General features: G+C 61.5%; 57 protein-coding genes, 1 tRNA gene and 2 pseudogenes (1 of these 60 running past the window's edge). 24 read left to right on the top strand and 36 right to left on the bottom strand.

Annotated features, from left to right (window positions below; translation table 11 throughout):
* From NKI47_RS22000 to NKI47_RS21990, 3 genes are all read left to right on the top strand, one after another.
* A protein-coding gene (locus tag NKI47_RS22000; protein WP_352593640.1) for a glycosyltransferase family 9 protein crosses the window boundary here: on the top strand, positions 1-927 show its 3' portion. Its footprint begins 360 nt before the window's first position; 927 of the gene's 1287 nt are visible here — the last part of the coding sequence; its start codon lies off the left edge, out of view; the stop codon is at positions 925-927.
* 153 nt (positions 928-1080) lie between these two features.
* Positions 1081-1875 (top strand): sulfotransferase domain-containing protein, encoded by a 795-nt coding sequence (locus NKI47_RS21995; protein WP_084640957.1) that lies wholly within the window; start codon positions 1081-1083, stop codon positions 1873-1875.
* A 14-nt stretch (positions 1876-1889) separates the two neighbouring features.
* On the top strand, positions 1890-2585 hold the full coding sequence (locus NKI47_RS21990) for a sulfotransferase family protein (RefSeq protein WP_023674983.1): 696 nt from the start codon (positions 1890-1892) through the stop codon (positions 2583-2585).
* Positions 2586-2615: 30 nt separating this feature from the next.
* Here the strand turns inward: NKI47_RS21990 and NKI47_RS21985 are convergent, their stop codons facing one another.
* Entirely contained in the window at positions 2616-3854 is a 1239-nt protein-coding gene (locus NKI47_RS21985) for a glycosyltransferase family 2 protein (protein WP_352593638.1), read from the bottom strand.
* On the opposite strand from NKI47_RS21985, the gene NKI47_RS21980 reads away from it, so the two are divergent.
* The 4 genes from NKI47_RS21980 (at position 3822) to NKI47_RS21965 (ending at position 8014) form a co-directional block, all read left to right on the top strand.
* Positions 3822-4985 (top strand): glycosyltransferase family 4 protein, encoded by a 1164-nt coding sequence (locus NKI47_RS21980; RefSeq protein ID WP_051406084.1) that lies wholly within the window; start codon positions 3822-3824, stop codon positions 4983-4985. The two genes, NKI47_RS21985 and NKI47_RS21980, sit on opposite strands and share 33 nt — an antisense overlap.
* Before the next feature lie 113 nt (positions 4986-5098).
* Complete coding sequence (locus NKI47_RS21975; protein WP_352593636.1) at positions 5099-5872, top strand: glycosyltransferase family 2 protein; 774 nt, start codon at positions 5099-5101, stop codon at positions 5870-5872.
* Positions 5873-5980: 108 nt separating this feature from the next.
* A complete protein-coding gene (locus NKI47_RS21970) occupies positions 5981-6703 on the top strand; it encodes an LPS glycosyltransferase (RefSeq protein ID WP_023674987.1) in 723 nt (240 codons plus the stop codon).
* A 273-nt stretch (positions 6704-6976) separates the two neighbouring features.
* Positions 6977-8014: a phosphatidylglycerol lysyltransferase domain-containing protein gene (locus tag NKI47_RS21965; RefSeq protein ID WP_023674988.1), complete on the top strand. Its 1038-nt coding sequence runs from the start codon at positions 6977-6979 to the stop codon at positions 8012-8014.
* Positions 8015-8604: 590 nt separating this feature from the next.
* On the opposite strand, the gene NKI47_RS21960 is transcribed toward NKI47_RS21965, so the two are convergent.
* The 8 genes from NKI47_RS21960 to NKI47_RS21925 form a co-directional block, all read right to left on the bottom strand.
* A complete protein-coding gene (locus NKI47_RS21960) occupies positions 8605-9681 on the bottom strand; it encodes an ABC transporter ATP-binding protein (protein WP_352593633.1) in 1077 nt (358 codons plus the stop codon).
* Positions 9678-10478, bottom strand: a complete 801-nt coding sequence (locus NKI47_RS21955) for an ABC transporter permease (RefSeq protein WP_352448865.1) — start codon at positions 10476-10478, stop codon at positions 9678-9680. The genes NKI47_RS21960 and NKI47_RS21955 overlap by 4 nt, the downstream gene beginning before the upstream one ends.
* Position 10479: 1 nt before the next feature.
* The gene (locus tag NKI47_RS21950) at positions 10480-11340 is read right to left on the bottom strand and encodes an ABC transporter permease (protein ID WP_023674991.1); all 861 of its coding nucleotides are present in this window, start codon (positions 11338-11340) and stop codon (positions 10480-10482) included.
* A 66-nt stretch (positions 11341-11406) separates the two neighbouring features.
* Entirely contained in the window at positions 11407-12426 is a 1020-nt protein-coding gene (locus NKI47_RS21945; protein WP_023674992.1) for an ABC transporter substrate-binding protein, read from the bottom strand.
* A gap of 84 nt (positions 12427-12510) precedes the next feature.
* A complete protein-coding gene (locus tag NKI47_RS21940; protein WP_352593630.1) occupies positions 12511-13986 on the bottom strand; it encodes an aldehyde dehydrogenase in 1476 nt (491 codons plus the stop codon).
* Positions 13983-15041: an LLM class flavin-dependent oxidoreductase gene (locus NKI47_RS21935; RefSeq protein ID WP_023674994.1), complete on the bottom strand. Its 1059-nt coding sequence runs from the start codon at positions 15039-15041 to the stop codon at positions 13983-13985. The genes NKI47_RS21940 and NKI47_RS21935 overlap by 4 nt, the downstream gene beginning before the upstream one ends.
* A gap of 5 nt (positions 15042-15046) precedes the next feature.
* The gene (locus NKI47_RS21930; RefSeq protein WP_352593627.1) at positions 15047-16846 is read right to left on the bottom strand and encodes an alpha/beta fold hydrolase; all 1800 of its coding nucleotides are present in this window, start codon (positions 16844-16846) and stop codon (positions 15047-15049) included.
* Complete coding sequence (locus tag NKI47_RS21925) at positions 16839-17426, bottom strand: amino acid synthesis family protein (RefSeq protein ID WP_352593625.1); 588 nt, start codon at positions 17424-17426, stop codon at positions 16839-16841. The genes NKI47_RS21930 and NKI47_RS21925 overlap by 8 nt, the downstream gene beginning before the upstream one ends.
* A gap of 139 nt (positions 17427-17565) precedes the next feature.
* On the opposite strand from NKI47_RS21925, the gene NKI47_RS21920 reads away from it, so the two are divergent.
* Positions 17566-18237 carry a GntR family transcriptional regulator gene (locus tag NKI47_RS21920; RefSeq protein ID WP_352593622.1) on the top strand — a complete coding sequence of 224 codons (672 nt, stop codon included), beginning with the start codon at positions 17566-17568 and terminating at the stop codon, positions 18235-18237.
* Positions 18238-18433: 196 nt separating this feature from the next.
* Positions 18434-19426, top strand: coding sequence for a tRNA dihydrouridine(20/20a) synthase DusA (gene dusA / locus NKI47_RS21915; RefSeq protein ID WP_352568656.1), 993 nt, complete (start codon positions 18434-18436; stop codon positions 19424-19426).
* Positions 19427-19434: 8 nt separating this feature from the next.
* On the opposite strand, the gene NKI47_RS21910 is transcribed toward dusA, so the two are convergent.
* Entirely contained in the window at positions 19435-20139 is a 705-nt protein-coding gene (locus NKI47_RS21910; protein ID WP_023674999.1) for a TIGR02281 family clan AA aspartic protease, read from the bottom strand.
* A 13-nt stretch (positions 20140-20152) separates the two neighbouring features.
* A complete protein-coding gene (locus NKI47_RS21905) occupies positions 20153-20386 on the bottom strand; it encodes a DUF1289 domain-containing protein (protein WP_031193575.1) in 234 nt (77 codons plus the stop codon).
* 197 nt (positions 20387-20583) lie between these two features.
* Here NKI47_RS21905 and NKI47_RS21900 point away from each other — a divergent pair, with 197 nt between their 5' ends.
* Complete coding sequence (locus tag NKI47_RS21900; protein ID WP_023675001.1) at positions 20584-21582, top strand: nicotinate-nucleotide--dimethylbenzimidazole phosphoribosyltransferase; 999 nt, start codon at positions 20584-20586, stop codon at positions 21580-21582.
* Between the two features lie 4 nt (positions 21583-21586).
* Here the strand turns inward: NKI47_RS21900 and NKI47_RS21895 are convergent, their stop codons facing one another.
* Entirely contained in the window at positions 21587-23101 is a 1515-nt protein-coding gene (locus NKI47_RS21895; RefSeq protein WP_352593619.1) for a sensor histidine kinase, read from the bottom strand.
* Between the two features lie 75 nt (positions 23102-23176).
* Here NKI47_RS21895 and NKI47_RS21890 point away from each other — a divergent pair, with 75 nt between their 5' ends.
* From NKI47_RS21890 to NKI47_RS21875, 4 genes and pseudogenes are all read left to right on the top strand, one after another.
* Entirely contained in the window at positions 23177-23800 is a 624-nt protein-coding gene (locus NKI47_RS21890; RefSeq protein ID WP_352593617.1) for a thermonuclease family protein, read from the top strand.
* Between the two features lie 42 nt (positions 23801-23842).
* Positions 23843-24454: a glutathione S-transferase gene (locus tag NKI47_RS21885; protein ID WP_352593614.1), complete on the top strand. Its 612-nt coding sequence runs from the start codon at positions 23843-23845 to the stop codon at positions 24452-24454.
* Positions 24394-25085 (top strand): annotated as a pseudogene (locus NKI47_RS21880) (uracil-DNA glycosylase family protein). The gene NKI47_RS21885 and the pseudogene NKI47_RS21880 overlap by 61 nt, the downstream one beginning before the upstream one ends.
* Positions 25086-25286: 201 nt before the next feature.
* Entirely contained in the window at positions 25287-25778 is a 492-nt protein-coding gene (locus NKI47_RS21875; protein ID WP_352593611.1) for an Lrp/AsnC family transcriptional regulator, read from the top strand.
* A gap of 11 nt (positions 25779-25789) precedes the next feature.
* On the opposite strand, the gene NKI47_RS21870 is transcribed toward NKI47_RS21875, so the two are convergent.
* The 11 genes and pseudogenes from NKI47_RS21870 to NKI47_RS21820 form a co-directional block, all read right to left on the bottom strand.
* Positions 25790-26362 (bottom strand): DUF3299 domain-containing protein, encoded by a 573-nt coding sequence (locus tag NKI47_RS21870; protein ID WP_352593608.1) that lies wholly within the window; start codon positions 26360-26362, stop codon positions 25790-25792.
* 62 nt (positions 26363-26424) lie between these two features.
* Positions 26425-27006, bottom strand: a complete 582-nt coding sequence (locus NKI47_RS21865) for a GNAT family N-acetyltransferase (protein ID WP_352593605.1) — start codon at positions 27004-27006, stop codon at positions 26425-26427.
* Entirely contained in the window at positions 26966-27586 is a 621-nt protein-coding gene (locus NKI47_RS21860; protein WP_352593602.1) for a DNA alkylation repair protein, read from the bottom strand. The genes NKI47_RS21865 and NKI47_RS21860 overlap by 41 nt, the downstream gene beginning before the upstream one ends.
* A gap of 93 nt (positions 27587-27679) precedes the next feature.
* Positions 27680-28555 (bottom strand): annotated as a pseudogene (locus NKI47_RS21855) (NAD(P)-dependent oxidoreductase); the annotation flags it as partial.
* Positions 28556-28613: 58 nt separating this feature from the next.
* Positions 28614-29441, bottom strand: a complete 828-nt coding sequence (locus tag NKI47_RS21850) for an ABC transporter permease (protein ID WP_352593599.1) — start codon at positions 29439-29441, stop codon at positions 28614-28616.
* On the bottom strand, positions 29438-30151 hold the full coding sequence (locus NKI47_RS21845; RefSeq protein ID WP_023675013.1) for an ABC transporter permease: 714 nt from the start codon (positions 30149-30151) through the stop codon (positions 29438-29440). The genes NKI47_RS21850 and NKI47_RS21845 overlap by 4 nt, the downstream gene beginning before the upstream one ends.
* 118 nt (positions 30152-30269) lie before the next feature.
* The gene (locus NKI47_RS21840; RefSeq protein ID WP_023717637.1) at positions 30270-31052 is read right to left on the bottom strand and encodes an ABC transporter substrate-binding protein; all 783 of its coding nucleotides are present in this window, start codon (positions 31050-31052) and stop codon (positions 30270-30272) included.
* A gap of 213 nt (positions 31053-31265) precedes the next feature.
* Entirely contained in the window at positions 31266-31775 is a 510-nt protein-coding gene (gene mobB / locus NKI47_RS21835; RefSeq protein ID WP_023675015.1) for a molybdopterin-guanine dinucleotide biosynthesis protein B, read from the bottom strand.
* Positions 31772-32401, bottom strand: coding sequence for a molybdenum cofactor guanylyltransferase MobA (gene mobA, locus NKI47_RS21830; protein ID WP_352593597.1), 630 nt, complete (start codon positions 32399-32401; stop codon positions 31772-31774). The genes mobB and mobA overlap by 4 nt, the downstream gene beginning before the upstream one ends.
* Before the next feature lie 58 nt (positions 32402-32459).
* Positions 32460-33380: a DMT family transporter gene (locus NKI47_RS21825; protein WP_352456740.1), complete on the bottom strand. Its 921-nt coding sequence runs from the start codon at positions 33378-33380 to the stop codon at positions 32460-32462.
* A gap of 122 nt (positions 33381-33502) precedes the next feature.
* Positions 33503-33859 carry a hypothetical protein gene (locus NKI47_RS21820; protein ID WP_023675018.1) on the bottom strand — a complete coding sequence of 119 codons (357 nt, stop codon included), beginning with the start codon at positions 33857-33859 and terminating at the stop codon, positions 33503-33505.
* A gap of 198 nt (positions 33860-34057) precedes the next feature.
* Here NKI47_RS21820 and NKI47_RS21815 point away from each other — a divergent pair, with 198 nt between their 5' ends.
* Positions 34058-34786, top strand: coding sequence for a DUF1579 family protein (locus tag NKI47_RS21815; protein ID WP_198023531.1), 729 nt, complete (start codon positions 34058-34060; stop codon positions 34784-34786).
* A gap of 51 nt (positions 34787-34837) precedes the next feature.
* Here NKI47_RS21815 and NKI47_RS21810 read toward each other — a convergent pair whose 3' ends face one another.
* Complete coding sequence (locus NKI47_RS21810) at positions 34838-35272, bottom strand: hypothetical protein (RefSeq protein WP_352593594.1); 435 nt, start codon at positions 35270-35272, stop codon at positions 34838-34840.
* A gap of 94 nt (positions 35273-35366) precedes the next feature.
* Positions 35367-36362 (bottom strand): GTP 3',8-cyclase MoaA, encoded by a 996-nt coding sequence (moaA, locus tag NKI47_RS21805; protein ID WP_352593591.1) that lies wholly within the window; start codon positions 36360-36362, stop codon positions 35367-35369.
* 199 nt (positions 36363-36561) lie between these two features.
* On the opposite strand from moaA, the gene NKI47_RS21800 reads away from it, so the two are divergent.
* Positions 36562-36915 (top strand): gamma-butyrobetaine hydroxylase family protein, encoded by a 354-nt coding sequence (locus tag NKI47_RS21800; protein ID WP_023675022.1) that lies wholly within the window; start codon positions 36562-36564, stop codon positions 36913-36915.
* 23 nt (positions 36916-36938) lie between these two features.
* On the opposite strand, the gene NKI47_RS21795 is transcribed toward NKI47_RS21800, so the two are convergent.
* Positions 36939-37367, bottom strand: a complete 429-nt coding sequence (locus tag NKI47_RS21795; protein WP_023675023.1) for a nuclear transport factor 2 family protein — start codon at positions 37365-37367, stop codon at positions 36939-36941.
* 159 nt (positions 37368-37526) lie between these two features.
* Here NKI47_RS21795 and NKI47_RS21790 point away from each other — a divergent pair, with 159 nt between their 5' ends.
* The gene (locus NKI47_RS21790; protein ID WP_023675024.1) at positions 37527-38138 is read left to right on the top strand and encodes a pyridoxamine 5'-phosphate oxidase family protein; all 612 of its coding nucleotides are present in this window, start codon (positions 37527-37529) and stop codon (positions 38136-38138) included.
* 27 nt (positions 38139-38165) lie between these two features.
* Here the strand turns inward: NKI47_RS21790 and NKI47_RS21785 are convergent, their stop codons facing one another.
* Positions 38166-38618, bottom strand: a complete 453-nt coding sequence (locus tag NKI47_RS21785) for a MarR family winged helix-turn-helix transcriptional regulator (RefSeq protein ID WP_352448891.1) — start codon at positions 38616-38618, stop codon at positions 38166-38168.
* Positions 38619-38665: 47 nt separating this feature from the next.
* On the opposite strand from NKI47_RS21785, the gene NKI47_RS21780 reads away from it, so the two are divergent.
* Positions 38666-39574, top strand: coding sequence for an alpha/beta hydrolase (locus tag NKI47_RS21780; protein ID WP_352456749.1), 909 nt, complete (start codon positions 38666-38668; stop codon positions 39572-39574).
* Between the two features lie 34 nt (positions 39575-39608).
* On the opposite strand, the gene NKI47_RS21775 is transcribed toward NKI47_RS21780, so the two are convergent.
* Positions 39609-40223 (bottom strand): TetR/AcrR family transcriptional regulator, encoded by a 615-nt coding sequence (locus NKI47_RS21775; protein WP_352456750.1) that lies wholly within the window; start codon positions 40221-40223, stop codon positions 39609-39611.
* Between the two features lie 98 nt (positions 40224-40321).
* On the opposite strand from NKI47_RS21775, the gene NKI47_RS21770 reads away from it, so the two are divergent.
* Together NKI47_RS21770 and NKI47_RS21765 are read left to right on the top strand one after the other, a co-directional pair.
* Positions 40322-41068 carry a 3-oxoacyl-ACP reductase family protein gene (locus NKI47_RS21770; RefSeq protein WP_023675028.1) on the top strand — a complete coding sequence of 249 codons (747 nt, stop codon included), beginning with the start codon at positions 40322-40324 and terminating at the stop codon, positions 41066-41068.
* 219 nt (positions 41069-41287) lie between these two features.
* On the top strand, positions 41288-43192 hold the full coding sequence (locus tag NKI47_RS21765; protein ID WP_352593588.1) for a L,D-transpeptidase family protein: 1905 nt from the start codon (positions 41288-41290) through the stop codon (positions 43190-43192).
* Between the two features lie 11 nt (positions 43193-43203).
* On the opposite strand, the gene NKI47_RS21760 is transcribed toward NKI47_RS21765, so the two are convergent.
* The 4 genes from NKI47_RS21760 to NKI47_RS21745 all read right to left on the bottom strand — a co-directional run bounded on the left by NKI47_RS21760 (position 43204) and on the right by NKI47_RS21745 (position 45428).
* The gene (locus NKI47_RS21760; protein ID WP_023675030.1) at positions 43204-43680 is read right to left on the bottom strand and encodes a hypothetical protein; all 477 of its coding nucleotides are present in this window, start codon (positions 43678-43680) and stop codon (positions 43204-43206) included.
* Between the two features lie 127 nt (positions 43681-43807).
* A complete protein-coding gene (locus NKI47_RS21755) occupies positions 43808-44059 on the bottom strand; it encodes a PepSY domain-containing protein (RefSeq protein WP_023675031.1) in 252 nt (83 codons plus the stop codon).
* A gap of 507 nt (positions 44060-44566) precedes the next feature.
* Positions 44567-44641, bottom strand: a tRNA-Val gene (locus NKI47_RS21750).
* A 103-nt stretch (positions 44642-44744) separates the two neighbouring features.
* Positions 44745-45428: a phosphoglycolate phosphatase gene (locus NKI47_RS21745; RefSeq protein WP_352593585.1), complete on the bottom strand. Its 684-nt coding sequence runs from the start codon at positions 45426-45428 to the stop codon at positions 44745-44747.
* A 144-nt stretch (positions 45429-45572) separates the two neighbouring features.
* On the opposite strand from NKI47_RS21745, the gene rpiA reads away from it, so the two are divergent.
* The 3 genes from rpiA to gor all read left to right on the top strand — a co-directional run bounded on the left by rpiA (position 45573) and on the right by gor (position 48375).
* Positions 45573-46304: a ribose-5-phosphate isomerase RpiA gene (gene rpiA / locus NKI47_RS21740; protein WP_352593582.1), complete on the top strand. Its 732-nt coding sequence runs from the start codon at positions 45573-45575 to the stop codon at positions 46302-46304.
* Positions 46291-46869, top strand: coding sequence for a DUF2059 domain-containing protein (locus NKI47_RS21735; protein ID WP_352593579.1), 579 nt, complete (start codon positions 46291-46293; stop codon positions 46867-46869). The genes rpiA and NKI47_RS21735 overlap by 14 nt, the downstream gene beginning before the upstream one ends.
* A gap of 117 nt (positions 46870-46986) precedes the next feature.
* Positions 46987-48375, top strand: coding sequence for a glutathione-disulfide reductase (gene gor / locus NKI47_RS21730; RefSeq protein WP_352593576.1), 1389 nt, complete (start codon positions 46987-46989; stop codon positions 48373-48375).
* A gap of 57 nt (positions 48376-48432) precedes the next feature.
* Here the strand turns inward: gor and mgtE are convergent, their stop codons facing one another.
* Both mgtE and NKI47_RS21720 read right to left on the bottom strand, forming a co-directional pair.
* The gene (gene mgtE, locus NKI47_RS21725) at positions 48433-49797 is read right to left on the bottom strand and encodes a magnesium transporter (RefSeq protein ID WP_352593573.1); all 1365 of its coding nucleotides are present in this window, start codon (positions 49795-49797) and stop codon (positions 48433-48435) included.
* Between the two features lie 272 nt (positions 49798-50069).
* Positions 50070-51959 carry an ABC transporter ATP-binding protein/permease gene (locus NKI47_RS21720; RefSeq protein ID WP_352593571.1) on the bottom strand — a complete coding sequence of 630 codons (1890 nt, stop codon included), beginning with the start codon at positions 51957-51959 and terminating at the stop codon, positions 50070-50072.
* A 628-nt stretch (positions 51960-52587) separates the two neighbouring features.
* On the opposite strand from NKI47_RS21720, the gene NKI47_RS21715 reads away from it, so the two are divergent.
* Complete coding sequence (locus NKI47_RS21715) at positions 52588-53022, top strand: hypothetical protein (RefSeq protein WP_352568630.1); 435 nt, start codon at positions 52588-52590, stop codon at positions 53020-53022.
* Between the two features lie 6 nt (positions 53023-53028).
* On the opposite strand, the gene NKI47_RS21710 is transcribed toward NKI47_RS21715, so the two are convergent.
* Both NKI47_RS21710 and NKI47_RS21705 read right to left on the bottom strand, forming a co-directional pair.
* Positions 53029-53706 (bottom strand): DsbA family oxidoreductase, encoded by a 678-nt coding sequence (locus NKI47_RS21710; protein WP_023675040.1) that lies wholly within the window; start codon positions 53704-53706, stop codon positions 53029-53031.
* A 23-nt stretch (positions 53707-53729) separates the two neighbouring features.
* Positions 53730-55355 (bottom strand): extracellular solute-binding protein (locus tag NKI47_RS21705; RefSeq protein WP_352593568.1); only part of this gene is annotated, 1626 nt, incomplete at its 5' end.

Genomic DNA, 55355 nt, shown 5'->3' with positions numbered 1-55355 from the left:
TCTGGCCAGACACTGCTGATTGATCTGATGGAAACCGAAAAGCAGGGTCTGGCCACCGCGATCCATCATGCGAGTTCCGTCGGCTGTGCCCTGGCGCGCGCCGCCCGCTCGATCGTGCTGGTCGAGCGCCGCCTGGTACCGCTCTTTCAGCGCACTTTTCCGACCGCCGATGTGCGGCCGGTCGGCGCTGGCGGCAAGGCCGCCTATGCCGAGGCGCAGGCCTTCGCCGGCGTCCAGCATCTGACAGCCGTTTTCGAAACCGACGAGGCGACGATCCGCGAGCATTTCGTGCCCCTTAAGCCGGATCCGGCCCGGGTCGCTGAACTTCGCGCCCGCTACCGGAAGGAAGGACGGCCGTTGGTCGGTATCGCATGGGGCAGCTCCAATCCCGGCAAAGACCTGCCGCCGCTTGCCGCCTGGCGAAACCTGATCGGCCGACCGGACCTCCGGTTCGTCTCGCTGCAGTACGGCCAGATCGAGACCGATCTGAAGATCCTGACCGACGGTGAGCCGGAGCGCATTCTTCATGACAGATCGGTCGATCAGCTCGTCGACATGGATCTTTTCGCCGCGCAGGTTGCCGCGATGGACGCCGTGGTGACCATCAGCAATACCGGAGCGCATCTGGCCGGCGCGCTCGGCATCCCCTCGGTTTTCATCCTGGGCGACGGCTTCAAGCGCTCCTGGCCGGTCGAGGGCGACCGCACGCCCTACTATCCATCGGCCGTGCTGGTCTCGAAACGGGAACGCCCCTGGTCCGTGGTGATGGGCGAGGCCGAGTCCATTCTGGCGCCATGGCTCACAAAAGTGAGCTTCGACGCGATGCGCATTAAGGAGTTCGGCCGACGGACCGCGGAATGGAGCGCCCGTGTCGAACAGTCGTCGCAACAGGCCAAAAAACATAAGGCATTCCGAACCGGGATATAGTAAAGGCCAATTCGCCCCGCAGAGGATCGCAATTCTTGCTGGCATTTCTGCCTTGTGTTCGAATTAGCCGTAGGCTTAGGCGCCCAGTAATGGGGTTGGTCTGGCCGGCAGCGGTTCGGGCGCCAGCTCTGATAATCTAAAGGAGGTCTCTCCATGTCCTTTCTAAACATGTCCTTTCTAAAATTTTTCCAGGCCAAAGCGCCGCCTCTTCCTCTTATCGTATCCTTTCCAAAATCGGGGCGCACGTGGCTACGTGTCATGCTGGACGATCTCGGAGTTGAAGTTCAATACATTCACGACGGAACCGACCACAAGTTACTTCGACCGATATCGGGCCTCAAGGAGAATAAATCTCGATACAAGAAGAGAAGAACAATAATGCTTGTTCGCGATCCAAGAGATACGGTGGTCTCAGGGTACTTTCAGGTTCAGAAGCGCCACATGCTTCCAGCGGGATCGTTCAGCGATTTTATCAGAAGCGACAATCATGGGATTGAAAAGATCATCAGATTTAATCTGCATTGGTTCGCGGCCATGCCCCGGATGCGCGAAATCCGGTATCTTCAATATGAAGATATGCATCGGGATACGGCTGGTGTCCTTCGCGCCATCCTTGGATTCCTGAACCAGCAGGCTGACGATCGGACGCTTGTCGAGGTGGCGAACAACCGAACGTTCGACAAGATGAAAGTGAGTGAATCGACCGGTGATCTGTCCGATCGATACGGCAAGATATTACAGCCGCGCGATGCGAATGATCCCGAAAGCTTCAAGGTGCGCAAGGGCAAGATAGGCGGTTACGGCGAATATCTTTCCGAGGACGACGTGGCCTATTGTGACGAGCAGTTGGCTAAGTTCGAATATTGGGAGAAGCTGGACAAGGTTTTTAGCACGAACGGCTTGTGCTACGCTCGCGTCGATAACCGCGTCCGGGTCGCCTTGGGTTAGGGAGCATTGCCGACATGGTGATGCGGACCGGATTCATTTGCGGCTGCGGCCATAGCGGGACGACGTTGATTGCGACGATCCTTGCGTCGCATCCCAACGTCTACCTGCCGCTCCAGGAAACCAACATTTTCTTCAAGTGGACGCCACTGGCCATGTTCCGCTTCTGGAAACTGAAGCGGGCGGCGCTCGATGCTGGAAAGAACGTGCTGCTTGAAAAGACACCGCGGCATATCCGCCGTGTCGCCCGCATTCGCCGGCTCGTGCCCGGCGCGCGTTTCGTCATGCCGGTGCGAGATGGGCGCGACGTCGTAGCGTCCCTGATCAAACGACTTGGCGACCCAACGGAGGCTCTCGACCGCTGGATCAACGACAATGCGCTGGTTCTTGCGGAACGGGGAAAGCCGGATGTGCTGATCTATCGCTATGAGGACCTGGTCGAGAATCCGGCCAAAGTCGTCGAGCAGATATGCGGCTTTCTCGATGTAACCTTCAGCCCGGATCTCCTCGACTATCACAAGAACCCGCAGCAGTGGTTCAAGCCGACCGACGCCAGCGGCGAGACGCCGCATGCGGTGCTCCGGAACCAACAGGTCAATCAGCCGATCTATGACGGGAGCGGAAGATGGCGCTCCGAACTTGGAAACGCCGAGCTACAGGACCTGGTCCAAGGACGAGGTGCCCAGCTTATGAAAGCATTCGGTTATGCATGATGTCGGTTCGGCATCTGCTTGAAATGCCGTCTACCAATCAATTTTGTCGATCAAACCCGTTTTGAACAGGCTGTGAGCTCCTTCGTACAGCATTGACTGTTCGCTCATCGCGCTGAGAGCGGCTTTACCGCTCGATACCTCATGATACTGGCGATATTTGGAAGCGCCGTTCCAATACTGACCTTCCGCCACCGCGACCTGCGCCTTGTCGTTGAAATCGGCGAAGAACTTGAAATGAAGCAGGCCAGCCAATCCCTTTATATAGTTTCGCCAGTAGGGCAGCGGTGAGTGAATCGACGTAAAAATCGTCTGGCGATCAACATATATCAGAGGAAACTTGGTCAACTTGTGCTGCCTGGCGAAAAGCCGGGTTCTCGGGCCGCCTGTGATCTTGAGATGCCGGGAGCTCCTCGTCACCTCATAGCCGCTGCCGTCGAAATGGTCCGCAACTTGCCATGGCGGCACGATGGGATCGAAGGGTACGTCCCAGATGTTTCCGCTCGGATACATGTCGATCATCGGCGCCAGCAGGCGTGTCATTCCGCGCCGCTTGAGCCAGTCGGCCATCGCACCGAGCGGATGCTGATCCATACCGTCATAGACAAGATATTCGTCCGCATCCACGGTCAGATACCAGCGAGGCTGACCATAGATCTGCACAATCCGCTGACGCCAAAGGTTTCCCAGGTCCGACTGCGAATAGGTGATCGGCGAGCTGAATAGATCGACATCTGGCTGCTCGGCCAGAAGCTCAGCTGTTCCGTCTGTCGAGCGGTCATCGAGGACGGCGAATCTGGTGACGCCGAGTTCGCGATAGTGCTTCAGGAACGGGCGTAGCCTGTCCGCCTCGTTGCGGATGACGAGGATCAAAGGCAGGTCATTCGCTTTAAGGGGCGTTATCGGCCGCAGCGATGACACTTCTGCCCGTCTTCCGAAGGTGTGTCTCAGCCGATATATGGCGGTGTCGGTAATCGTCCGGCGGACAATGGCGGGCCAGGTTGCTTTGCTCAAGCCATCGATTCCCCTCATGGCGGTCACCGCCCGGCTGGAGCTGGCGCTGATCCGCTGTTTGCAGTTAATTTCTACATGCAGCACCGTTAGGCAAATCGCAAGCAGTTGCGGACAATGGACACAGGCCTGTTCTGAGTTCCGGCGGGTGAGCTTTCCAAGTGTTGCCGATGCGAGCTGGCCTCTATAGACATCGTCAGATGGCAACAAGGCCGGAGCCCAGACCCCATGTACGCCGGCATTCGTGGCACCGAAATTCAATTCGACAGGCCGCTCCTGTTCGTGCGCCAGCGTTATGCGCCTTTCGGTGGCGGCGAGATCATGTTGGAAAACATCATGGCCGCATTCGCCGCGCGTCAGCGGCGGGTGGCCGTGCTGTCCGGCGACTGGCCGCGTTATGAAGGCATCGAGTTCATCCATTGTGCCGGCCGCCGGTTTCCGCGTTCGCTGCGGGCGACGTCCTTTGCTCAAGCTGCCTGCCGCAAGATCGCCGAGATGCCGCCGGCGCTGGTGCAGAGCAACGATCGCCTCCCGTGCTGCGATGTCTTCCGGGCCGGGGAGGGCGTTCATGCCGCCTATCTTGCCGAGCGGCGGCGTTTCGAGACGCGGCTTGGCAGGGCGGCAATGGCGCTGAGCCCCTTTCACCGCCAGACGCTGCGCCTTGAACGTGCAACCTACGCCAGCCCGAGGCTCAAAGCTGTCATTGCCATTTCGAAGATGGTGGCAGAGGACATTGTCCGTCACTACGATTATCCGGCGGAAAATGTGCACCATATTCCCAACGGGGTGGATCTCGACCGCTTCAACCCGCAGCTGCGCCAGCAGCATCGGGCGACAATCCGCGCGCGGCTCGACGTCGACGAAAACAGGCCGGTCGTCCTGTTTGTCGGCTCGGGCTTTGCGCGAAAAGGACTTCTTGCACTGATGAAGGCGGTCGCTAGGCTCGATGGCGAGCCTGAATTGTGGGTCATCGGCCATGATTCGCGCGCCAACGCCTTCAGGCAGGCCGGTGACAGGCTCGGTCTCGGCGCACGGCTCAAGATGCTGGGGCCGCAGAAAGACATGCTGCCGTGGTACGGCGCGGCCGATATTGCCGTGCTGCCTTCCATCTATGATCCTTTCGGCACAGTGGTCATCGAAGCGATGGCCAGCGGCTTGCCCGCCGTGGTAAGCACCGGCTGTGGAGCGCGCGAGCTTGTCGAGCGGTTCGAGCCGACGCTCGTTTGCGATGCGGCCAGCGAAAGCGACCTCGCTGCAGCGCTCGCGCACGCGCTGCAGTTGTCGTCACGACCTGAGACCGCAGCCCGGGTGAGAGCGGCGGCCGAACACTATGATTTCAATGTCATGATCAAGCGAATGATGGCGCTGTATGAAGGCCTTGATCTGAAATGATTTTCGACTTTGTTGAATTAGGTTAGTACCCTCAGTGTGCTAACGGGCCGGGAGCCGATGCTGCAGATGCATTCGAATGACAGTGGCAGCTTTGATGCCGGAGCATTCTGACCGTGCCGGCGCTCTCGGTCATTATCATCACCCGCAACGAGGAGGCATCCATCGCGCAATGCCTTCGGTCGGTCCATTTTGCCGATGAGATCGTCGTTCTCGACAACAACAGCAGCGACAGAACCAGGGAGATTGCCGGTGCTCTGGGAGCAAAGGTTCTGATGACCGTTGATTGGCCCGGTTTTGGTGCGCAAAAAAACCGTGCGCTGGCCGCGGCAACGGGGGATTGGATCCTCTCGCTGGATGCCGATGAGTGGGTGGAGGCGCCGCTCGGCGCGGAAATAAGGGCCGCAATCGCCGACCCAAAAGCCAATGACGGCTTCGAAATACCGAGAAGATCGCGCTTTTGCGGGCACATTGTCCGCCATAGCGGCTGGTCGCCCGATCTGGTGCTCAGGCTCTTCCGTCGCCGCTCCGGGCGGTTCAGCGACGACACCGTGCACGAGAAGGTATTGGTGAACGGGAAGGTCAGCCGATTGTCCCGGCCGATCGAGCACGATTCCATTACCGACTTGGCAGATGCCCACGACAAGATCGGCCGGTACGCAGAAGCGTCCGCCGCGCAACTGCTTGCCGAGGGCAAAAAAAGCTCGATAGGCAAGGCGGTTTTGCGCTCGGTCTGGGCCTATGTGCGCAGCTATATTTTCCGGCTGGGATTTCTGGACGGTCCCATTGGTGCGATGGTGGCCGCGTATTCGGCCAGCTACACCTATCAGAAATGGGCCCGTGTCGCATTGGGAATGCGAGGCCCAGTCCACCCAAAAAAGCAACGCTGAGGCCAGGACAAATCTGTGAGAAACCGGCTTGGTTGACCGCAATTGTTGCCGAGCCATCGCCAACTAGTTAGTGTACGACCGTAAAAATCGAAAGCCAGGGTAGTGAATATGACTGATGCGTTTAGGGTATTTATCGGATGGGACAGCCGTGAGCCGATCGCGTACGACGTCGCGCGACACTCCCTGCTCAAACATGCATCGGCGCCTGTCTCCGTCATTCCGATCAAACAGGACGAGATGCGTGCCCGCGGGCTATATTGGCGGGAAAAAGATCCGCTCGCCTCAACGGAGTTCACCTACACGCGCTTCCTCACGCCCTTTCTCGCCGACTACACGGGTTGGGCCCTGTTTTGCGATTGCGATTTCCTGTGGCTTGGTGACGTCGCAGGCCTGCTGAAATATACGGACTCGGACAAGGCGGTCTATTGCGTCCAGCATGACTATACGCCGAAGGCCACAACCAAGATGGATGGTGTGGTCCAGACGTCCTATCCTCGGAAAAACTGGTCGTCGCTGATGCTGTTCAATTGCGCGCATCCTTCGGTCAGATCGCTCACGCCAGAGGTCGTGAATCAGGAAAGTGGCGCCTATCTTCACCGAATGCAGTGGGTTGCCGACAAAGATTTGGGCTCATTGCCGGTAGAGTGGAATTGGCTCGAAGGCTGGAACGAAAAGCCTGCGGTCGGCACACCTAAGGCGGTCCACTATACCAGCGGCGGCCCGTGGTTTGCCGAATGGCAGAATGTCGACTACGCCGATTTGTGGATAGCAGAACGCGACGAGTTCCTGGCTTCCGAACAAGCGGAATCTTCTCAGAGCGCCGTTCGCTAAGAACATCGTGTTTGGCAGGTGACCTGGGCGCTTCCGAAAGTGGCATTGATTTTCGTGTCGCCAAGGGCGCAGCAACCAGCCGTCAGGCGCTGGGCGTCGACAACAATGCGTGTTGCCGCCTGGGGGCGGGACCGGGGCAGATTGCGCCTACGAATCTGGCGGCTCCGGCCGGGTAAACATGCCGCGCTGAGATAAGGATCAGCTCGCGGCAACATGATCGGTTTGGGGTCCGTCAGCTCTTTCATCGGCCTAGCCGGCACGCGAAAGTCGACCATGCCGTCACTGCGAAGACGCCTCGATCGTTTCCTGGAGAACCGCGGGCCTAAAATACCGCGGCTGCAGCTGAACCATGTCGAGCGCCTGGCGCTGGTCCGTCGCCACGGTGATTTTTCCCTTGCCTATTCGACCGCCGTGCAGAAGGGGCTTCACTACTTCGGCGATGCCCAGGGCTACATCGCTTACGGCAGCAAAACGCGACATCATTTCGCGCTCGGTGATCCAGTGGCTGCCCCGGCCGATCGGCGCGACTATATCAGACGTTTCATCGAGGTTGCCGGCAGCCCGTGGTTCGTGCAGATCGGCGACCAGACGGCGCGCGTGCTTGCCGGGCTTGGCTATCAGGTCAACCGCCTCGGCGTCGACACCAGGCTTGTCCTGCCCAGACACGACTTTTCCGGAAAGCGCAATGAGACAGTGCGCTATTCCGAACGCTGGCTCTTGAAGAAGGGTTTTTCCTTCGCAGAGGACAACGGGACTGTCTTCCTCGACGAGATTGCCAGGCTCTCCCAGAATTGGCGGGCCGACCGCATCGTCAAGCGCTGGGAGATGAGATTTCTCAACAGGCCCTTTGCCGATCACCTTGGCGTCGATATGCGCCGTTTCGTCCTGCACGGTCCGGATGGGGAGCTCGTGGCCTTGCTGGATTTCGATCCGCTGTTCAGCGACGGCAAGGTCATCGGCTACACCACCTCGTTCAAGCGCAAGCATATCGATGGCTCGGCGCATGCCGAGATCGGCCTGACCAAATTCGCGGTCGACCGCTTTCGCGATGAAGGTGTTTCCGTCGTCACCCTAGGCCTGTCGCCGCTTGTCGAAATCGGACCTAGCGGGTTTGCCGAAAGCGATTTCTGGCGGCACGCCTTCCAGCGTGCCTATGACTCCCCCTGGGTCAATCGCACCCGCTTCAATCTGCAGGGGCAGGCGGCCTTCAAGCGCCGGTTCCATGGTGTCGAAGAGCCGACCTATCTTGCCTTTCGCAAGGGGACCTTTTTCGAAGCGCTTTCTCTGCTCCGGCTGATCAGGGCCGTCTAGTGCCTAGTGACTGAGCGCTCGTCGTCTCCTAGTATGGTCGACCTCACACCGGTCAGGCTTGGTTGTTTAGGTGGGAAAGAAATGCCGCGGCGGGAAGCAAAAGACCGGCTGCGAACCGCCGGCCCATTCTGCGGCGTCCCCCAGTCCCGCCGGGGCACTTTTGGCAGCCTGAGAACGGCTCCGCGTCAGCGCCAAGGGGTCGGATTCACGGTTGCTGCAGCGTACCGCCAGGAATAACGAGGGTACCCTGGCCTGGCCTTGAGTATCTGAAGCCTATGAAGAACAAAGCAACGATGATCAAACAAATGACGATGACCGCGACGACGCTGCCAGGATGGTGTCCGGTATCTGGCGGTTGGACCATTGCCTTCCCGTATGGCTATCGCCGCTGACCTTCTTCATCTTCCAACCGAGCATGACGACTGTCAATGGATACAGGAGTTGCGCCCGCCATCCAATCAGCCGACTGCAGCGTCGATCACGTTGCGCGCTTGCTGACCGAAGCTGATGATGGACCTAACCACAGCTTGTTCCCAAGCACGCTTCCATCGCTGCGAAGCGTTGAAGGGCGGCGATCCACCGCGGCTTAGTCAGGCCGGAAACAGGAATGCAGCAGCGGGATCGAAAAAGACCTGCCGGCTGCAGGGCCACACATCCTGCGATTGCATGGCGGCGGAGGTCGGCCTGATGTCAACCTCCTGTCCAGCGGCGATGCGCGCGACGATCCGCCGGCGCTCGCCGTAAAATGCGATGTCGACGATCTCGACATTCAGTTCCGCGCTCGCCGGGCTCCGCTCCATGCTAAAGGCTTCGGGCCGGATCATCAGCCTGGTCTTCTGGCCTTTGCCGAACGTGCCGTTGGCCCTGACTCCGGATATGACCGAACCGTCTGTCATGCGGATCGTTGTCGTGCCGTTGGTGGTGCCGAGATGTTCGGCGGCGAGGAAATTCGAATTGCCGATGAAGCCGGCGACGAAATCGGTCGCTGGCCTGAGATAGAGATCCTCGCCGGTGCCGGTCTGCTCGATGCGGCCATCCTTGAACAGGGCGATTCGGTCCGACAGATGCAGCGCCTCTTCCTGATCGTGGGTGACGTAGAGAATGGTGACGCCGGTCTGGCGATGGATGCGGCGGATTTCGCCCTGGATTTCCTCGCGCAGCTTCTTGTCGAGCGCCGACAATGGCTCGTCCATCAAAAGGATCGGAGGATCGTAGGCCAGCGCCCGGGCCAGCGCGACGCGCTGCTGCTGGCCGCCCGACAGCGCATCGGGTAAGCGTCCGGCAAAGCTTTCGAGCCGCACCAGGGCCAGCATGTCGGCGACCTTTTTCTTCACCTCGGCGTCCGGCCGGCGGCGAACCCGCAGCGGAAAAGCGACGTTTTCGGCCACCGTCAGATGCGGAAACAGCGTGTAGCGCTGGAAGACCATGCCGATGTTGCGCTTGTGCGAAGGCACTGCAAGCAGTGATTTTCCTTCCAGCAAGACATCGCCGGAAGTTGGGTCCTGAAAGCCGGCGATCGCGTAGAGCGTCGTCGATTTTCCCGAACCGGAGGGCCCGAGGAAGGTCAGGAACTCGCCCCTGGGAATGTCCAGCGTGACGTCGTGCACGGCGACGATCGCCCCGAACGCCTTGCGCAGATTGCGGATGGAGAGGAAAGGGTGGGTCATGTCCGGAACTTTCGCTGCAGCAGCGCCGTCATCACCATCAGGGCAAGCGTCAGCCCGACCAGCAGGCTGGAGGCAGCGGCGATCACCGGACTGAGGTCCGACCGCAGACTGCCCCAGATCTTGACGGGCAAGGTTTGCAAGCTGGGGCTGGCCATGAAGATCGCCACCACGACTTCGTCCCACGAGGCGAGGAACGAAAAAATCGCGGCGGAGAAGATGCCGATCCGGATCGACGGCAAGGTGATCCTGAGCCTGGCCTCGAGCGGGCTTGCCCCGCAGACGATTGCCGCGTCCTCGATCGACTTGTCGAACCCTTCGAGCGCGGTGGCGATCGGAATGATGGCGAAGGGCAGCGCCAGCACGGTGTGGGCGATGACGAAGCCGATGGTGGTGCCGCCGAGGCCAAGGCGAAGGAAGAAGGCGTAGATGGCGATGGCGAAGACAACGACGGGCAGAACCATCGGCGTCAGCAGCAGGCCGCGCAGGATCTCACGTCCGGCAAACCTTCCGCGAACCAGGGCAAAGGAGGCGAGCAGGCCGATCGCTACTGCCAGGATCGCCGTCATGGTGGCGATCCGAGCGCTGGTCAGCGCGGCGTCGAGCCAGGCCGGATCGGCAAAAAGCTCCTGGTACCATTTGAGCGTCCAGCCGGGCGGCGGAAAAGCCAGCCAGCGCGACGAGCCGAAGGAGAGCAGAACAATGAAGACCACCGGCAACAGAAGAAAGCCAGCGACCAGCGCGGTGAAGCCGAGCAGGGCAACCCGTAGCCAACCCATGCGGTCATAGTCGAGCAGCATCTCAGATGCCTCCGCTCGTGCGCCTGGCACCGACAAGGCGCAGCTGCAGTGCATAGAGAACCATGGTGACGACAAGCAGGATGAAGGCAGCGGCGCTGCCGAGCCCCCAGTTGAGCAGCGACTGGACCATCTGCGCGATCATTTCGGCAAGCATCATGTTCGACGTGCCGCCGAGCAGTGCCGGCGTTACGAAGTAGCCGAGCGACATGACGAAGACCATCAGGCCGCCGGCCGCGACGCCGGGCAGCGACAGCGGCACGAGGATACGGCGGAACGCCTGGAAAGGGCTTGCGCCGCACAGCGACGCCGCACGCAGCGTCATCGGATCGATCGCCCGTAACGTGCCGACCAGCGGCAGGATCATGAAGGGCAGCATGATATAGACCATGCCGATAGTGACGCCGGTGAGATTGTTGATGAGCGGCAGCGGGTGGTCGATGACGCCGATGGTCATCAGCGTCCGGTTGATGACGCCGGTACGCTGCAGGAGCACCATCCAAGCATAGGTGCGGGTGAGCAGGTTCGTCCACATCGACAGAATGATGATGCCGAAGATGATCGAGGCCAGTCCCGAAGGCATGATTGCCAGCATCCAGGCGACCGGAAAGGCGACAAGGACCGTGGCGACGGTGACCAACGCCGCGACCAGGAATGTGTTGAAGAACACCCGCGCATAGGTGCCGTCACCAAGCAGGGCAGCATAGTTCTGCAAGCCTGGCTCGGGCTCCGTGACACTGCGCAAAAGCAGCGCCAGCACGGGGATGACGAAGAACAGCATAATCAGAATCAGGGCCGGCAGCAGGCCATTGAGACCTGCCGGCACCCGCACCGTTCCAAAGTTCCGGCGTGTTTCGACCGACATGACAGCGACCCGGCTACGGGACGAGACGGCGCGAACCGTCTCGTCCATTGCGGTTCAAGGGCGGGCTTATTTCGCCTGCCAGGCATACCAGCGCGCGGCGATGGTGTCGCGATTGGCGGCCCAGTAGTTCATGTCGAGATTGATCTGCCCGCCGACATGAGCGTCCGGCAGCGATTTCACGGCATCGGCCGGCATCTCTGCCTTGGCCTTGGTATTGATCGGCGCATAACCGCTGGCTTCGGCAAATTTGGCCTGGCCGGCGGGGCTGCTCGCCGCGGCGAGGAATTTCATCGCCGTATCCTTGTTCTTGGCACCCTTCGGTACCACCAGAACGTCGGCTGCGGTCAGGTTCTGGTTCCAGGAGACGCCGACATCGGCGCCATCCTTGTCCAGTGCGAAGACGCGGCCGTTCCACAGCTGGCCGAACGTTGCTTCGCCGGATGCGATCAATTGCTGCGACTCCGCCCCGCCGCTCCACCAGACGATGTCCGACTTGATGGTGTCGAGTTTCTTGAAGGCGCGATCGAGATCCAGCGGATAGAGCTTGTCCGCCGGAACACCATCGGCCAGCAGCGCGATCTCGATGACACCGGGCGCCGACCATTTGTAGAAGGTCCGCTTGCCCGGGAACTTCGTCAGGTCGAACATGTCGGCCCAGCCGGCCGGTTCACCCGAAACGGCGCCCTTGTTCCAGGCGAGCACGAAGGAATAGTAGAAACTGCCGACGGCGTGATCGGTGGTGAAGCGCGGATCGAGGTCGGCCTTCGGCACGGTCTTGAAGTCGATCGGCTCGAGCAGACCGTCCTTGGCCGCCTTGATGGCGAAATCCATCTCGACGTCGACGACGTCCCAGTTGACACTGCCGCTGTCGATCATCGCCTTCAGCTTGCCGTAGTCGGTCGGGCCGTCCTGCATGACCTTGATGCCGGATGCAGCGGTGAACGGCTCGGCCCAGGATTTGGTCTGCGCTTCCTGGGTCGTCCCGCCCCAGCTGGTGAACACCATGTCCTCGGCCTTTGCGGCCGTCGTTGCCGGAACTGTCGTTGCAATAAATCCGGCAAGGAAGCCGGTGATGATCAGTTTCATTGTCGTTCTCCTCTGTTGTTTTCGTTGTTGTCTGTTCGCGATCGGTCGTTTTCGCCTTGATCGCGCATCTCCGGCCAGCGGCGGCTACCGCATGACAAAAGGATCGGGAATCGGGTCGTCGGAGGTGCGTATCCACACCGATTTCGAACGCGTGTAGTCGCGGATCGCATCGAGGCCGCCCTCGCGGCCGAGCCCGGATTGGCCGTAGCCGCCAAACGGAACCAGCGGCGAGACCGCCCGATAGGTGTTGATCCAGACCACGCCGGCATGGATGCCGCGCGCCATGCGGTGGGCTTTTGCCAGATTGGTGGTGAACACGCCGGACGCCAGGCCGAATTTCGTGTCGTTGGCGAGCGAAAGCGCTTCAGCTTCGCCGTCGAAGGCTAGCACACAGAGCACCGGGCCGAAGAGCTCTTCGCGCACGCAGGCAAGGGTCTGATCAGGCGCGTCGATAATCGTCGGCGCGTAATAGAAGCCGTCCGCCATGCCCGCGGGGCGAATGCCGCCGGTGACCAGTTGCCCGCCCGCGGCCAGGCTTTCAGCAATGATCTTCTCTATCCATTCGCGCTGGCGCGAGGTGGCGAGCGGTCCCATTTCGATCGCGGGATCCTGCGGATCGCCAATCCTGATCGCCTCGGCTTTGCGCTTGAGCCGGGCGAGGAATTCGTCCTTCACGGAGCGCTGGACCAGCAGCCGAGAGCCGGCGACGCAGCTCTGGCCGGTGGCAGCGAAGATGCCGGCAACGACCGCGTTGGCGGCGCTGTCCAGATCGGCATCGGCAAACACCACGACCGGGCTTTTGCCGCCGAGCTCGAGCGTCGTGAAAGCGAGGTTTTCCGCCGTATTCCTGACGATCTGCCGAGCGGTCGAGGGACCGCCGGTGAAGGCGACGCGGGCGACGAGCCGATGACTGGTCAGCCGGTGACCGCTATCGTGGCCGAAGCCGGTCAGGATGTTCACGGTCCCGGCGGGAAATCCCGCCTCATGGACGAGTTCGGCGAAGGCCAGCAACGGGGCAGGGCCGTCTTCCGATGCTTTCAGAACGATGGTGCAGCCGGCCGCCAGCGCCGGCCCGAGCTTGACGGCGGACAGGAAGAGCTGCGAGTTCCACGGCACAATGGCGGCTACGACGCCAATTGGCTCCGGCCGGATGGTCACTTCCATGTCGGCCTTGTCGATGGAAACAAACGAGCCCTCGTGCTTGTCGGCCAGCCCGCCATAATAGCGGTAATAGTCGCCGACATAGGCGATCTGGGCGCGGGTCTCGCGGATGATCTTGCCGGTATCGCGCGTCTCGAGTTCCGCCAGCCGGTCGGCATTGGCGACCACCAGATCGCCGAGCCGCACCAGAAGCTTGCCGCGTGCCGTTGCCGTCATTGCCGGCCACGTGCCGGAGCCAAGCGCCCGGTGAGCAGCTTCGACGGCGCGGTCGACGTCATCAGACGATGCAGCGGGCATCTTCGCCCATGGCGCGCCCGTCGAGGGATCGATGCTGTCGAAGGTCGCCGCCACTTCGACGAAGCTGCCGTCAATATAGTTCCTGAATTGAGTGGTGCTCATCGCAATCCAGCTTTCGGCTCGGAAAAGGCCGGCATCACCCTGTCGATGAAGAGCTGCAGCGATTTCTTCTTGCGCCGATGGGAAAGGCCGCTGTCGATCCAGATCGAATACTGATCGTAGCCGAGCGCTTCGTAGGCCTTCAGCCTGGCGATCACCTCGTCGGCTTCGCCAATGACCAGGTTCTGCTTGATCTTGTCAGGCGCATATTGCGGCATGGCCGCGATCTCGTCTTCGGTCAGCGCTTCCATTATGCCCTGGTGCACCGGCTTCTTGTTCTGGAACCAGGCGCCGAACTGGCAGTAGAACTGCGACAGATCCTGCGCGAGCCGGTCAGCCTCCGCGGCATCCTCGGCGACGAAAGTATGCATCAGCAGCATGATCTCCGGCCTTGGTACGTCGGGGTGGGCATTACACGCCGCGTTGAAACGCTCCATCAGGCTGGCCACTTCGCCATCGCCGGAGGCAAGCGGCGTCACCTGGACGTTGCATTTGCTGGAAACCGCAAAGTCGTGCGAGTTCGGATCGCGTGCGGCCACCCAGATCGGTGGATAAGGCTTTTGCAGCGGCTTGGGCGACGAGGTGGTTGAAGGAAACGACCAGAACTCGCCGGCGAGTTCGAAATCACCATCCCAAAGGCCCCGGATCGCCGGCACCATCTCGCGCATACGCTGGCCGGCACCCCAGGCCTCGAGGCCTGGGAAAAGCCGCTGGTATTCGTAAGCGTAGGCGCCGCGCGCAATGCCGATGTCGAGACGGCCGCCGGTGACGACGTCGGCCATCGCTGCTTCGCCGGCAAGCTTGATCGGGTGCCAGAACGGCGCGACGATGGTTCCTGTTCCGAGCCGGATGCGCCTGGTTTTGGCGGCGAGCCAGGCGATGTTGATGAACGGGTTCGGCGAGATGGTGAATTCCATCCCGTGATGCTCGCCGATCCAGGCAGTCTCGAATCCTGCCTCTTCCGCCTGCAAAACCAGCTCCTCCAGCTCGCCGACAAGCTCGGAATGCGGCTTTGCCAGATCCGATCGCTCCATGTGCACGAAAAGCGAAAACTTCATCGGTTTCACCCGCGGCCGGAAATAGGAATTTGAGAAGGCGCGGGCTTGGCGAGCGGCCGGACTTCGCCTTCGACCTCGTTGCCGACATAGACGCCGAATGCATCTTCCGTACGTTCGCGCGCATAGCGGGCAAGCATCGAACGCACTGCGGGATCGGCGATCTTCAGATCCGCGATCTTCTCGAGGTCGACAAGCCGCATCTGGCGATCGTCGGAATAGGATCCCTCGACCGTTCCGCGATAATAAACATGCGTGCGCCAGGGTTCGGCGGCATCGTCCCACACCGCGAACAGGAAGCCGAGCTGGGCGTCTATGGCCCTGGCGGCAAGGCGCCCTTTGAGGCTGCGCGCATCGTTGGGCGTGCCCAGTCCGCGCCCCGCAGGCAATTCATAAATCCCGTCGGCTGTTTGGACGAACAGCACACGGCCCTCGTTCTCGAGAATGGCGCCGACCTCCGTATCGGGGGGCGCCGCCGCCAGCGCCTCCTGGCTGAGGCCAGGCGTGACGTAGGTGCCTCTGCAATAACCGAGGGGCTGGGCTCCGTTGTGGCTGAAGTCGCGGACGCGGCCGATGAGGATCGAGTGATCGCCAGCATCGACCAGCTGCTCCATGCCGCAATCGAACACCGCAACGGAGCCGTCGATCAGCGGATTGCCGGTCCGGCCCGGTTGCCAGCTCACGGCCGCGAACTTGTCCGCTGCTTTGGAAGCGAAGATGCCGGAATGGGCCTTCTGGTCCTCTGACAGGATGTTGATGGCGAAACCTCTCGACGTCGAAAAAGCACTGTGCCCCAGCGCCCTCTTGGCGATGCAGACAAGCACCAGCGGCGGCTCGAGTGAGACCGAGGTGAAGGAGTTGGCGGTGAAGCCGCGCGGTTCGCCTTCCGCTCCGATCGTTGTGACGATGGTGACACCGGTCAGGAAGGAGCCGAGTGCGCGCCGGAATTCGCCGCTGTCAAAGACTGCATCCGTCTCCGGCCTCACGCCAGCGTCTCCTGCCGTGTCGAGAAATTCCATGATGTGTTTGGTCACTTTTTCAGGTGAAGCCATTGCCATCATGTGCCTTTCTCCATTGAGCACGAGGCATTGGCTGTGCGGCGCAAGCCTCGCCATCGCCGCCGACATGGCCGGGGTCGAATTGCTGTCCTGCGACCCGGTCATGAACAGGGCCGGTGCGGCAAGACCGGGGAGGGCATCGGCATGCTCGGCATCGGCACGGGCAAAGAGGCGATAGGTGCGCGCGTAGCCTTCGGGGTCGACCCTTTCAAGGGCGGCGCGCGCGGTAGAGGCCGCCCCGATAAGGTTCGCCGGCAGCGGGTCGCCGAACCAGCGGGCAAGCGTAGCCGCAATGGCGGAAGGGTTGCCATGGGTGCCGAGCGCGGCCGCACGCTCGCGTACGGCCTGCGCCAAGGCCGCGGGGCGGCGGAATACCGCATTGAGACAGACGATGGAGCGAACGCGCGAAGGGGTGCGAAGGGCGATCTCCAGAGCGACCAGCGCGCCCATCGAATGGCCAACGATCGACACCGACGCCACGCCAAGATGGTCGAGAAGGCGAACCGCCTGATCGGCGAAATCCGACAGGCTGGCTTCTTCCGGCGGCAGCGGTGAAACGCCGTGGCCGAGCATGTCGATGGCGATCAGGTCATGATGGTCTTTCATCGCCGCGATCTGATCGTGCCAGATCGCGGCGTTCATGCCGACACCGTGAATGAGCAGAACCGGCGCGCCGGAGCCGGCGCGGATGAAGCCGGTGCCGTCCGGAGCCGTGTCCCGGACCCATGCGGTGGCAGCGACGTCAGCCATGCAGGTCGCCGACCTCCTTGAGGTCCTGATAGCGGTCGCCGATACGATGGTGCGGGCGGCCGCCAATCGAAGCGCCAAGCGCCACTACCAGCTCATCGGGCGCGGGCGCGTCGCCGATTTGGAAATGTACGGTCAGATAGTGGGAGCGGCGGCCTTCGTCGTTCTTGTCCATCAGCGGGATCATGATCGGGGTGTTCGGCCCTCCGCGCAGATTGGTGAAGGCGAGATAGGTCTTGGCGCCGACCGCGCGACGGTAATGGTTGCCGAAATGCAGCGTATGGATCAGCGCCGATGCATGCTCGATCTCGCCCGCCGTGCCGCAGACCGCGGCCTTGCCGTAGCCCTCTATCGCGTCGCCGGAACCGGCGACGGCGATGATTTCGCGGGTCAGCAGTTCACCGAGGACGGGAGCAATGGCGCGGATCTCCGTCGACAGGTCGTCGGTGAAACCGCGGCTCGCCCAAGGGTTTGTCAGCACGGCGGCGACGCCGATCAGACGCAACGGTTTTGGGGCTTCCTTGCCGCCCTCGATTAACGTGTTCTCGATATAGGTGACGATCTTTCGAATGGCTGGTTTCATGAAGTCCTCGGTCGCCACGGCGCTGTGCACCGCCGAAATCTTTACGTCATCTTATGGTATACCATACTATGGAGCACCAGAAGCCTTGTCAATCGGCTATGGAATCTGTTTTGTGGCCGGATCGGGGTAGGGAGAGAAAATGTCAGGCGATACGCTGCGGATCGACCGCTCTGCCAAGACGCTGAGGACGCTGGCGCTGGAGCGCATGCGTGAAGCGATCATGGGCTTCTATTTCCAGCCTGGTGAAAGGCTGGTCGAGCGGCCGCTATGCGATCAGCTCGGGGTGAGCCGTTCCGTCGTGCGCGAGGTCCTGCGGCAGCTGGAGGCGGAAGGCCTGGTGCAGATGATACCGGGCCACGGACCCGCCGTGGCCAAGCCGGATCTCGGCCGCACCGACGAAATCTATGAATTGCGGGCGCTGCTCGAGGGCATCGCGGCGCGGGCTTGCGCCCTAACGGCCACGGACGCGCAGATCGCTTTGCTCGATGCCGCCTTGAGGAACCTGCTTGAGGCGTGGGCGTCCGGTGCGCCTGTCGAGGTGATGCGGGCAACGACCAAGTTCTACGAAACGCTGTTCGAGGCGGCGGACAAGCGCATTGCCTGGGAAATCGTGACGGGGCTGAATGTCCGCATCAACCAGCTCCGCTCAATGACGATCGCGTCGGAGAACCGCCGCGAGCCGGCGATCGCCGAAATGACCGAAATCATGGATGCAATCCGGTCGCGCAAGCCGGACGAGGCGGAGGCGGCGGCGCGGCGGCATGTCGAATCCGCGTGGCAGATCGCCCGCAACACGCTTCGCCTTGGCTGACTGGTATGCCGCCGGCGGTCCATCGTTCCACGGCAGGCATCTAACTGGTGCGTACAGTGACATGTGTGACATGCCAATTTGCTTTCAGTTGCGGCGGCAAAATCGTATATCGGGTCAGTTAGGTGTGCATCTCTTGCCAAATTGCTCTGTCATTCGAACGGAGTATCGGACGGACTGAGACAGAAAAAATAGTAAAATGAATATGTTACGCCACAAAGTTGCCGTGGCGCCGATGATGGATTGGACGGACCGGCACTGCCGGTTCTTCCATCGCCAGCTGACGCGCGAGGCGCTGCTCTATACCGAGATGGTGGTGGCCGATGCGGTCATCCACGGCGCACGCGAGCGGCTGCTCGGCTTCGACGACAGCGAACATCCGGTTGCGCTGCAACTCGGCGGCGCCGATCCGGGAAAGCTGGCCGAGGCGGCGCGCATCGGCGAAACCTTCGGCTATGATGAAATCAACCTCAATGTCGGCTGCCCGTCCGACCGCGTCCAGTCGGGCACCTTCGGCGCCTGCCTGATGAAGACGCCCGTGCTCGTCGCGGATTGCGTCGCGGCAATGAAGGCGGCGGTGAAAATACCGGTTACCGTCAAGTGCCGCATCGGCGTCGATGAGCAGGATCCGGAACCGGCACTCGATGCGTTGGCCGATGCTGTTTTCGCGGCCGGCGCCGACGCGCTGTGGGTGCACGCCCGCAAGGCCTGGCTGGAAGGACTGAGCCCAAAGGAAAATCGTGACATCCCACCGCTCGACTATGACCGCGTCTATCGGCTGAAAGCCAGAAAACAAAACAAATTCATCGGCATCAACGGTGGCATTCAATATCTCGCAGAGGCGCTGACGCATCTCGACCATGTCGATGGCGCCATGCTCGGCCGCGCCGCCTATCACACGCCAGGGATACTGACCGGCATCGATGCCGCGTTTTACGGCAGCACAGCTGAGTCGTTCGATTTTGCCGCACTGATCGATGCCATGGCGGATTACGCGTCACGCCATATCGAGCAGGGCGGACGGCTCGGGCATGTCACCCGGCACATGGTCGGGCTGTTTCACGGCCTGCCCGGTGCACGCCGCTATCGGCAGATCCTGTCCACCGAGGCGACAAAGCCCGGTGCCGGACCGGAGGTGATCAAGACGGCTTTCGCAGAGGTCGATTTCGGCCGGACCGCAGAGGCGGCCTGAGGAAAAACTTAATCCCGCAAAATCATGCGATCGCCGCGTACGTCGAAACCCGATAGCGAGCCGATGAAATTCATACCGAGAAGGCTCTGGCCGAGCGTGCCTGGTGCGGCGATCATGATGGGCATGTCCTTGCGCACGATGCCGCCGATCGACAGTTCGTCGGTTCGCACCGCCGCCGCGCGTGTCATGCCGTTGGCGGTAGAGATCGGTATGGTGAAGCGGAGAGCCGCCGAATTGAACCCGACCGCCAGCGCGTCCTCGGCGGTCAGAACGGTGCTGGTCGCGCCGGTATCGACAACCGTCAGGATCGGCGTGCCGTTGATCGTGACGCGCGCTTCGAAATGGCCGCTGCCGGCCTTGTCCAGGGTGACTGTGGCATGGCCTTCTTCCACGCCCAGCGCCAGCGGACTGCCGGGAACAAGGCCGGCGGTGACGCGGCTGGCGAAATCCTGCAACTCATAGCGGTACTGATAGCCGGCGATCAGCGCCAGCACGATGGCACCCCAGGCGCCGAGGCTGCGGGCCATGGTGCCCAACGGCCTGCCCGATCTGACCAGGCCGGCGCCGACGAGTGCCGCTAAGGCGCCAAGCCAGATCAACTGGCTGAAATCGTAATTCTCGATGCCGAACGTACTGCCGGCGGAATCGTTGAGCATGAGCAGGAGCACACCCGCCCCGATCGCGACGATCAGAATCCACAACAGTCGGTTCATCTCTGCGGCCGGTTCACGAGAGGGCGTCGCGTTCGCGTGCCATGCGGCTGCGACGGGTTTCCCGGCGGGGGCGTCGCTCGACCGTTTCCAGCCTTGCCGGCAGCTCGGCCATGACGCTGCGGCGGGTTTGCGGGGTCATGTCGATCCAGGCGGCGATTTCCTCGCGCGTGCGCCCGCAACCGAAACAGAAGCCGGTTTTCATGTCGATCGAGCAGACCAGGATGCACGGGGATTCAATGGCCGTCATAAGGATTTCCTTGGCTAGCCTCCACATGGTGCAACGACAAAGTCAATGCAAGCCCTCCGGGAAGCGCCGCCAACGAATGCTTTCGCGTCAATACCGCCAAGTTGTACCAGGCCTGGAGGTTGTGCCGGCTTGAGGTTGTGCCGGCTGGCCAAGGCGGCTATGCCGCTCACCAATCCACACGGACGATTGCCATCGACATGACCAGCGCGCTGCCTTTCGACGATTTTCGCGACCTCCTGGTGAGCCTGCCGCCGGGAGATATGGCGGCCAAGGCCCGCGTGCGCCAGTTGTTTGCCAAGGCAGACAAGCCCAAAGGCTCGCTTGGCCGCATCGAGGACATCGCCGCCTGGCTTGCCGGGTGGAGCGGCCGCGCGCCGCCGGCGGTGACGCGGCCATTGGTGGCGATCTTTGCCGGCAATCATGGCGTCACCCGCCACGGCATTTCGCCGCGCCCCGCCGCCGCCACGGCAAATGCAGTCGAGCTCTGCGCCGCCGGCGGTGCAGCGATCAACCAGATCTGCATCGCCAACGATCTCGGCTTGAAGGTGTTCGATCTGGCCCTGCACATTCCGACAGCCGACATTACGGAGGATGCGGCACTGGACGAGCGCGGTTGTGCCGCTACCATGGCCTTCGGCATGGAAGCGATTGCCGGCGGTACCGACCTGCTTTGCCTTGGCGACCTCGGCGTCGGCAATTCGACTGTCGCCGCGGCCCTTTGCACGGCACTGTTCGGCGGCACCAGCGCCGACTGGGTCGGCCCTGGATCAGGGGCGGACGCGGCGATGCAGAGGCGCAAGGCGGAGGTGGTCGATGCCGCGGTCGCGTTTCACGGCGCGAGCCTCAAGGACCCGCTGGAAGCGCTGCGCCGGGTCGGCGGGCGGGAATTCGCCGCGATCTGCGGCGCCATTCTGGCGGCGCGGATGCAGAAGATCCCGGTGCTGCTCGATGGGTTTGCGGTGACTGCGGCCGCTGGTGTCCTACATACCGCCAACCCCGCCGCGCTCGATCATTGTCTCCTCGCAAGCCTGTCGCCAGAGTCTGGTCATGCCAAGGCCGCCGAGCGCCTCGGCCTTCGCCCGCTGCTCGATCTGGGCGTCAGTCAAGGCGAGGGGGTAGGGGCGGCGCTTGCCGCCGGCCTGGTCAAGGCGGCCGCGCTGACCAGCTCCGGCATGGCAGCCGCGGTCCGCGGTTAAGCATTCAGCGCCGGCGCGAGGCAACCGCCTTGGTCGGCAGCGCCGGCAGTTCCTCCATCACCCGGCTCAGCGGGAAGATGGCGATCGCCTCGGTGCCTTCGCGCAGCCTGGAATGGAGCTGGAATTCGCCGCCATGCATGGCCAGCAGGCCTTGCACGATCGGCAGGCCAAGCCCGGTGCCCTGTTCGGCGCTCTTGATGGCGATCGAGCCCTGGCCGAAGGCCGAAAGCACGATCGGAATCTCGTCTTCCGGTATGCCCGGCCCATTGTCCTTGACGGAGAGATATTGCCCGCCGCCCGCCGTCCAGCCGACGCGCACGCGGATTTCGCCGCCGGTGGCGGTGAACTTGATGGCATTGGACAACAGGTTGAGCGCAATCTGCCGCACCGCGCGTTCGTCGGCGAACAAGCGCGGCAAGGCGTTTTCGAAATCCTGGACGATGCGGATGTCCTTGTTGCGCGCCTTCAGCTCCATCATGTGGCAGCAATCCTCGACGACGGAGAGCAGCATCATCGGCTCCTCGTTGAGCTGGTAGCGGCCCGCTTCGATGCGCGACAAATCGAGAATTTCGTTGATCAGGTCGAGCAGATGCTGTCCGGAGTCGTGCACGTCACGGGCATAGTCGCGATAGGTCGGGTTGCTCATCGGGCCGAGCACCTCGTTGGCCATCACTTCGGAAAAGCCGAGAATGGCGTTGAGCGGCGTGCGCAGTTCGTGGCTCATCGAGGCCAGGAAACGCGATTTCGCCAGATTGGCGTCTTCCGCCCGCCGCCGTGCCTCGTCCGACATCGATTTCGCCGTCTCCAGTTCGGCGATCAGCGCATCCTTTTCGGAGCGGAACGACAGCAGCATCAGCGAGGAACGGTTGAGCTGGCGCGCTACATAGGCGAAGAAAGGCAACGAGGCGATCAGCAAGCCTGCCATGATCACTTCGACCGGCATCCATAATTTCGCACTGGCATAAGCATAGATGGCGACCGGGAGGGCGAAGGTCGCCAACAGCGCACCGCGCAGGGACGAGGCCAGGATCGCGGTTGCCGACATGGCGAGCAGCAGCACCACCGCCTTGGCGACCTGGAACTGATCCATTTGGCAAGTTTCGCAGCGGAGCCATGCGAACCAAGCCCAGCCAAGCCCGCACAGAAAATGGCCGATCAGGAAATCCCTATGCGTTTCCAGCGGGTTGAGTTCGGACGCTTGAGTGACGCGTCTGGCCATGAATGCAACGATGGTATAGCAGATGAATGTGAACAGCGCCCAGACGCCGATCTCCTTGCCGATGCCCGCGAGCAAGCCTGCCGCGGCCGTTGTCAGAACGAGCAGCGGAATGACGATCACGCCGCCGGTCATCGAAAGCGCGTGGAGCTTCAACAGCTCGCGGTCGAAGTCGGGATTTCCGGCTTGTTGCGAAAGACGGTCGCGCGTCTTGCGCACCGCGCGCGCGACATCGCTGTTGCGATGGCGTTTCCTGCGGTCCACAATAAACTTGTCCGCCGTGGTCGAGCGTTGCAGGGGCATGAAGTCTTCAATTTACGCGGGCAGCAATTTCAAATCGTTAAGCTACGTTCGAATGATTAACCAACGGTTTGCCATATGAGCCGTTCGTGGTCGCGATGGCCGCGCCAGCGATACTATGCGCCACGTCCGCGAAGCCTGTGGCGCCGACTAATGGACTATGGGCTGACACTCATCGTGCTCGGCCTGCTGATCCTCCTGGCGGCGCGCCTCGACCGGATCGAGACGCGCCAGACGGAGGGCGCGGCCACCGTCAATGACGGCGATAGCATCACGCTCGGCAGCGAGCGCATCCGCATGCGTGGCATCGACGCGCCGGAATATTCGCAGATCTGCCGCAAGGACGGTGCCGACTATCCTTGCGGCAAGCTCGCGCGGCAGTCCCTGGTGCGGTTGATCGCCGGCAAAGCCGTCTCCTGCAGCGGCTGGCAGCGCGACCGCTACGGCAGGCTGCTCGGCGACTGCAAGGCCGGCGGCAAGGATCTCAACCGCGCACAGGTCGAGGCCGGCTGGGCGGTCGCCTTTGGCGATTTCGAGACCGAGGAAGCTGCTGCGCGCGCGGGCAAAGCCGGCATCTGGGCCGGAACTTTCGACGAGCCGAAGAACTGGCGCGAGAGCCACGGCCACGAGCTGGTCGAAAGAAAGCACAGCACCTTGGCGTCGATCGGCGACGCCTTGCGGGAAATTTTTCGCTTCTGGTGAGCTGTGCCTATAATTCGTCGGGATGGACGAGGAAGGATAGAGATGAAGCTGTTCGATGGCGGGCGCGCGCCCAATCCACGGCGGGTTCGGGTTTTCCTGGCCGAGAAGGGACTCCGGGTTCCGCTGGTGCCCATAGACATGGGAGCATTGGAGCACAGAGAACAGCCGGTCAGCTCGCGCAATCCGCTGAAGCGTCTGCCGGTGCTCGAGCTCGACGATGGCACCATCATTACCGAGTCCGTTGCCATCTGCCGTTACTTCGAGGAATTGCATCCCGAGCCGGCTTTGTTCGGGCGTGGCGCGCTCGGCAAGGCAATTGTCGAGATGTGGCAAAGGCGTGTGGAGTTCAATCTGTTCGGCTGCGTCGCCGCGGCGTTCCGGCATATCCACCCCGCGATGAGGGAATGGGAGATCCCGCAAATCCCCGAATGGGGCGAGGCTAACAAGCCGAAGGCGATCGATTTCCTGAAATTCCTCGATGCTGAGCTCGCCAGCAGGGAATTCGTCGCCGGCGATGCGTATTCGATCGCCGACATCACCGGGCTGGTCGCCATCGACTTCATGAAGCCGGCTCGCATCAAGGTACCTGAAGAGTGCACCAACGTGCTGCGCTGGCATCAGGCAATCTCGAGCCGTCCGAGTGCCGCCGCCTGACAATGAATTCCGAATGAGCGAAGAGTTGGAAGCCTTGACGGCGCGGGTACGCGCCTGCCGCATCTGCGTTGATAAGCCGGCAGGCAGGCCGTTGCCGCACCAGCCGCATCCGGTGCTCAGGCCATCTTCGAGCGCCCGCATCCTGATCGCCAGCCAGGCGCCGGGTACCAAGGTCCACGTCTCAGGCATGCCGTTCACCGACGCCTCCGGCGACCGGCTGCGGAGCTGGCTGGGCGTCGGCAGCGAGGAATTTTACGACACGGACAAATTCGCCATCGTGCCGATGGGCTTTTGCTTTCCCGGTCAGGACGCCAAGGGCGCCGACCTGCCGCCGCGCCGCGAATGTGCGCCGGCATGGCGCACATCGCTGATGGCGCTGATGCCGCAAGTCGATATGGTGCTGACGATCGGCATCTACGCGCAAAGCTGGCATATGGGCGCGGCGCGCCGTCCCTCGCTGACGGAAACGGTCATGGATTGGCGTGCCATCTGGGCGGCGGCAACCGACCCGAAAGTCCTGCCGCTGCCGCACCCGTCCTGGCGCAACACCGGCTGGCTGAAGCGCAATCCATGGTTTGAAATGGATTTGCTGCCCTTTCTGAGATCGGAAATCCGCTATCGCCTCGGCTAGGCATTCAGCAAGAAATCACTCGCTTTCGCACTATGCGGCAGAATTTCTTTCTTGTAATAGGCTCGAGCAAGAGGGATTATGGTAATCCATTCCTCGAAGCGCGCCGCGCATGAGGGGACGCGCGTTAAATTCTTGTTTTTATGCATGTCGTTGTGCCAAGGCCGCTGCGCACTTGGACGACTTGCATCAGGGGAGCACCCAATGGACCGCCTTGATAGAAAAATTCTCCGCCTCCTGCAGGAGGATGCGACGCTTGCAGTCGCCGACGTCGCCAAGAAGGTCGGCCTGTCGACGACGCCGTGCTGGCGGCGCATCCAGAAGCTCGAGGAAGAGGGCGTCATCAAGCGGCGCGTCGCCATCCTCGATCATGAAAAGGTCAATGTGCGGGTCACGGTGTTCGTCTCGATCCGCACCAATTCGCACAGCCATGAATGGCTGCGGCGCTTTTCGGAGGTCATCCAGGAATTCCCGGAAGTGGTCGAATTCTACCGCATGAGCGGTGACGTCGACTATCTCCTGCGCGTCGTGGTGCCCGATATCGCCGCCTATGATGCCTTCTACAAGCGGCTGATCGCCAAGATCGAGATCCGCGACGTGTCGTCTTCCTTCGCCATGGAGCAGATCAAATACACGACCGAGATGCCGCTGGATTACATTATGCTCGACAAGGAGTCCGGCGCCAACGCCGCCTGAGATTCTTCGGCTTAGTTCTTCTTTTTGTTGAGGAAACTCCAGGGCGAGTTGACCGGCAGCGTGATCGTGTCCGGCACGGTGTCGACATTGACCACCTCGGCCTTGCGCACGGTGTAGCCCGACTGGATGACGCTGATGCCGTCAAGGATGAAAAGCTGGCTCTTCTCCATGCCCGGCCGTAATGCGCCGGTCACCGAAACCGGCTGGTAGGCCTCGGACATCCTGTAAGGGTGTGCAGGCGTGACGAGGACGATCTGGTTGGGCGGCGGCGTCGGCATGTGGCTGCAGGCTCCCGTCCACGGCACCAGCAGGAATTGGTAGATGAGATCACCATCGCGGTCGACTGGCAGCGCATAGCCTGCGAGTTGCACGGTCTTGTCCTGCAAGTTGAGTGAGAGCGTCTCGCCATGATCCGGCATTTTGGCCGCGATCATTGGCAGTCCGACGCTTTCGGCGGCTGCCTGGGTCGCCGGGCGCAGATCCTTCCAGAAAATATGCATGGTTCCGGCGGAAGCGCTTGCCGCGATCGCGGACGCCAACAAGGCAGTTGCCATGATCGTGCCTGATTTAAAACGGTTGCTCATCGCTGCTCCGCCGTTGAGCCTTGATCTGCGGACATCAAGTAAAGCTGCCGCTGCCTCACAGGTCAACGTTCAAGCCGCATCACATGCCGGCGCGAGCCGGTCATGCCGATCTCGCGAAAGCCGCGGGCGGCGAACATGTCGCGAAAACCCATGAAGCTGTAGCTCGGCGAAGCCTGGTCGACGGGATAGGCTTCGATCGTCCTGGCGCCTTTGGCAAAGGCGTGATCGATGGCCGCGTTGAGCAATGCGCTTGCCAGCCCGCCGCCGCGCAGCGCTTTCGGTACATAGAAGCAGACGATCGACCAGATGCCCATCTCGCTATCGTCCTGCTGCCGCGACAGCCTGCGATAGGTCTCGCGCGGCGCAATCGAGCACCAGCCGACGGTCCGGCCATCGATCTGGGCGACAATGCCGACCGGCGTGCCGGCGTCGATCAGCGTCATCATCGCGCGTTTCTTCTCGTCGTTCTCGACATGCTCGCGGCGGTCGAGATTGCGCCAAGCCATACACCAGCAGTATTTCGGCCCGCCGGATTGCTCGAACAGGTTTTCGAAATCGGCGCGCGTCGATTGCGTCACCTCCGTGAAGCGCACTTCGCTCAGGTCAAGCTTTTCTGGCGGCGAGCCGCTCGAGCGTCTTGGCATCGGAAAGTTCCTTCACGGCGCCCTTGCCGATCCAGCGTGCGGTCCTGTCTGTCGAGGCCGCCAGTTTTAGCGCCACGGCAAGGGCAGGGCCGTGCAAATTCATCGATCGCTTGCCGATCGAACGAAGCGCCCAGTTCACGGCCTTCTTCACAAAATTGCGGCCGTCGGTCGCATGCGCCTCGATGATCGACAGGAATTCGAGGAAGGTCGTCTCGGGTTCCTTCTTCCGGTGGACTACCGACCAGGCCATCATCGCAAAAGCCGTGCGTCGAACGAATTCCCGTTCGTCGACCGCGAATTCGGCGATCAATTCCTTCCAGCAATCCGTATCGACAAAGAGATCGGAGACCCCGTCGACGATATCCCAGGAATCGAAAGTCGCCGCCCATCGTCTTGCATCCGCGGCGGAGAACCGCTCCGGATCGGCTGTCACGGAAGCGATGAACTGCGCCTCCATGATGCCTGTCTGCCAAAGCTCGAAGGCACGTTCATGGTTGCGCTTGATTTTCTTGGCAATCTGCCGCTGCACGCCATGCGAGATACCGAGCGCACGTTCGATCTTGATGCCGTAGCGCAGCATGCCAAGTCGATTTTCCTCCGAGGCGATCGAGCGCAGATGAGCGACGATTTCATCGGCGCTGGATTGAGGCGAAAGCTCGGCCGCGGTGAAATCCTATTTCTCCAGCCGCGCCAGCAGCGAGGACGTGTCCCAGCGCTTGCCGCCCATCGCCTGCACGTCCTTGTAGAACTGGTCGACAAGTGCCGTCACCGGCAGTTTGGCGCCGTTGCGGTCGCCCTCGGCGAGGCAGATGCCAAGATCCTTGCGCATCCAGTCGACGGCGAAGCCGAAATCATATTTGCCGGCATTCATCGTCTTGTGGCGGTTCTCCATCTGCCAGGAACCGGCGGCGCCCTTGGAGATAACCTCGATTACCTTTTCGATGTCGAGCCCAGCCTTCTTGCCGAAATGGATGCCCTCCGCCAGGCCCTGAACGAGGCCGGCGATGCAGATCTGGTTGATCATCTTGGTGAGTTGGCCAGCCCCGGCCGATCCCATCAATCCGACCATGCGGGCATAAGCATCTATGACTGGCTTGGCCCTGTCGAAGGCGTCGGGCTCGCCGCCGACCATCACGGTCAGCATGCCGTTCTCGGCGCCTGCCTGACCGCCGGAGACCGGGGCGTCGAGGAACGCAAACCCGCGCGCTTGCGACTGCTGCGCCAGTTCGCGCGCGACCTCCGCCGATGCCGTGGTGTTGTCGATGAAGATGGCGCCTTTCTTCATGGAATTGAAGGCGCCTTCGGCACCGGTCGTCACCGAGCGCAGATCGTGGTCATTGCCGACGCAGGAAAAGACGAAGTCCTTGCCCGCGGCCGCCTCTGCTGGTGTCGCGGCGAAGCTGCCGCCATGCTGGGCAACCCACTGCTCGGCCTTGGCCCTGGTGCGGTTGTAGACGGTGACGTCGTGACCGCCCTTGTTCTTGAGATGTCCGGCCATCGGATAACCCATGACGCCAAGACCAAGAAATGCCACCGAAGCCATGTTTTCGAATCCCTTGGAAGCCTGCTTTGCGGTCTTCTTACCGGATCAGGCAAGGCGATGGGAGTCAGCGGTGTAGATGGATGGTGATGCGCCGTTCGGTCCACTCGACGCCGTGGCGCAATGTTTCCACGATGATCAGATAGATGATCGCCGCCCAGATATACGACTGAAAGTCGAAGGTGCGCGCATAGGTGAGCCGGGTGATGCCCATCAAATCGTAGACCGTGATGATGGCGACGATTGCCGAGCCCTTGATCATCAGGATGATCTCGTTGCCATACGGGCGCAACGCGACGATCAGCGCCTGCGGCAGGATGATCTTCCACATCGTCTGCAGTTTGTGCAGGCCGAGCGAGGCGGCACCTTCCCACTGTCCCCTCGGCACGCTCTCGATTGCGCCACGCAAAATCTCGGCCTGGTACGCGGCCGTATTCAGCGAAAAGGCGAAGATCGCGCAGTTGAACGCTTCGCGGAAGAAGCCCCACAGTCCGACCATCTCGAGCTCCGGCCGGAAGGAGCCGACCCCATAGTAGACCAGGAAGGTCTGCGCCAACAGCGGCGTGCCGCGAAAGAAATAGACATAGGCATAGGCGAACCCCGAAAGGATCGGGTTCTTCGACATGCGTGCATAGGCGATCGGCACCGACAGGATCGCGCCAAGCACAATCGAGATGGCAACCAGCAACAGGGTGATGCCGAGGCCGGATATGTAGCCGGGTGCATATTTCTGGAAGAACTCCGGGTTCCACGCAGCGATCAGGTAGACGACCATGCCAATGCCGAGAGCGATCCACAGGCCGACCAGGACATGGCCGAGGATGCGTTGACGCGACCAGCCGCGTGCGGGCGGCGGCGGCCGGTCGACCTTCAGCGTGTCGGTGGCCAGGCTCATCTCTTGACCTCGCTGCCGCCGACCGCTCGTTCGATCGCATTGATGCCGAAGGAGGAGACGATCGCCAGCAGGAGATAGATCAGGCCGGCAAAACCGTAAAACAGGAAGGCATGCTTGGTGACGCGAGCGGCAACCCCGCTCTGCCGGAGGATCTCGTTGAGGCCGACGGCCGAGACGAGCGCGGTGTCCTTGAGCAGGATAAGCCAGAGATTGGCAAGTCCGGGCAACGCGATGCGGATCAACTGCGGCAGCACGATCAGCCGCATCGTCTGGCCGCTGGACAGGCCAACCGAATAGCCTCCCTCATATTGCCCTTTTGGAATGGCGCGGAAGGCGGATAAAAACACCTCGCTGGAATAAGAGGAAAAAATGAAGCAGAGCGCGATCATGCCGGCGACGAAGCTGTTGACGTCGGCGGACGTTCCGGGGCTCACCAGCCGGACAATGTACTGCAGGATCAATGGGATGCCGAAGAAGATCAGAAACAGCGTGAGCAGCTCGGGTATTCCGCGAAAAATCGTGGTGTAGATGTTCCCGGCCAGTCTCAGCGACGGCTCTTCCGACTGTTTGGCCAGCGCCACGAAAAAGCCGAGCGTCAGCCCGAAGGGCAGAGTGGCCAGCGCAAGACATACTGTGACAAACACACCCGCGGCGATGTCGTCGAGCCAGCCTTCGGGTCCCCAACTGAGAAGCGTCAGTGCGCTCTGCATCCGCCTGCCTGTTCTCCTTGAGGCTCTTTGAGACCCGTGCCGCGTCACCCCTCGTGCGCGGCATCCTTATAAGAACGGCGGGAATCTCCCGCCGTTCAAGTCCTCGTATGTCGGTCGATCAGGACTCGCCGCCATAAACATCATATTTGAAGTATTTGTCGTTGATTTCCTTGTACTTTCCGTTTGCTCGGATGGCGTCGATCGCCGCATTGAACTGGTTGACCAGATCGGTCTCGCCCTTGCGCACGGCAATGCCGGCGCCCGGACCGTGGATTTCGATGACCGGCTTGATTGTGCCGACCAGCTTGCAGCAGGCGCCGTCCGGCGAATCCAGCCATTGCTGCAGCACGACGATGTCGTCATTGGCGGCATCGAGCCGGCCATTGGCCAGATCGAGCTGGTATTCCTGTGCGGTCGGGTACGGCTTGACGGTGCTGTCGGTATAAGTCTTGGTCGAATAGTTGAAATGCGTGGTGGACGCCTGCACGCCGATCGTCTTGCCGGCCAAATCTTCCTTGGTGACACCCTTGATGTCGGTGTCCTTGGGCGCGGCAATCGCCGGCGGCGTATTGTAATATTTGTGGGTGAAGTCGACCTTCTCGGCGCGTTCCGGCGTGATCGACATCGACGCGACGATGGCGTCGAACTTGCCTGCCTGAAGGGCGGGAATGATGCCGTCCCAGTCCTGCGCGACAAAGGTGCACTTCACCTTCATCTCGTCGCAGAGCGCCTTGGCAATGTCGATATCGAAGCCTACGAGCTGGCCGTCGGCTGTCAGATTGTTGAATGGGGGATAGGCTCCCTCGGTGCCGATCCTCAAGGTCTTTTCCTGGGCCTGGGCAACGCCAAGCGTCAGCAGCGCAGCCGAAGCGGCAAGCGCGATACGCAGTGCAATACGCATAATGGTCCTCTCTGTTGGTCCCGGCCGTCGTTCCCGAACGGCTCTGTGGGCGGTGCTTTTGACCGCCCGCTGATGCGATATTCCCATTCTTTCCCAAGAAAAAGCAACTGCAAAACCGTCGCTTGAGGGAAGGTCATGTTCAGAAAGCGATGACGCTGGGTCAGACGCCTAAATTGGAAAGCAACTGGGCGGAAACTGTCTTCTGCCGCATTTTCAGCGCGACAGGCTTGTGGCGCGCTCGATGAAGTCAGCTATCGAATTCGTGTCGTCGAGATCGAAGGCCGGCAGGTCTTCGCCGACAATGGGGAAGTCGGAGGCGATGGCGACAATGTGTGGATCGCCTGCCGAGAGCGGTGTCCGGTCCTTGGCCTCGAGCCGTCTCGTCTCGATTTTCTTGTGCGCTTCGCGCTTGTAACCCTCGACCAACACGATGTCGCACGGTGCCAGCCGTGACAGGATCGCGTCCAGCGTCGGCTCGTCCTCGCCGCGCAATTCGTGCATCAGCGCCCAGCGCCTGCCCGACACGACCGCGACCTCCATCGCTCCCGCCTGCCGGTGGCGAAAGCTGTCCGCTCCGGGTTTGTCGATGTCGAAATCATGATGGGCGTGTTTTACCGTCGACACTTTCCAGCCGCGCCGGACGAGTTCGGCTACCAGCTTTTCGGTCAATGTCGTCTTGCCGGAGTTCTTCCAGCCGGTGATGCCGAAAATACGTCTTTTCATGGCTTGATGCTCTGCAACAGATGCACGGCCTGGGCAAGGTCGTCGGGAGTGTTGATGTTGAAGAACGGATCGATCTCGGCCCCGCCGGATTTCAGGATGGGAAATTCCACCTCGACAAAACCGTGCCGGTCGATGAACGCCGCAACGCGCCGGTTGTCTTCCTCGACGAGAAATTGTCGCAAGACCTGATCTAACCCTAGCGGCCAGAGTGCAAAGGTCGGATGCCGTTTGCCGCCGGAACAGGCGACCGCAATCGAGCCGGGGCGTTCGTCGGCTGCCGCGAGCAGCCGCTCGACCATATCCCTGGGCAGGAAAGGCGTATCGCCGGCAGCCGTGACCAGCGCCTGGCAGGTCGTGTCGGAAGCCCATTCGAGGCCGGTCAGGATCCCGGCAAGCGGCCCGGCATAACCTTTGACAGTGTCGGCAAGCACCGGAAGCCCCGTTGCGGCAAACCGTGTCGGATCGCCATTGGCGTTTAGCGCAAGCGGTCCGACCTGCGGGCCAAGGCGCGAAACGACACGGTCGAGCAGGGTACCGTCGCCAAGCGCAAGCAGCGTCTTGTCGCCGCCACCCATCCGGCTCGATCGGCCGCCGGCCAGAATGATCCCTGCGATATGTCGGCCCATCGTTTGCTGCCTAGACCCAAAATCCAGTTTTCAAATCAGACAGTCGTCGACAGTCACTCTATATGCCGTCCGGCGCCATGTCCGGTCCAGTGCTTTCGGCGGCTGTTTTTCGCCGGCCGACGATCCGTTCGCGGTAGAGTGCATAGAGGCCTGACGCGATGATGATCGTGGCACCGAGGATCATCGGCAGATCGGGGACATCGCCGAAGATCGTGAAGCCAAGCAAGATCGACCAGAGCAGGGCGGTGTAGCGAAACGGCGCGATGAAGGAGATATCGCCCACCCGCATCGCCGTGATGATGAAGTGATAGCCGATGAGCACGAGCACCGCCGCCAGCGCCAGGAACGCCGTGCTTTGTCCTGTCATCGGTGTCCAGCCGCCCATCGGCGAAAGCAGTGCCGCGCCCAGAACTGTCATGGCAAGTGCGGTGGCGGTCGACACCAGCAATGTTGGAATTGCCTGCGGGATCCGCTTGGTAGCGAGATCGCGCACCGCGCAGCATGCGACGCTGGCCAGCGCCAGCAGAGAAAAGACGCTGAACCCTTCGAAGCCGGGCCGCACGATGATCAGCACGCCGGCAAAACCGGCGGCAATGGCCAGCCAGCGCCGCCAGCCGACGCCCTCGTTGAACACAAGCGCGGCGCCCATCGTCACCGCCAGCGGCAGCGCCTGCAGTACGGCGGAGACATTGGCGATCGGAAGATGTGCCAGAGCAACCAGGAACGACACGGTGGCGCCGGCCTCGCCGGCGACGCGCAGCGCAACGGTCGGCTGCAGCATCGAACCTGGCCGGGCAAGCGCGCCCCGTTGCCACGCAAGCAGGCCAACGAAAAGCGAAGCGAAGGCGCCGCGGATCAGCATGACCTGCGCCATGTTCATCGATTCTGATGAGAATTTGGTGATCGCGTCGTTCAGAGTGAAACCAGCCATGGCCACCATCATGAACAACGCGCCGCGGAGGTTTGGCGAAAGAGGCAAGGCGATTACCGGGTGAGTCCTGCAGCAAGCGTCTAGCAGGCACCCACAAGACAGCAACGTCAAAGGGCTGGGCCACAGCCTTTCTGTGGCCCGTGACATCTGCCGCGCAAGAGCGGCAGGGCTTATTTGGGCGTCAGTACCTCGGTGCCGTTGCCTTCCTTGCCGGCAATCGTCCACAGGCCATGCAGCGAGCCGTCTTCCTGCACCTTGTAGACGACTAGACCGACCGCCTTGCCCATGACGTAGCCGGCGGAGAAGGCATCGTCGTTGCGCATGCAGATACCGTCCGAGGACGAGCCGCCTGTCTCCCAATGGATCGTGCAGGTCGTCTCGCTGGTCAGCGTGATCGTGGCGTCGCCACCATAGGACGACCCATCGAAATTGGTGCCGGCCACGGCATAGGTGCCGCCGATCGACTGAGCCGCCGCGGGCAGGGCCGCGAGGCTGAGCAATGCAAGAGAAAGAATGAGTTTGCGCATATCGTATTCCCCCACTGGGCGAAGAACCGCTCCAGAGCAGAGGCTAGGCCCGAATGGGCTTGCGGTAAATCCGGTGACCGTTTGCGGACAAGACCTTTTCTGGGTGTGACCCCAAAAAAGGTGCCGTTCTAAAGGATGGGTTCGGAGGGCAAATTTGTCACACTGCGGCTCGAGGAGAATTTTTCGACGAGATCAAATTTGCTCGGCAAGATTCACCAAATTGGTCATTGTAAGCTTCTGATCGTGTTGGGGAGATGGTCCATGATGAATGCACGAGGCAATGCGGACTGGCTTGGCACAGGCAGCAGGCGGCATGTTTCGTCGGCTTTCCGGTTCTCCTCTGCCCTGGCGGTTATCCTCATGGCGATAGCGCCTGCGTTCGCCGAGAACGGCGCTTCGGCGTCGGCAGTCGAACGGATGTCCACGCCGGGTCACGAAGCGGATGAGCTCGCTCGCCGCGTCGGGAAATGGTCCGTCGTCAACACGATCTGGCCAACGCCCGGCGCCCAGCCGATCGTGATGACGGGGCTGGTGGCCGAGCGCACGATGATCGGTCCCTTCATGCAGGAGGTGATGCGCCCGGCGCCCGGGTCGAAAATGCCGGACTTCCAGCGGATAGCCTATTTGAGCTATGACCGGGTGGAGGGCCGCTGGAAGTATGTCTCCATGGACACCCGTTTCCCGGCAGGGATCATGCCCGCCTGGAGTTTTGGTGGCGAGGAGGACGGCAAGATTTCACTGCTGTTCCAGCCGCTTGGTTTCGTCGGCTTCGGCCCGGAGGTCGAAGGGCGGTTCACGGCCTCCGATTTCGTCATTTCCAGGGACGGCGACAACCACGAAGTGGCCGAGCAACATTTCCTCCAGGCCAATGGCAGCGGCAAAAAATGGCTTGCCGTACGATATGACTACACGCGCCAACAACCGTGACTCGCTAGCAAAAACAATAGGCTGCCAATAAGTTCTGACGTCGCCGGATGCTCACGGTCCCCTGAGGCTGCCGGCGATCGCATCGACGAGCGGGTCGTATTTCGATTTCAGGGCTGGCGGGTAGTCGATCCAGACCGTGCGGATGACACCGTCTTTTCCGAACAGGCGGCGTTCATAGAAGATGTTCCCGCCTTTGATGCCCGACAGCACCGCCCAGTCCTTGCCGGTCTTGCTGTAGGTGATCCTGTAGCCAGGTTCCTTGCTGGCCCTCTCGGCGGAGACGAAGGCTGTCGGGGTGTCATCATCGATGTTGAGGATACCCGAACAGATCAGGCTGGCGCCATCGGCAGTGAGCCATTGTTGTCCATCGCCATTGTCCGGCTCAGGCTGGCGAAGAGTGAAGATTTCATCCGGAAAGGTGCAGATGGTACCGAAGCGCTCGTTCGTGTAGGTAAATGGCGCGGCAACTGCCGTGGTCCCCGCCATCACTCCGAAAAACGTCAGGACTGCAAAAAACCGCTGCACGCTTTGCCTCGCGCCGATACCAAGGCGATTATTCTTGCACGAAATCGGCGAAAAATCAGCCGCCGGTGATGCTCATATGCCGCGACACCGACGGACGGTTGGTGCGGCGATCGATGATGAAGTCGTGGCCTTTGGGCTTGCGGCCGATTGCTTCGTCGATGGCATCGGCGACCAGCTCGTTGCCTTCCGACGCACGCAGCGGCGCGCGCAGGTCGGCGGCATCTTCCTGGCCGAGGCACATGTAAAGGGTGCCGGTGCAGGTCAGCCGGACCCGGTTGCAGCTTTCGCAGAAATTATGCGTCATCGGCGTGATGAAGCCCAGCCGTCCGCCGGTCTCGGCGACTTGGACATAGCGGGCCGGGCCACCGGTCTTGTAGGGAATGTCGCTTAGCGTGAACTGGCGTTCGAGAGCCGCGCGCAGCAGCGACAGCGGCAAATACTGGTCGGTGCGGTCGGCGTCGATCTCGCCCATCGGCATGGTTTCGATGACCGTCAGATCCATGCCGCGGCCATGCGCCCAGCGCAGCATTTCCGGCAATTCGGCGTCATTGAAGTCCTTCAACGCCACGGCGTTGAGCTTTACCTTCAGCCCGGCCGCCTGCGCGGCGTCGATGCCGTCCATGACCTTGTCCAGATTGCCCCAGCGGGTGATCTGGCGGAATTTGTCGGCATCGAGGGTATCGAGCGAGACGTTAATGCGCTTGACGCCGCAGTCGGCGAGCTCGGTGGCAAAGCGGGAAAGCTGCGATCCGTTGGTGGTCAGCGTCAGCTCTTCCAGTGCACCACTCTCGAGATGCCGCGAAAGCTGGCGTACCAGGTGCATGATGTTCTTGCGCACAAGCGGCTCACCGCCGGTGAGGCGGAGCTTGCGCACACCCTTTTCGATGAAGACCGTGCAGAGCCGGTCGAGCTCTTCCAGCGACAGCAGGTCCTTCTTCGGCAGGAACGTCATGTCCTCGGCCATGCAATAGGTGCAGCGGAAATCGCAGCGGTCGGTGACCGACACGCGCAGGTAGGTGATCGTGCGACCGAAAGGATCGATCATATCCATGCTTGTGCGCTTCCCGTGGGCGTGAACGGCTTCGTTATATATGGCTATGTGATACGAGCCAACTTGGCATTCAAGATAGAAGCTCGCGATCATCGGTAACATTCCGACGCCGACAGATCATGTCGGAAGTTCTGAAACGGCCTGTTCCCTCGACGCGAAGCGGCGTAGGGAAGGGTGGTATTCCGCAGGATCCATCAGCATGACAGCGCCAAAAGAACTCAGGGTCTCGAAGGACCGCAAGCTGCTTTCCGTCACCTTTCCGGGCCATCAGCCGTTCGAATTGTCGGCCGAGCTGCTGCGCGTCGCCTCGCCATCGGCCGAGGTGCAGGGCCATTCGCCCGAACAGCGCGTCACCGTTCCCGGCAAGCGCAATGTAACGATTCTGAAGATCGAGCCGGTCGGCAATTATGCCGTGCGCATCACCTTCGACGATTTCCATGATACCGGCATCTTCACCTGGAATTACCTGCATACGCTGGGTCATGAGAAGGATGCACGCTGGGCCGCCTATCTCGCCGAACTGGAAGAGAAGGGGCTGAGCCGCGACCGTTGAATGGATCCCGCAGGACTCTCAGGTCAACGCAGGATTGCCAGTATCTCGCTGGTGTCGTGATAAAACGGCGTACCTTCGATCAGCCGATCATCCTTGAAGCGCAAGACTTCGGCAAACGGCTGTTTGATGGTTGCACCATTGGCCCGCGATGTCAGCGAAAGCGAGCAGCTCATGAACACCGTGTCATCGTTTTGGGCGACCTGAAGGTCCTCCACCGCCACGTCGCTCCAGATTTCCCGCATTTTGCGGAAAAGGGCGCCAACGCCGTCGAGGCCGTTCCAGTCACCGGCATAGGGCAGGGAGCGCGGCTCATGCACGACAATCTCGGCATGAAATGCGCCGGCAAGCACATCGAGGCTCTCCGACCCTGATTGCAGGAAACGCATTTCAACATTGAACATGTTTTCAATAAGTTCCATGGCGGTGCGTCGCCGGTCGAGCGGTTTATCCATTTTTGACCTCCGTATCCATTGGCACGATCATGCAGGTAAAGCGGTTTGCCCTTGTTTGCGTTGCCTCGACACCCGTTTCCTGATGACCGGCAAACGGGCACTTGTCGTGAAAACGTCATCCATCTGGAGTAGCGCCGGCAAAGCTTTGGAGACGAAAACATGTCCATGATCACCAGCATCGAACAGCTTGAAGCGCTCTATGGCCTGCCCGGCGAGGCGTCGGTGGTCAAGGAACTCGACCAGCTGATTCGCGAATACGCAGCTATCATCGAGGCTTCGCCGTTTGCCGCGCTCGCAACCTGCGGGCCAGAAGGGCTGGACTGCTCGCCGCGCGGCGATCTCGCCGGGTTCGTCCGCATCCATGATCCGAAAACGCTGATGATGCCGGACCGGCGCGGCAACAACCGTGCCGATTCGCTAAGGAACATCCTTCGCGATCCGCGCGTCGCGCTCCTGTTCCTGGTGCCGGGTTCCGGCACGACGCTGCGCGTCAATGGCCGCGCCCACATCACCACCGATACCGGGCTCTGCGCCTCGTTCGCCGTCGAGGGCAAGCCGGCGCGCTCGGTGACGATCATCGAGATCGATGCGGTTTATTTCCAGTGCGCCCGCGCCATCCACCGATCGGAACTGTGGAATCCGGCAAGGCATGTCGACCCGAGATCGCTGCCGACTCCCGGCCAAATCCTGGAAATCACCAGCCGCAAGAACATTGACGGCGAGGTCTACGACAAGGAATGGCCCGAGCGCGCGAAAAAATCGATGTGGTGAAGCATTTGGTGGTGGAGCACTGGGCTGTCAGGCGGTCTTCAAAACCTCGGCAATCCTACGCATCTGTTCGCCGATCATGTCACATTGTTCCGGCGTCGACTGGCTCATCGCCTTCTCGATCAGCGCCATATGGACCTTCAGCGCCTGCATCAGCAGTGCCTCGCCGGCCTCTGTCAACGTCAGCCTCAGCACGCGCTTGTCCTTCTCGTCGCCCTCGCGGCGCAGCAGGCCACGGGTCTCCAGCTGAGGCAAAAGCATAGTGATGTTGGAGCGGCCGACCAGCAGCCGACGAGCAAGGTCGTGCTGCGACATGCCGGGATGACGGTAGAGGTTCATCAGCACGTCGAGCTGCGCCGGCTTCAGGTCGAGCGGCGCAAGCTTCACCGCCAGGGTGCGTTCCACCACATGGCAGGCGCGCGCCACCGCGACCCAGTTGCGAAAACGCGGGTTGTCCCAGGGCAGGTCTTGCTTAATGTTCATGTTTGAACTATTATGTTCATGCTTGAACCAATGAATGGATCGCCACTATGGCATCATTTGGACTGAAGGTCATCCGCGGCACGTTCGGCGTGGCTGAGCATGTGGCACCGCGACTCACCGGGCGTGCTGCATTCGAGCTGTTCTGCCGCACGCCGCACGAGAAGAGCTTGAGCAAAGGCGAGCGCCGCGCAATTGATCGCGCCGCCGATTTCATGACCCAGGCACGCCATCACCGGCTAAAGACCAGAACCGGCTGCGTCATGGTGCATGAATTCCGGCCCGAGCCGGGCAGGGCGACTGCCGGCACCGTGCTCGTCATCCATGGTTGGCGTTCGCGCACCGAATACATGCGCACGCTGATCGAAGCCTATCGCGATGCCGGCTACAAGGTGGTCTCGCTCGATCTGCCGGGCCACGGCCAGTCGCAGGGCCGCCGGCTTACCCTGGTCAGTGCGGTCGATGCGGCACGGGTTGCCGGCGAATGGTTCGGCCCGTTCGCGGCCATTGTCGGCCATTCCTTTGGTGGTGCCGTTGCCGCCAACGCCGTCGCCGGTTCGATCAGGAACATCCCGCGATTGGCGGCCGGGCGTCTGGTGCTTATCGCCGCGCCGAGCTCGCTGCCGGCGATCTTCGCTGATTTCAGCCGCATGCTGAATGTCGGCTCGCGCTCGCAGGCCGCCATGGCCGACCGGGTCGAGCGCATCGCCGGCCGGCCGTTGCACGAGTTCACCGGTGACCGCCAGCTCGCAAGCACGCCGCTGCCGACGCTGGTGATCCACGCGCCGGACGACCGCGAAGTTTCCGCCGAGCATGCAAGGCTCTACACGCGCGCCGGAGACCATGTGCGGCTTTACTGGGCCGACGGGCTCGGCCACCGCCGCATTCTCGCCGACAGGGGTGTGGTGGAGCGTGCCGTTGGCTTCGTTGCCGGCAGGCTGGAGCCGTCTCTGCAGTGACCTGAATATCGTTCTTGTCAGCCGGTTTCGACCGTCACGCCGCCCCGGTGCTGGCCATCGCTATCCAAGCCGCCATTGCCCCGTCCACCGTCGCCAGAAGAGCCGAGCGCGACGCGCCGTCGCGCGCCTGGATCGACATGCCGTGCTGCACGGTGGCGTAGAAGGTCGCGGCCGTACCGCAGTCGAAATCAGCCGGCAACTCCCCCTCGGCCACGCCACGCTCGAGCCGTCTCAGCAAGGCTTCGCGGTTTTCGGCGCGGCGACGGCGCAGATCATCGCAGATGGCGCCGCGGCTTGAGTCCTGGTGCAATGCGCCGAGCGCGATAAGGCAGCCTTGCGGACGACCGGTCTGTGAATAGGCCCTGGCAGTCTGCCGCAGGAACCGTTCGACGGCCTGGCGCGCGGTCGGCGCCTTTTCCAGCGCAGACCAGATCTCGGTTCCCTCGACCCGCGTGTAAAGCTCGGTTGCCTCGAGAAACAGCGCTTCCTTGCTGCCGAAGGCGGCATAGAGGCTGGGTGAGTTGATGCCCATTGCAGCGGTCAGGTCGCTTATCGACGCGCCCTCATAACCCTTGGCCCAAAACACTTCCATTGCGCGCCGCAAGGCGGCGGCTCGATCGAAGGTGCGGGGGCGGCCTCGTTCCGGCATGGCATCCTTTCTGTATTGATCGATACATAATTCAGTTGACGTGGTTCAGCAAGGCTGGCAGATATTTATGTATCAATCACTACAAAATGGAGAAGCAGATGTCATCCAGAAGCTTGAACGGCAAGGCCGCCCTCGTCACCGGCGGCAGCCGCGGCATTGGTGCGGCGATCGCAAGAAGGCTCGCGGCCGACGGCGCAGGCGTGGCGATCACCTATGTGAATGGCGAGGAAGGGGCGCGTGCGGTGGTCAGGGAAATCGAGGCGGCCGGCGGCCGGACCTTTGCCATCAAGGCCGACAATCGCGATGCTGGTGCGATCGAGGCGGCAGTCGATGAGGCAGCAAAAGCCTTCGGACGGCTCGACATCCTGGTCAATAGCGCCGGCATCTGGCGCGCTGCGCCGATCGATGTCCTGTCGCTTGCCGATTTCGATGAGACAATGGAGGTCAACCTCAGAGCCCCGTTCGTCGCCGCCAAGGCGGCAGCAGCGCATATGGGCGAGGGTGGCCGGATCATCTCGATCGGCAGCAATCTGGCCGAGCGTGCCACGGACGCCGGCCTGAGCGCCTATTCGGCCAGCAAGGCTGCCTTGGTTGGCCTGACCAAGGCCTTTGCACGCGATCTCGGTCCGCGCGGCATCACCGCCAATGTCGTCCATCCGGGGTCGACCGATACCGACATGAATCCGGCAGGCGGCCCGCACGCCGAGCATCAGCGCCAGAAGATGGCGATGCCTCGCTTCGGCACGGCCGACGAGATCGCCGGCATGGTTGCGTGGCTTGCCGGCCCCGAAGGGCGCTTCGTGACAGGCGCGGCATTGACCATCGACGGCGGCGCCAACGCTTGAGGTTTGGCTCACGGGCACTACCATTGGACGGGAGCGACGGCGGATTCGCTCCCCCGTCACGACGTTGTGAAACCGTTCTGCAACAGACGTTCCGAAATTTATGAAAGCTTAACGAAATCAGTATGAATCAGTATAGTCACGCCTTACATCCGCCATGGGGTGGGCGAGACCGTGAAAGCGGTGCGGAACGGGATCCGGTTCAACCGGAGCGGGTGATCCATGAAACTCTTTGGAAACAAAGCAACCGTGCTGCCGTTTGCGGTGGCCGCGGCAATGCTGGCCTTCGGGGCGCCGAAGGCTGAAGCGCAAGGGTTCTTCGACATGCTTTTCGGCGGCGGCGTCAAACACGCACCGCCGAAAGGTAACTTTCCGCCACCACCGTCAAAATACAAGCCGAAGCCCAAGGCGCCGGCCGCTTCCGGTGGTGGGGGCGGTGGTGGTGCGCAAATCAGCGGCCCGTCCTATTATACCTACAAGAGCGATCCGCTGGTGCGCGTCGATTTTTCGGCCCTGTCGGCAGCGCCTGAACCAGCAACGCCTCAGGACGCTGCTTTCGAGCCGGCGGCCACCGGGGCTGCATTCCGCGAAGCCATTGCCGGCCTCGACGGCTATGACCTCTACGCCGAGAAGGACACCGCCAAGGCGCTGATCGCCTATTACTCGGCCAATCCGGATTTCATCTGGGTGACGGGAACCAGTCCCAGCAGCCGTGCCCAGGATGCCGTGCGGGTGCTGGGCGAGGCCGCGAGCTACGGCCTGACGCCCGCCGACTACACCGTCGAAGTTCCGGCAGCAGGCACATCGGCGGGCAATGTCGATGAACGCCTGAAAGAGCTGGTCCGCTTCGAGATGGCGCTGTCGGCGCGTGTCCTGCGCTACGCCCGTGACGCACAAAGCGGCCGCATCGATCCCAACCGCATGACCGGCTACTACGATTTTCCGCCGAAGCCGCTCGACATGGAAGGGGTGCTGAAGACGCTGGCCCATACCCAGCAAGTGCGCACTTATCTCGAGTCACGGCATCCACAGAATTCCGAGTATCAGGCGCTGCGCGTCGAACTGGAAGCGCTCCAGGCCAGCGCCGAAGACGAAATCACCATCGATCCCAATCTGCTGTTGAAGCCGGGGCAGACCAGCCCCGAGCTGCCGAAGCTTTTGACAAAGATCGCGCGCAATCTCGATGACGAGATGGGCGGCGCCTATGGCGAGGTCCTGGCGAGGCTCGCTACCAGCGAGGTCTACGATCCGGAGCTGGTGCCGGTGATCAAGGCGGTGCAGAAACGGGCCGGCATGAAAGGCGACGGCGTCATCGGCCCGCGTACCGTTGCATCGTTGGCCGGAACGTCCAAGGCCGACAAAATTCAGAAGGTTCGGGTTGCGCTCGAAGAGTTGCGCTGGTTGCCTTCCGACCTTGGCAGCCCGCGCGTCTTCATCAACCAGCCGGCTTTCACCGCGAGCTATATCGATGATGGCGAGGAGAAGCTGAAGACCCGCGCCGTGGTTGGCAGGCCCACCAACCAGACTGCTTTCTTCTATGACCAGATAGAGCAGGTCGACTTCCATCCCTATTGGGGCGTGCCGCAGTCGATCCTGGTCAACGAGATGCTGCCGCGGCTGCGCCGGGATCCTGGCTATCTCGACCGCGCCGGCTACGAGGTGGTCAATGCCCGCGGCAAGCGCATTCCCTCGTCCTCGGTCAATTGGGGCGCCTACGGCGCAAAGATACCCTACGGCGTGCGCCAGCTGCCGAGCGAGGCCAACGCGCTGGGCGAGCTGAAGATACTGTTCCCCAACAAGCATGCAATCTACATGCACGATACGCCGCAGAAGTCGTTTTTCCAGCGCGACATGCGTGCGCTCAGCCATGGCTGCGTTCGCTTGCAGGATCCGCGCGGCATGGCCGCTGCCGTGCTCGGCACCTCGGTCGACTACATCGAGGACAAACTGAAACACGGACATTCGACCGAGGACGTGACACGCAAGATCCCGGTCTATGTCGCCTATTTCACCGCATGGCCGGACCTGTCCGGCAAGGTAGAATATTTCAATGACGTCTACGGCCGCGATACAAGGCTGCAGCAGGCGCTCGACAGCACGGAAGCGGTGCGTTCGCCGGCAAGCTGACGAATGCGGTTCTAGCGCTGAAACAGTGGACGCCGGAAACCGGCATCGCGTCCGGCGATGAGCCAATAGACCAAGCCCGCGACAACGCCTGCGGCGGCAATGATGCCGATATCGGCCCAGCGCTCCGGGTTCGTGTCATCCGGTACACTGGGCCAGATCAAGGCGAAGCCGCCAACCGCGGCCGCCCCGCCGAAGACCATGTGCAGCCAAAAATTGCGCAGCGAGAAAAACTCGGCAATCAGTGCGAAGATCAGCGTCTGCAAGCCGGTCAGCACGATCGTCAGAAAATAGATGAACATGCCTAGCGGCGGCAACAGCAGCACCGCAACGGGGGTGACACCCATGACGTCGAAATAATTCGGCGCATTTGGCAGCGAACTCAGCCCGCCATAGATCGCCGCCACCGCGATCAGCCCAACCAGTACCGCTATGAAATAACCCGCGAGCATCATCAGAAAGCGTTTCAATACGTGCTTTACCGTCGCCATGCCCACCCCCGCGCGCAATGATAGCACTCAGTCAGCCATCAAAGTCATATCTACGCAAGCGTCTGCCGAAGGCCGGGGGCCTTCGAGGCGCGCCATTTTTTAGAATCTGGACCGTTGGCGCCCAGCTTCATTTCGGCGCGGCTGTCACCGGATCGTAGGTGATTTCGACTTTCGCCTTGTCGCTCGTGTAATAAATGACGGTGTAGCCATCGCTGTCCCAATCGATTTCCTTGATGTAGCGGAAGTCGTCGCGCTGCTCGACCTTGGCGATGATTTCCGACAGCTTCTTGGCATTCTGCGGCGGCACCGGATTTTCGTCCGCGGCAAAGGCCGATCCGCCGACAAGCAGCACGGCGGCCGCCAAAACAAGTCTGGACATGGCTTTCCCTCACATCTCGATCAGCAGAAACTCGTTTCTATGCAGGTTTGTTCCGGGATAGCGGACCGTTGCGTTACAAGGAGGCGCCGTCCGTACCTGATTTATGGCTGCCGAAAGAACACGGCGACTGCTTAAAATCATGATGCGTCGCCTCAACATCGCGGCCGTAATAGTGCCGGTGGTCATTCGGGGTTTTACATGCAAATGCGTCATGCCATCATATTTGTACTTTTCATATTTTCCATTCCGGCCATTTCGATGCCTGTCCAGAAAGCCGAGGCGCTAGAACCTGAACGCTATACGGTCTATTGCGCCGACGACCGCATCGAGGTTTCGTGCTGGGATATCGAGCAGATGAAGGTGCGGGCCGGCTCCAACGTTTGCCAGTTCCAGAGCTATACGAGAGGCAGCGCTTTGAATTTCGCCCAAAAGAATTTTGGCGGCGAGGGGGGCTACCTGCAGCTGCTAGCCGCTCTGGCTTGGCTTGAATTGATTCAGGAAAGCAAATGGTGGGCGATGCAGGGATTGAACCTGCGACCCCACCCGTGTGAAGGGTGTGCTCTCCCGCTGAGCTAATCGCCCGCTCGTTGCCCGAAGGCCAAGCGCGCCGCGATATAAGGGAGGCCGGCCTGCTAAGTCAACCACTTGTCGGTCGGCATTTGGCGGTCCGCCCGATGGGCAGCTTTCAGCCTTCTGCGGCGGCCATCAGTCCTTGTACCAGATCGAGCGTCAGCGAATCGAAATGCGAGATTACCGCCGACGGTTCGAACTCTCGCACATGGCGGTCGGTGTAGCCGAAATCGACTGCCACTACCGGAATCCCGGCGGCTTTCGCCGTGTCGATGTCGGTCTGCGAATCACCGACCATCAGTGCACGGTGCGGGTCGCCGCCGGCGCGCGCGATGGTCTGCGTGAGATGGCGCGGGTCGGGCTTGCGGAACGGAAAACTATCCTGACCGCAGATAGCCGCGAAATGCCTGGTCATGCCGAGCGCCTCGATCAGCGCCACCGAATTGGCCTCGTATTTATTGGTGCAGATGGCCAGCAGGTAACCGGCTGCCTCGAACCGTGCGATCGTCTCGGGGACGCCGGGGTAGGGGCGCGACTTGCCGGGGATGTTAACGGTGTAATGGTCCAGAAACAGCTTGAGCAGGCGGTCGTGCTCCTCGACTGCCAGCGATCTGTGCTGCGCTGCGTGAGCGCGTTCGATCATCACCCGGCCGCCATGGCCGACGAAGCGCTTGAAGCCGGCTTCGTCGACGGCCGCGAGCTGGCTGGCGGCAAGGCTGTGGTTGAGACTGTCGAGCAGGTCCGGCGCCGTGTCGATCAGCGTCCCGTCGAGGTCGAACACGATGATCGGTCGGGTCATGGCCTGTCCTGTGACAATTTGATTGCCGGCAGGCGATAACCGCTGCGGCCCGTTCAGGCAAGACGGCTTATCCAGCGCGGGCAAGGTCCTTTGACCAGCCCGGCAAAAATGCTACGAGCGCTGAAACAAATCTCGGGACCCGGCATGGATGCGAGGCAATTGAAGGTTGAGGCCGCGCGGGCAGCGCTTGCCCATGTCACGGATGGCATGCGGCTCGGCATCGGCACCGGCACCACAGCAGACGAGTTCGTGCGGCTGCTCGCCGACAAGATCGCCACCGGCCTGACTGTCATCGGCGTTCCGACCTCGGAGCGCACCGCCGTCCTTTGCAGCGAGCTTGGTGTGCCGCTATCGACCCTCGAGGAAACCCCCGAGCTCGACCTCACCATCGACGGCGCCGACGAGATCGATCCGGCGCTGACATTGATCAAGGGCGGCGGCGGCGCGCTGCTGCGTGAAAAGATCGTCGCGGCGGCCTCCGCCCGCATGATCGTCATCGCCGACAGCTCCAAGATGGTCGAGATGATCGGCCGTTTTCCGCTGCCCATCGAAGTCAACCGGTTTGGCCTGCGCGCCACCGAAATTGCGGTCGGCGCGGCGGCTGCAAACCTTGGCCTTTCCGGCCCTGTTACATTGAGGATGACGGGGAGCCAGCCATTTGTTACAGACGGCGGCCATTTTATCCTCGATGCATCTTTTGGCCGCATTCCGGATACAAGAGCGCTTTCGAATGCTCTCCACGCCATTCCGGGCGTGGTCGAGCATGGTCTTTTCATCGGGCTGGCATCAACGGCCATCATAGCCGGCGGCGACGGCATCCAAACCGTCCATGCCGCCCGAAAATCAGGGAGTTTTACCGATCATGATGTTGCATAACCGGGTTGGCCGCTTTTTTGCCATTCTGGCGGCCTCGGCCGTTTTCGCGCTGTCGTCGCCGGCGTTTTCGCAGGACGTCACCGATGCCCATCTGAAGGCGGCGCGCGCCGCGGTCGCGGCGATCCATGCGACGGATACGTTCGACAACATCCTGCCGCAAGCGGCGGCGGCGCTCGAGCAGCAGCTGATCCAGAAGAACCCGGACATGCAGGAACTGATCGCCAAGACGATCAACGAGAAGGCAATGGGCTTGGCATCGCGCCGCGCCGACCTGGAAAAGGAAGCAGCGCTCGCCTATGCAAAGGTGTTCTCGGAAAAGGAACTCACTGAAATCGCCGCCTTCTACAATTCCGATGCCGGCAAGAAGCTGCTCGACAACGGCCCGATCGTGACGCGCGAACTTGTGAAGGCTGCCGAGATCTGGCAGAATGGCCTGGCTCGCGATCTCGCCCAGCAGGTCGGCGAGACCCTGGGTGCAGCGGCGAATGCCAAGGCGCCGGCTGCACCTGCCGACGGTACCGCTCCGGCCGATGGCGCAGCTCCCGCGGACGCTACACCGAATTGATTGCGGACTTCCGAGCCGCCTGACCGCCACTGGACCAAAAGCCCGGCAAATCCGGGCTTTTCTTTTGATAGTCGGCAGCCTACCTGTCTCGGGGTTTGAGGGGCAAGGAGTTCAGCCATGGCCGGTTACGACTACGATCTTTTCGTCATCGGCGGCGGCTCCGGCGGGGTGAGGGCGGCGCGCGTCGCGGCCGCACTCGGCAAGCGTGTCGGCATTGCCGAGGAATACCGCTATGGCGGCACATGCGTGATCCGTGGCTGCGTGCCGAAGAAGCTCTATGTCTACGCCTCGCAATTCCCCGAGCATTTCGCCGACGCCGCCGGTTATGGCTGGACGGTGCCTGAGGCGCGTTTCGACTGGCAGACGCTGGTCGCCAACAAGGACCGCGAAATCAGCCGGCTGGAGTCCGTCTACCAGAACAATGTGCAGGGCGCCGGCGGCGAAGTCTTTCACTCGCGCGCGGTGCTGGTCGATCCGCATGTGGTGCATCTTCTCGGTGAGGATCGCACCGTTACCGCCGACCAGATCCTGATCGCTACCGGCGGGCGACCGGCGCCGCATCCGGCATTGCCCGGCCATGAGCACTGCATCTTTTCCAACGAGGCCTTCGACCTCAAGGAACTGCCGAAGGCAATCATGATCGAGGGCGGCGGCTATATCGCCGTCGAATTCGCCAACATCTTTCACGGCCTCGGCGTCGACACGACGCTGGTCTACCGCGGCAAGGAGATCCTCAGCCGTTTCGACATGGACCTCAGACGCATGCTGCACGAAACGATGGAAAAGAAGGGGATAAAAATCCTCTGCCACGCCGTGTCCGAGTGGGTCAGGAAGCGGCCTGACGGCCGGCTCGACGCGCTTGTCACCGGCGGCACGGTGCTGACGGTCGACCAGGTCATGCTCGCCATCGGCCGCATTCCCAATACCGAGAACATGGGCCTGGAAGGCGTCGGCATCGAGATGACCAAAACCGGGGCAATCCACGTCGACGAATACTCCCGCACCAACATCGACAACATCTGGGCAATCGGTGACGTCACCCATCGCGTGCAATTGACGCCGGTGGCAATCCACGAGGCGATGTGCTTCGTCGAGACCGCCTTCAAGGGCAAGCCGACGGCGCCCGACCATGACACGATCGCTACCGCAGTCTTTTCGCAGCCCGAGATCGGTACGGTCGGCCTGTCGGAGGATGAGGCGGCAAAGCACTTTTCGGATGTTGAAATCTACCGCGCCACCTTCCGGCCGATGCGGCACACACTTTCCGGCCGCGACGAAAAGATGCTGATGAAGCTGGTCGTCGACGGCGCCTCGAAAAAGGTCCTCGGCGCCCACATCCTCGGGCCGGATGCCGGCGAAATGGCGCAGCTTCTCGGCATACCGCTGAAGGCCGGCCTGACCAAGGATGATTTCGATCGCACCATGGCGGTGCATCCGACCGCCGCGGAAGAACTCGTCACCATGTACAAACCGGCTTACCGGGTGAGAGATGGTGAGCGCGTCTGACGCGACGACAACCCATCGCGGCAACGAAATTGCCGCGATGGAAGTGCGTGAGTTTTCTTACAGCAACGTTCCGCGCAGGATCACCAGCGCCACAGAAAAATAGATCACCAGCCCGGTGACGTCGACCAGCGTGGCGACGAACGGGGCCGATGCGCTGGCCGGGTCGAAGCCCATGCGCTTCAGGGCGAACGGCAGCATCGATCCAGACAGCGAGCCGAAGGTGACGATGCCAACCAGCGTGGCGCCGATCGTCATTGCGATCAGCGGCCAGTGCGGGCCGTAGTCGTAGAAGCCGAGATACTGCCAGAGCGCGATGCGGCAGACGCCGACCACGCCAAGAATCGAGCCAAGCAGCAGGCCGGTGGGCAGCTCGCGCAATGCCACCCGCCACCAGTCGCCAAGGCCGATCTCGCGCAGCGCTATCGCCCGGATGACGAGCGAGGTCGCCTGCGAGCCGGAATTGCCGCCGGAGCTCATGATCAATGGAATAAATAGCGTCAGCACGATCGCCTTTTCCAGCTCGCCCTCATAACTTTGCATCGCGTTGGCGGTCAGCATCTCGCTGATAAACAGCGCGCACAGCCAGCCGGCGCGTTTCTGGATCATCGCCAGAAAGCCCATCTTCATATAGGGCTCGTCGAGAGCCTCCATGCCGCCGAAACGATGCACATCCTCCGTCGTTTCCTCGATCATCGTGTCGATAATATCGTCGATGGTAACGATGCCGAGCAGTTTGCCGTTGTCCACGACCGGAACGGCGAGCAGATCATATTTCGAGATCAACTGAGCAACCTTTTCACTATCGGTCAGCGGTGAAACGGTGATAGGCGCACGATCCGGCGCGATTGCCATGATCAGCTCGTCGGGCCCGCCAGCGATCAGTCGACGCAGGCTGGTCGAGCGCAACAGGACATGCGTTTGCGGATCGACGATGTAGATCGCGTAGACGGTTTCGCGCGTCCGCTCCACCTTGCGGATATAATCCAGCGTGCGGGCCACGCTCCAGTCCGGCGGCACGCTGACATATTCGGTCGTCATGAGCGAGGCGGCGCTGCCCTCGGGATAGCCGAGAATGGCAAGCAGCGTCGCGCGCAGCGGTGGCGCCAGGCCACCAAGCAGTTCGGAACGAGCCGGCTCGTTCAGATCGCGCAGTATGTCGGCGGCGCGGTCGACCGACATGGCGGCAAGCAGTCTGCCTGCCTTGATGCGGGGCAGCGCCTCGACCAGTTCGGATGCGCCGTCGAGTTCAGGCTGGTCGAAGATCTCGACCAACCGCTCGAACGGCACTTCGCAAAGCAGCTCCGATGCCGTCTCGCGGGGCTCCTGGTTCAAGGCCTCGACGATGTCGGCGACGTGTTCGTTGGCAAGTACGCGAGCGATGGCGATGGCATCGCCGCCCGCGACAGGGGAAAACTCGTTCATGGCTCACTCCTTGCCGTCCGGCAGGACGTGAGCCTGTCAGGTCACGTCAAGCGGACGGCGGTTGCGTTCGACTGTGACTGTCGCCAGGCATGGCGCGGTGACCTTTCTGCTCGCGGGTTCGAGTTGAGATTCTACAAGCCGGCGCAACATAGGAGTGCGCCTTGCCGAGTCAATCGCGAGAGCGGGTTAAAACGGCGGCAAACCGACTGGATCGCGAGACTGTGATCGGGCTACGTGGCAGGCTGGCTGGACGCTGGCAATGGTGCCCGCGGCTATCTCTGCTTCAGCCGGCGGGGAAAGCGCAGCCACTTGTCCTCGGCTGGCCGCGTCGGCTGCGTGAGGATGGTGGTGAGCTCGACCGGCAAGCTCGGAACCAGCGGCTTCTTGGTGGCGACGCCGTCGGCGATCGCAACCACGCTGTGGTAGAATTCGGTGCCCGCGAGCGATCTCGGCGGCGTCGCCTCATGCATGATCGAGATCACAGTTGCATCAGGGCAATTGTCCTTGATCGCCTGGTGGAAGGCGATCCGTCCATCGGGGTCGAGCGCGCCGGTGGCTTCGTCGAGGAACAGCAATCCCGGCTGCTGCAGCACGATGCGGGCGACGACCAGCTTCTGTTTCTGCCCACCCGAAAGAACCTGATCCCAGATCTTTCCTTCACGGCTCTCATCGGCCAGATGCTCGATGAAGTCGCCGAGGCCGGCCTTGTGCAGGGCGGATGCGACCTGCACGTCGGCATAATCATGCTCGGAACCGGGCAGGCAGACCAATTGCTTCAGCGAAACCTGCTGCAGCTTCACCTCCTGGGCGGCGTAGAAACTCCTGACCCCTTCCGGGAAGACAATCGTACCGCGGCCATAGGGCCACAGCCCGTTGATCGCCTTGATCAGCGAGGTCTTGCCGCAACCGGATTCGCCCTTGAGGAAAGTCCACTCGCCACGCCGGAAGCGCAAATTCGCGGCACTCAGGAAGGGCGTTGCGTCCTCACCCTGATGCGCCAGTTCGAGCTTCTGGATGGTCAGGCCGAAGACCGGGTTCTGACGATCGTAGCGGAAGTCGGACCGGCCGGTCAGGCTGTAGAATTCCTGCGGATGCTGAACGTTTTCGATCGCTTGCGCCAATTCGACGACGCGCTGGCTGTTGGCACGCAACGTGGCGAGATCCGGCATCACATGGATGAACCACGAACACTTGCTGATCAGCGAATCGACCTGTCCGGAGGCGGTTAAATAGCCCTTGAGGTCGAGGCCGTTGTGGATGAAGGGCACTAGCCCAGGTCCGAAAGCGACAATTTTGGCGCCGATGAAATTGTAGATCAGCTCGAACGAGGCGTAGCCGGTATTGACGACGTTCAATCTTGCCCAGGTGCGGTCAATGTCGGCATAACGCTGGCTGTGCACAGTCTTCTGCACATTCTCGCCCTGCAGTGCGGCGACGTGAAAACTGCGGCGGAGCAACGTGATCAACTCGCTGCGGTAGTTGCCTTCTGCCTGCTGCATCCTGATGTTGAGCCACTCCAGCATTCCGCCGAGTTTGACTGCGATCCAGGTGTTGAACGGCACGTAGATAGCGACCGCCAGGAGCGCGAGGACGGCACTGCCGTAGCTGCCGAGGAACTCCAGTCCTTTTACTTCCACGGAATTTGCCAGCAAAGCGCCACCGACAAAATAGAGCGAGGTGAAGACACCTAGCACACCCGTAGCAAGCCCGATGGCCCCACCGGTCATGCCCTTGATGGATTCCTGCACGCGCTGGTCGATATTGTCAGGAGCTGCGTTCCCGGAAGACCCATGCTGGGCATGGAAGTGGGTATGATTGCTGTCGAGCAGGGCTTCGTTGAAGCGGCTGTCCAGCCATCCACGCCATTTGCGATGCAGTGTTTTGGAAACAAGGTTGCGAACGCCTGCAATACCCGCGTCCTTGAGCACGACCAGCAGCACGAGCAAACCGGCATTGGTCAGTACTGTCTTGAGTGGCGTGGTATTCGCGGCATCGTGGAAAAAAGCGATCGAAGTCGCCAGCTCTGCCCCAGCCACTGTAAACCAGACCTCAGCCTTGCTGGACAGGGCGATGACCAGCGCAATCACCAGCGTCAACGTCCAGGCTTCCACCCACCGGTCCGAGAACCAGTAGGCCCGCATCAGTCCCCAGAAGCTGCGCATCGACGATACGGGCGTCAGGGGCGACGGCCTTGCGGCACCGCGGAGCCATTTTTCCGATATTGAATGTCGCGTTGGTCTATCGACCCGAATCACTATCCCGCCCAAACGATTTTTCTTTTGTTACGGACAGTAACACCAATTGATCATTTTCCATTAGCTTTTCACCAGTCGCAGGTGGCTTAGCTCACCAGCCGTTGCAGTGGAGCAACAGAATGAACGATCACGGCGCTATGTCGTCATGCTTCGAGGGGCTGAATACCAAAGCAATTTCAACTAGTTAGTTGCTTGCGCAGGAGCAAGTAGAGACCTTCCCCAAGGGAAGGTCTTCACACAGCTTTGTGAACATAGAAGCGCCGTCCAGCGGTCGATCTTCACGGCCTGAATCGCCTTCACGGCCAGTCCAGCTTCGTCGGCGGCCAGAGCGTGACCGTATGATTCGTGGTTGAAGCCGCCTTGTCAGGACCCCGTAGTCGGCCAAGCAATGACTTTGCCGACACAGTCCAGGATCAAGATCAATATCAATTGGCCCGTGCCTTTTTAAGAGCGCGCACAAACCGCGTTTGACAAACACGCGCTTCGGATTGAACCTGGCCGGACGCATCCAGGTTAGAACCAGGGGGAGTTCGCCATGCTTGCACGGACATTTTTTGTCGCGACGCTCGCAACATTTTTCTGGCTGCCGCAAACATATGCCGGCAGCCAGACTGTTCCCGCAAACGCCGAGGGACAGATCGAGTTCAACACGCCGTCCGGCAATATTGGCTGCATCTACACGCCGAAGGGCGGCACCAGCACCTACGAGCCACAGGATGGCGGACCGGAACTGAGCTGTTCGCGCGTCGAGCCCAGCTACGTCACCGTCATCCTCGGTCCGAAAGGTCCGGCGACGCTGATCAAGAATCCGGGCGAGCAAGGCTGCTGCGGCGACGTCACCAGGCTGGCGTACGGCGCCAGCTGGAGTAAGGGCCCGTTTTCCTGCCAGTCATCCACCAAGGGATTGACCTGCACCGGCAAGCATGGCCATGGCTTTTTCGTCAGCAAGGCCAAGGTGACGGTGAAGTAGTCCGACTCAGTTCGCTGTTTCCAGTTCGCCGCGCGCCTTGGCCGCGGCGACCTGGCGGAGCGCATCGGCGAGCGTATCGGCGTCCTGGGCTCCCATCACCGCATATTTGCCTTCAAGCAGAAAGCACGGCACACCCGATATGCCCATGCGCGAAGCGGTGGCGATTTCGGTGCGCACCGCCTCGACATCGGCGTCGGTCGGCAGAAGCGTTTCGACCACGGAGGCATCCATGCCGGCTTCGCGGGCGGCTTCGATCAGCACGGCATGATCGCCGAGATTGGCGCCTTCCTCGAAATTCAGCTGGAACAGCCGACGCACCACCCGGTTCTGAATGGCCTCGCCGGCCGTCCCGGCCCAGCGAATGAGACGGTGCGCATCCAGCGTATTGGGCGCGACCTTGATAGCGTCGAAGGCGAAGGAAATCCCTTCAGCCTCGCCCAGCGGCTCGATCCGGGCATGGATTTCGCGGATGCGTTGCTCGCTGCCGAATTTCGCCACCATATAGTCGCGGCGGTTCTTGCCTTCGGGCGGGATTGTCGGGTCGAGTTGGAAGGGCCGCCAGTGTATGTGAACGTCGATATCGACGGCGGCAATCGCCTTGTCGAGCCGTTTCTGGCCGATAAAGCACCAGGGGCACACGACGTCGGAGACCACATCGACGGTAATCGAGTTCTCGTCGTTCATCTTGATCTCCTGTTGTGAAGAGGTCACTTCGGTTTGCGCCACCAGGTCGGCAACTGATAACCGTATATGGGCGTCTTTTGCGGATGTTCCAGATAGTTCCAATAAGCGAGCCATTGCTGGTTGTTGTGCTGCGTCGGCACCATGTAGTTGCCGGAGATCAGCAGCCGGTCGAGAACGCGGACGGCGGCGACGGAGTCCTCCTTCGAACGAGCTCTGAGCATCGCCTCGATCGCCGCATCCACCGCCGGATCGGCGACGCCGGCGAGGTTGAACGATCCTTCGGCCTTGGCGGCAGCGGATCCCCAGCGCCCGGTTTGCTCGATACCGGGCGACAGCGAGTTGTTGAAACCGGTCGAGCCGACCAGCACCTCGAAATCGAAACGCTGCTTGCGCGACTGGATCTGATCACCGTCGAGGCTGCGGATGCCGACATCGATGCCGAGCTTCTCAAGGGTGCGCTGATAGATAGCGGCAAGTCGCTCTTCGTCCTGCGAGGCGGTCAGGATCTCGAAACCGAACGGCTTTCCCTCGGGATCGAGCATCGCGCCGTCCTGCACCGTATAGCCCGCGCTCTTCAGCAGCTCGAATGCCGCCTTCAGCACCTTGCGGTCCTGGCCGGAGCCGTCGGTAACGGGCGGCCTGTAGGTGCCGTCCATGACATCTGCGGGCACGCGGCCGGGGTAGGGGGCCAGCAGGGCCTTTTCCTTTTCGCTGGCCGGGTGGCCGAGCGCGGACAGCTCGGAATTCTGCCAAAAGCTCATCGTGCGCGTGTATTTGCCGCCGAACAGATTCTTGTTGGCCCATTCGAAATCGTAGAGCATGCCGAGCGCGCGCCGCACGACCGGATTGGAAAATTTTGGCAGCCGCGTGTTGAACAGGAAACTGTTGACCACCGGCGGAATGCCGGTATCGAAAGTTTCGGCGATGACCTCGCCCCTGTGGAAGGCCGGAAAATCGAGATCGCGCTCGCGTTTGACCGGGTCGCTGTCGTCGTCGATGGCGCAGATGCCTTTCTTGAACGCTTCCTGCTTGGCGTTGGCGTTGAGGAAATATTCGATGGTGATCTGGTCGTAATTGTCGAAGCCGCGCTTGGACGGCACGTACTTGCCCCAATAGTCCGGATTGCGCTTGAACACGATGCGCTGACCGGGCACGACTTGCGCCACCGTGTAAGGCCCGCTGCCGATCACCGGCTTTAGCGTCGTCCTGTCGAAGGTGTCCTTGTTGAAGGCGTGTTTCGGGATGATCGGCGTCAGCGCAATGATCAAAGGAAATTCGCGGTCGGCCTTGTCGTTGAAGGTGAAGCGCACACTGCGGTCGCCGGTCTTTTCGAGCTTGGCAATCGCTTTCATTCGCTGGCTGTAAGGTGGGCGGCCCTTCTCGGTGAAGACGTCATAGGTAAACAACACGTCTTCCGGCGTCACCGGCTCGCCGTCCGACCATTTGGCGTTGGGATCGAGGTGGAATTCGATGCTCTTGCGCTCGGGATCCATGTCGGCGGTATCGGCGAGCAGGCCGTAGAGACTGAAGGCCTCGTCGTAGTTGCGCTGCATCAACGGCTCGAAGACAAGATTGCCAAAGGCTTGATCCATCATGCCGCGCGCGGTGGTGCGCAGGCTTCTCAGGATGAACGGATTGAGATTGTCGAA

Source organism: Mesorhizobium sp. M0633 (assembly GCF_040320645.1).
Classification (GTDB): Bacteria; Pseudomonadota; Alphaproteobacteria; order Rhizobiales; family Rhizobiaceae; genus Mesorhizobium.
The sequence above is the reverse complement of the archived record's forward strand: the minus strand, read 5'-3'. Positions and strand labels throughout refer to the sequence as shown.

What these genes read in the sequence shown, in the direction of transcription:
- NKI47_RS21995 (WP_084640957.1), top strand. Translation starts at nt 1,081, where the DNA reads ATGTCCTTTCTAAACATGTCCTTTCTAAAATTTTTCCAGGCCAAAGCG.
- NKI47_RS21990 (WP_023674983.1), top strand. Translation starts at nt 1,890, where the DNA reads ATGGTGATGCGGACCGGATTCATTTGCGGCTGCGGCCATAGCGGGACG.
- NKI47_RS21980 (WP_051406084.1), top strand. Translation starts at nt 3,822, where the DNA reads ATGTACGCCGGCATTCGTGGCACCGAAATTCAATTCGACAGGCCGCTC.
- NKI47_RS21970 (WP_023674987.1), top strand. Translation starts at nt 5,981, where the DNA reads ATGACTGATGCGTTTAGGGTATTTATCGGATGGGACAGCCGTGAGCCG.
- NKI47_RS21965 (WP_023674988.1), top strand. Translation starts at nt 6,977, where the DNA reads ATGCCGTCACTGCGAAGACGCCTCGATCGTTTCCTGGAGAACCGCGGG.
- NKI47_RS21960 (WP_352593633.1), bottom strand. Translation starts at nt 9,681, where the DNA reads ATGACCCACCCTTTCCTCTCCATCCGCAATCTGCGCAAGGCGTTCGGG.
- NKI47_RS21955 (WP_352448865.1), bottom strand. Translation starts at nt 10,478, where the DNA reads ATGCTGCTCGACTATGACCGCATGGGTTGGCTACGGGTTGCCCTGCTC.
- NKI47_RS21950 (WP_023674991.1), bottom strand. Translation starts at nt 11,340, where the DNA reads ATGTCGGTCGAAACACGCCGGAACTTTGGAACGGTGCGGGTGCCGGCA.
- NKI47_RS21945 (WP_023674992.1), bottom strand. Translation starts at nt 12,426, where the DNA reads ATGAAACTGATCATCACCGGCTTCCTTGCCGGATTTATTGCAACGACA.
- NKI47_RS21940 (WP_352593630.1), bottom strand. Translation starts at nt 13,986, where the DNA reads ATGAGCACCACTCAATTCAGGAACTATATTGACGGCAGCTTCGTCGAA.
- NKI47_RS21935 (WP_023674994.1), bottom strand. Translation starts at nt 15,041, where the DNA reads ATGAAGTTTTCGCTTTTCGTGCACATGGAGCGATCGGATCTGGCAAAG.
- NKI47_RS21930 (WP_352593627.1), bottom strand. Translation starts at nt 16,846, where the DNA reads ATGGCTGACGTCGCTGCCACCGCATGGGTCCGGGACACGGCTCCGGAC.
- NKI47_RS21925 (WP_352593625.1), bottom strand. Translation starts at nt 17,426, where the DNA reads ATGAAACCAGCCATTCGAAAGATCGTCACCTATATCGAGAACACGTTA.
- NKI47_RS21920 (WP_352593622.1), top strand. Translation starts at nt 17,566, where the DNA reads ATGTCAGGCGATACGCTGCGGATCGACCGCTCTGCCAAGACGCTGAGG.
- dusA (WP_352568656.1), top strand. Translation starts at nt 18,434, where the DNA reads ATGAATATGTTACGCCACAAAGTTGCCGTGGCGCCGATGATGGATTGG.
- NKI47_RS21910 (WP_023674999.1), bottom strand. Translation starts at nt 20,139, where the DNA reads ATGAACCGACTGTTGTGGATTCTGATCGTCGCGATCGGGGCGGGTGTG.
- NKI47_RS21905 (WP_031193575.1), bottom strand. Translation starts at nt 20,386, where the DNA reads ATGACGGCCATTGAATCCCCGTGCATCCTGGTCTGCTCGATCGACATG.
- NKI47_RS21900 (WP_023675001.1), top strand. Translation starts at nt 20,584, where the DNA reads ATGACCAGCGCGCTGCCTTTCGACGATTTTCGCGACCTCCTGGTGAGC.
- NKI47_RS21895 (WP_352593619.1), bottom strand. Translation starts at nt 23,101, where the DNA reads ATGCCCCTGCAACGCTCGACCACGGCGGACAAGTTTATTGTGGACCGC.
- NKI47_RS21890 (WP_352593617.1), top strand. Translation starts at nt 23,177, where the DNA reads ATGAGCCGTTCGTGGTCGCGATGGCCGCGCCAGCGATACTATGCGCCA.
- NKI47_RS21885 (WP_352593614.1), top strand. Translation starts at nt 23,843, where the DNA reads ATGAAGCTGTTCGATGGCGGGCGCGCGCCCAATCCACGGCGGGTTCGG.
- NKI47_RS21875 (WP_352593611.1), top strand. Translation starts at nt 25,287, where the DNA reads ATGGACCGCCTTGATAGAAAAATTCTCCGCCTCCTGCAGGAGGATGCG.
- NKI47_RS21870 (WP_352593608.1), bottom strand. Translation starts at nt 26,362, where the DNA reads ATGAGCAACCGTTTTAAATCAGGCACGATCATGGCAACTGCCTTGTTG.
- NKI47_RS21865 (WP_352593605.1), bottom strand. Translation starts at nt 27,006, where the DNA reads ATGCCAAGACGCTCGAGCGGCTCGCCGCCAGAAAAGCTTGACCTGAGC.
- NKI47_RS21860 (WP_352593602.1), bottom strand. Translation starts at nt 27,586, where the DNA reads ATGCTGCGCTACGGCATCAAGATCGAACGTGCGCTCGGTATCTCGCAT.
- NKI47_RS21850 (WP_352593599.1), bottom strand. Translation starts at nt 29,441, where the DNA reads ATGAGCCTGGCCACCGACACGCTGAAGGTCGACCGGCCGCCGCCGCCC.
- NKI47_RS21845 (WP_023675013.1), bottom strand. Translation starts at nt 30,151, where the DNA reads ATGCAGAGCGCACTGACGCTTCTCAGTTGGGGACCCGAAGGCTGGCTC.
- NKI47_RS21840 (WP_023717637.1), bottom strand. Translation starts at nt 31,052, where the DNA reads ATGCGTATTGCACTGCGTATCGCGCTTGCCGCTTCGGCTGCGCTGCTG.
- mobB (WP_023675015.1), bottom strand. Translation starts at nt 31,775, where the DNA reads ATGAAAAGACGTATTTTCGGCATCACCGGCTGGAAGAACTCCGGCAAG.
- mobA (WP_352593597.1), bottom strand. Translation starts at nt 32,401, where the DNA reads ATGGGCCGACATATCGCAGGGATCATTCTGGCCGGCGGCCGATCGAGC.
- NKI47_RS21820 (WP_023675018.1), bottom strand. Translation starts at nt 33,859, where the DNA reads ATGCGCAAACTCATTCTTTCTCTTGCATTGCTCAGCCTCGCGGCCCTG.
- NKI47_RS21810 (WP_352593594.1), bottom strand. Translation starts at nt 35,272, where the DNA reads ATGGCGGGGACCACGGCAGTTGCCGCGCCATTTACCTACACGAACGAG.
- moaA (WP_352593591.1), bottom strand. Translation starts at nt 36,362, where the DNA reads ATGGATATGATCGATCCTTTCGGTCGCACGATCACCTACCTGCGCGTG.
- NKI47_RS21800 (WP_023675022.1), top strand. Translation starts at nt 36,562, where the DNA reads ATGACAGCGCCAAAAGAACTCAGGGTCTCGAAGGACCGCAAGCTGCTT.
- NKI47_RS21795 (WP_023675023.1), bottom strand. Translation starts at nt 37,367, where the DNA reads ATGGATAAACCGCTCGACCGGCGACGCACCGCCATGGAACTTATTGAA.
- NKI47_RS21790 (WP_023675024.1), top strand. Translation starts at nt 37,527, where the DNA reads ATGTCCATGATCACCAGCATCGAACAGCTTGAAGCGCTCTATGGCCTG.
- NKI47_RS21785 (WP_352448891.1), bottom strand. Translation starts at nt 38,618, where the DNA reads ATGAACATTAAGCAAGACCTGCCCTGGGACAACCCGCGTTTTCGCAAC.
- NKI47_RS21780 (WP_352456749.1), top strand. Translation starts at nt 38,666, where the DNA reads ATGGCATCATTTGGACTGAAGGTCATCCGCGGCACGTTCGGCGTGGCT.
- NKI47_RS21775 (WP_352456750.1), bottom strand. Translation starts at nt 40,223, where the DNA reads ATGCCGGAACGAGGCCGCCCCCGCACCTTCGATCGAGCCGCCGCCTTG.
- NKI47_RS21770 (WP_023675028.1), top strand. Translation starts at nt 40,322, where the DNA reads ATGTCATCCAGAAGCTTGAACGGCAAGGCCGCCCTCGTCACCGGCGGC.
- NKI47_RS21765 (WP_352593588.1), top strand. Translation starts at nt 41,288, where the DNA reads ATGAAACTCTTTGGAAACAAAGCAACCGTGCTGCCGTTTGCGGTGGCC.
- NKI47_RS21760 (WP_023675030.1), bottom strand. Translation starts at nt 43,680, where the DNA reads ATGGCGACGGTAAAGCACGTATTGAAACGCTTTCTGATGATGCTCGCG.
- NKI47_RS21755 (WP_023675031.1), bottom strand. Translation starts at nt 44,059, where the DNA reads ATGTCCAGACTTGTTTTGGCGGCCGCCGTGCTGCTTGTCGGCGGATCG.
- NKI47_RS21745 (WP_352593585.1), bottom strand. Translation starts at nt 45,428, where the DNA reads ATGACCCGACCGATCATCGTGTTCGACCTCGACGGGACGCTGATCGAC.
- rpiA (WP_352593582.1), top strand. Translation starts at nt 45,573, where the DNA reads ATGGATGCGAGGCAATTGAAGGTTGAGGCCGCGCGGGCAGCGCTTGCC.
- NKI47_RS21735 (WP_352593579.1), top strand. Translation starts at nt 46,291, where the DNA reads ATGATGTTGCATAACCGGGTTGGCCGCTTTTTTGCCATTCTGGCGGCC.
- gor (WP_352593576.1), top strand. Translation starts at nt 46,987, where the DNA reads ATGGCCGGTTACGACTACGATCTTTTCGTCATCGGCGGCGGCTCCGGC.
- mgtE (WP_352593573.1), bottom strand. Translation starts at nt 49,797, where the DNA reads ATGAACGAGTTTTCCCCTGTCGCGGGCGGCGATGCCATCGCCATCGCT.
- NKI47_RS21720 (WP_352593571.1), bottom strand. Translation starts at nt 51,959, where the DNA reads ATGCGCAGCTTCTGGGGACTGATGCGGGCCTACTGGTTCTCGGACCGG.
- NKI47_RS21715 (WP_352568630.1), top strand. Translation starts at nt 52,588, where the DNA reads ATGCTTGCACGGACATTTTTTGTCGCGACGCTCGCAACATTTTTCTGG.
- NKI47_RS21710 (WP_023675040.1), bottom strand. Translation starts at nt 53,706, where the DNA reads ATGAACGACGAGAACTCGATTACCGTCGATGTGGTCTCCGACGTCGTG.